The 49,238-nt window shown below is 65.9% G+C and carries 42 protein-coding genes and 5 pseudogenes; 27 read left to right on the top strand and 20 right to left on the bottom strand.

The window, feature by feature from the left end; translation table 11 throughout:
- Positions 1-239: pseudogene (locus tag F6X40_RS34535) on the top strand (threonine ammonia-lyase, biosynthetic); the annotation flags it as partial.
- A gap of 237 nt (positions 240-476) precedes the next feature.
- A complete protein-coding gene (locus F6X40_RS34530; protein ID WP_187630929.1) occupies positions 477-1,667 on the top strand; it encodes a 4-hydroxybenzoate 3-monooxygenase in 1,191 nt (396 codons plus the stop codon).
- A gap of 35 nt (positions 1,668-1,702) precedes the next feature.
- On the opposite strand, the gene F6X40_RS34525 is transcribed toward F6X40_RS34530, so the two are convergent.
- The gene (locus tag F6X40_RS34525) at positions 1,703-2,593 is read right to left on the bottom strand and encodes a helix-turn-helix domain-containing protein (protein ID WP_187630928.1); all 891 of its coding nucleotides are present in this window, start codon (positions 2,591-2,593) and stop codon (positions 1,703-1,705) included.
- Between the two features lie 179 nt (positions 2,594-2,772).
- On the opposite strand from F6X40_RS34525, the gene F6X40_RS34520 reads away from it, so the two are divergent.
- The 4 genes from F6X40_RS34520 to F6X40_RS34505 all read left to right on the top strand — a co-directional run bounded on the left by F6X40_RS34520 (position 2,773) and on the right by F6X40_RS34505 (position 7,341).
- The gene (locus tag F6X40_RS34520; protein ID WP_187630927.1) at positions 2,773-3,654 is read left to right on the top strand and encodes an SDR family NAD(P)-dependent oxidoreductase; all 882 of its coding nucleotides are present in this window, start codon (positions 2,773-2,775) and stop codon (positions 3,652-3,654) included.
- Positions 3,655-3,664: 10 nt separating this feature from the next.
- Positions 3,665-5,452, top strand: coding sequence for an FAD-dependent oxidoreductase (locus F6X40_RS34515; RefSeq protein WP_187630926.1), 1,788 nt, complete (start codon positions 3,665-3,667; stop codon positions 5,450-5,452).
- Positions 5,449-5,787, top strand: a complete 339-nt coding sequence (locus tag F6X40_RS34510) for an NIPSNAP family protein (RefSeq protein WP_018417780.1) — start codon at positions 5,449-5,451, stop codon at positions 5,785-5,787. The genes F6X40_RS34515 and F6X40_RS34510 overlap by 4 nt, the downstream gene beginning before the upstream one ends.
- A gap of 171 nt (positions 5,788-5,958) precedes the next feature.
- Complete coding sequence (locus F6X40_RS34505) at positions 5,959-7,341, top strand: MFS transporter (protein ID WP_187630925.1); 1,383 nt, start codon at positions 5,959-5,961, stop codon at positions 7,339-7,341.
- A 45-nt stretch (positions 7,342-7,386) separates the two neighbouring features.
- Here F6X40_RS34505 and F6X40_RS34500 read toward each other — a convergent pair.
- The 5 genes and pseudogenes from F6X40_RS34500 to kduI all read right to left on the bottom strand — a co-directional run bounded on the left by F6X40_RS34500 (position 7,387) and on the right by kduI (position 11,461).
- Positions 7,387-7,635, bottom strand: a pseudogene (locus tag F6X40_RS34500) (hypothetical protein).
- A gap of 75 nt (positions 7,636-7,710) precedes the next feature.
- Positions 7,711-8,106 (bottom strand): hypothetical protein, encoded by a 396-nt coding sequence (locus F6X40_RS34495; RefSeq protein WP_187630924.1) that lies wholly within the window; start codon positions 8,104-8,106, stop codon positions 7,711-7,713.
- A 691-nt stretch (positions 8,107-8,797) separates the two neighbouring features.
- The gene (kdgR, locus tag F6X40_RS34490) at positions 8,798-9,748 is read right to left on the bottom strand and encodes a DNA-binding transcriptional regulator KdgR (protein ID WP_184065911.1); all 951 of its coding nucleotides are present in this window, start codon (positions 9,746-9,748) and stop codon (positions 8,798-8,800) included.
- Positions 9,749-9,847: 99 nt separating this feature from the next.
- The gene (kduD, locus tag F6X40_RS34485) at positions 9,848-10,618 is read right to left on the bottom strand and encodes a 2-dehydro-3-deoxy-D-gluconate 5-dehydrogenase KduD (protein ID WP_187630923.1); all 771 of its coding nucleotides are present in this window, start codon (positions 10,616-10,618) and stop codon (positions 9,848-9,850) included.
- A gap of 6 nt (positions 10,619-10,624) precedes the next feature.
- A complete protein-coding gene (kduI, locus tag F6X40_RS34480) occupies positions 10,625-11,461 on the bottom strand; it encodes a 5-dehydro-4-deoxy-D-glucuronate isomerase (RefSeq protein ID WP_184065907.1) in 837 nt (278 codons plus the stop codon).
- Positions 11,462-11,750: 289 nt separating this feature from the next.
- Here kduI and kdgT point away from each other — a divergent pair, with 289 nt between their 5' ends.
- Positions 11,751-12,773, top strand: coding sequence for a 2-keto-3-deoxygluconate transporter (gene kdgT / locus F6X40_RS34475; RefSeq protein WP_187630922.1), 1,023 nt, complete (start codon positions 11,751-11,753; stop codon positions 12,771-12,773).
- A gap of 31 nt (positions 12,774-12,804) precedes the next feature.
- Here kdgT and F6X40_RS34470 read toward each other — a convergent pair whose 3' ends face one another.
- Together F6X40_RS34470 and F6X40_RS34465 are read right to left on the bottom strand one after the other, a co-directional pair.
- Entirely contained in the window at positions 12,805-13,425 is a 621-nt protein-coding gene (locus F6X40_RS34470) for a GNAT family N-acetyltransferase (RefSeq protein ID WP_187630921.1), read from the bottom strand.
- Between the two features lie 121 nt (positions 13,426-13,546).
- A complete protein-coding gene (locus F6X40_RS34465; protein ID WP_184065898.1) occupies positions 13,547-14,992 on the bottom strand; it encodes an NAD-dependent succinate-semialdehyde dehydrogenase in 1,446 nt (481 codons plus the stop codon).
- 293 nt (positions 14,993-15,285) lie between these two features.
- Here F6X40_RS34465 and F6X40_RS34460 point away from each other — a divergent pair, with 293 nt between their 5' ends.
- From F6X40_RS34460 to F6X40_RS34440, 6 genes are all read left to right on the top strand, one after another.
- The gene (locus F6X40_RS34460) at positions 15,286-15,489 is read left to right on the top strand and encodes a cold-shock protein (protein WP_007181784.1); all 204 of its coding nucleotides are present in this window, start codon (positions 15,286-15,288) and stop codon (positions 15,487-15,489) included.
- A gap of 36 nt (positions 15,490-15,525) precedes the next feature.
- Positions 15,526-15,678 carry a hypothetical protein gene (locus tag F6X40_RS42850; RefSeq protein ID WP_262421657.1) on the top strand — a complete coding sequence of 51 codons (153 nt, stop codon included), beginning with the start codon at positions 15,526-15,528 and terminating at the stop codon, positions 15,676-15,678.
- 58 nt (positions 15,679-15,736) lie between these two features.
- Positions 15,737-15,937, top strand: coding sequence for a hypothetical protein (locus tag F6X40_RS42845; protein ID WP_262421656.1), 201 nt, complete (start codon positions 15,737-15,739; stop codon positions 15,935-15,937).
- Between the two features lie 380 nt (positions 15,938-16,317).
- Entirely contained in the window at positions 16,318-17,739 is a 1,422-nt protein-coding gene (hpnJ, locus tag F6X40_RS34450) for a hopanoid biosynthesis associated radical SAM protein HpnJ (protein WP_184043334.1), read from the top strand.
- On the top strand, positions 17,736-18,896 hold the full coding sequence (hpnI, locus tag F6X40_RS34445; RefSeq protein ID WP_187630920.1) for a bacteriohopanetetrol glucosamine biosynthesis glycosyltransferase HpnI: 1,161 nt from the start codon (positions 17,736-17,738) through the stop codon (positions 18,894-18,896). Before hpnJ ends, hpnI (F6X40_RS34445) begins: the two co-directional genes overlap by 4 nt.
- Positions 18,897-19,041: 145 nt before the next feature.
- On the top strand, positions 19,042-20,103 hold the full coding sequence (locus F6X40_RS34440; protein ID WP_187630919.1) for a lysylphosphatidylglycerol synthase domain-containing protein: 1,062 nt from the start codon (positions 19,042-19,044) through the stop codon (positions 20,101-20,103).
- Between the two features lie 15 nt (positions 20,104-20,118).
- Here the strand turns inward: F6X40_RS34440 and F6X40_RS34435 are convergent, their stop codons facing one another.
- Positions 20,119-21,522, bottom strand: a complete 1,404-nt coding sequence (locus F6X40_RS34435; protein ID WP_187630918.1) for an ATP-binding protein — start codon at positions 21,520-21,522, stop codon at positions 20,119-20,121.
- A complete protein-coding gene (locus tag F6X40_RS34430) occupies positions 21,519-22,178 on the bottom strand; it encodes a response regulator (protein ID WP_090805227.1) in 660 nt (219 codons plus the stop codon). Before F6X40_RS34430 ends, F6X40_RS34435 begins: the two co-directional genes overlap by 4 nt.
- Before the next feature lie 383 nt (positions 22,179-22,561).
- On the opposite strand from F6X40_RS34430, the gene F6X40_RS34425 reads away from it, so the two are divergent.
- The 3 genes from F6X40_RS34425 to hpnK are packed head-to-tail and all read left to right on the top strand — an operon-like array spanning position 22,562 to position 25,027.
- Entirely contained in the window at positions 22,562-22,912 is a 351-nt protein-coding gene (locus F6X40_RS34425; RefSeq protein WP_187630917.1) for a hypothetical protein, read from the top strand.
- A 19-nt stretch (positions 22,913-22,931) separates the two neighbouring features.
- Entirely contained in the window at positions 22,932-24,197 is a 1,266-nt protein-coding gene (gene hpnI / locus F6X40_RS34420; protein WP_187630916.1) for a bacteriohopanetetrol glucosamine biosynthesis glycosyltransferase HpnI, read from the top strand.
- Positions 24,197-25,027 (top strand): hopanoid biosynthesis-associated protein HpnK, encoded by an 831-nt coding sequence (hpnK, locus tag F6X40_RS34415; protein WP_187630915.1) that lies wholly within the window; start codon positions 24,197-24,199, stop codon positions 25,025-25,027. The genes hpnI (F6X40_RS34420) and hpnK overlap by 1 nt, the downstream gene beginning before the upstream one ends.
- 38 nt (positions 25,028-25,065) lie before the next feature.
- Here hpnK and F6X40_RS34410 read toward each other — a convergent pair.
- A pseudogene (locus tag F6X40_RS34410) lies at positions 25,066-25,422 on the bottom strand (efflux RND transporter permease subunit); the annotation flags it as partial.
- Between the two features lie 160 nt (positions 25,423-25,582).
- On the opposite strand from F6X40_RS34410, the gene F6X40_RS34405 reads away from it, so the two are divergent.
- The 3 genes from F6X40_RS34405 (at position 25,583) to F6X40_RS34395 (ending at position 28,599) form a co-directional block, all read left to right on the top strand.
- On the top strand, positions 25,583-26,245 hold the full coding sequence (locus F6X40_RS34405) for a response regulator (RefSeq protein WP_018417800.1): 663 nt from the start codon (positions 25,583-25,585) through the stop codon (positions 26,243-26,245).
- Positions 26,242-27,606, top strand: coding sequence for an ATP-binding protein (locus F6X40_RS34400; protein ID WP_187630914.1), 1,365 nt, complete (start codon positions 26,242-26,244; stop codon positions 27,604-27,606). Before F6X40_RS34405 ends, F6X40_RS34400 begins: the two co-directional genes overlap by 4 nt.
- A gap of 90 nt (positions 27,607-27,696) precedes the next feature.
- On the top strand, positions 27,697-28,599 hold the full coding sequence (locus F6X40_RS34395; RefSeq protein ID WP_187630913.1) for a ProQ/FinO family protein: 903 nt from the start codon (positions 27,697-27,699) through the stop codon (positions 28,597-28,599).
- Between the two features lie 27 nt (positions 28,600-28,626).
- Here F6X40_RS34395 and F6X40_RS34390 read toward each other — a convergent pair whose 3' ends face one another.
- The 3 genes from F6X40_RS34390 to F6X40_RS34380 all read right to left on the bottom strand — a co-directional run bounded on the left by F6X40_RS34390 (position 28,627) and on the right by F6X40_RS34380 (position 31,362).
- Positions 28,627-29,976, bottom strand: coding sequence for a TAXI family TRAP transporter solute-binding subunit (locus F6X40_RS34390; protein WP_184022767.1), 1,350 nt, complete (start codon positions 29,974-29,976; stop codon positions 28,627-28,629).
- A 123-nt stretch (positions 29,977-30,099) separates the two neighbouring features.
- Positions 30,100-30,987, bottom strand: a complete 888-nt coding sequence (locus F6X40_RS34385) for a LysR family transcriptional regulator (protein WP_187630912.1) — start codon at positions 30,985-30,987, stop codon at positions 30,100-30,102.
- A gap of 132 nt (positions 30,988-31,119) precedes the next feature.
- Positions 31,120-31,362, bottom strand: a complete 243-nt coding sequence (locus F6X40_RS34380) for a hypothetical protein (RefSeq protein WP_187630933.1) — start codon at positions 31,360-31,362, stop codon at positions 31,120-31,122.
- 223 nt (positions 31,363-31,585) lie between these two features.
- Between F6X40_RS34380 and F6X40_RS34375 the strand changes: the two genes are divergently transcribed.
- Positions 31,586-32,332, top strand: coding sequence for a glucose 1-dehydrogenase (locus F6X40_RS34375; protein WP_187630932.1), 747 nt, complete (start codon positions 31,586-31,588; stop codon positions 32,330-32,332).
- 115 nt (positions 32,333-32,447) lie between these two features.
- Here F6X40_RS34375 and F6X40_RS34370 read toward each other — a convergent pair whose 3' ends face one another.
- Positions 32,448-33,347, bottom strand: a complete 900-nt coding sequence (locus F6X40_RS34370; protein ID WP_187630911.1) for a LysR substrate-binding domain-containing protein — start codon at positions 33,345-33,347, stop codon at positions 32,448-32,450.
- Positions 33,348-33,465: 118 nt separating this feature from the next.
- Here F6X40_RS34370 and F6X40_RS34365 point away from each other — a divergent pair, with 118 nt between their 5' ends.
- Complete coding sequence (locus tag F6X40_RS34365; RefSeq protein WP_222946249.1) at positions 33,466-34,716, top strand: 2-aminoethylphosphonate--pyruvate transaminase; 1,251 nt, start codon at positions 33,466-33,468, stop codon at positions 34,714-34,716.
- Positions 34,717-34,764: 48 nt separating this feature from the next.
- Positions 34,765-35,568, top strand: a complete 804-nt coding sequence (phnX, locus tag F6X40_RS34360) for a phosphonoacetaldehyde hydrolase (RefSeq protein WP_184065853.1) — start codon at positions 34,765-34,767, stop codon at positions 35,566-35,568.
- A 4-nt stretch (positions 35,569-35,572) separates the two neighbouring features.
- Here the strand turns inward: phnX and F6X40_RS34355 are convergent, their stop codons facing one another.
- Positions 35,573-36,502, bottom strand: a complete 930-nt coding sequence (locus F6X40_RS34355) for a LysR family transcriptional regulator (protein WP_090805804.1) — start codon at positions 36,500-36,502, stop codon at positions 35,573-35,575.
- Between the two features lie 44 nt (positions 36,503-36,546).
- A pseudogene (locus tag F6X40_RS34350) lies at positions 36,547-36,867 on the bottom strand (cytosine deaminase); the annotation flags it as partial.
- Between the two features lie 301 nt (positions 36,868-37,168).
- On the opposite strand from F6X40_RS34350, the gene argG reads away from it, so the two are divergent.
- The 5 genes and pseudogenes from argG to F6X40_RS34325 form a co-directional block, all read left to right on the top strand.
- Entirely contained in the window at positions 37,169-38,503 is a 1,335-nt protein-coding gene (argG, locus tag F6X40_RS34345; protein WP_184065847.1) for an argininosuccinate synthase, read from the top strand.
- A 179-nt stretch (positions 38,504-38,682) separates the two neighbouring features.
- The gene (locus tag F6X40_RS34340) at positions 38,683-39,714 is read left to right on the top strand and encodes a diguanylate cyclase domain-containing protein (RefSeq protein ID WP_316251870.1); all 1,032 of its coding nucleotides are present in this window, start codon (positions 38,683-38,685) and stop codon (positions 39,712-39,714) included.
- 157 nt (positions 39,715-39,871) lie between these two features.
- The gene (locus F6X40_RS34335; RefSeq protein WP_187630910.1) at positions 39,872-41,407 is read left to right on the top strand and encodes a transglycosylase SLT domain-containing protein; all 1,536 of its coding nucleotides are present in this window, start codon (positions 39,872-39,874) and stop codon (positions 41,405-41,407) included.
- 208 nt (positions 41,408-41,615) lie between these two features.
- Positions 41,616-43,271 carry an FAD-binding oxidoreductase gene (locus F6X40_RS34330; protein ID WP_316251869.1) on the top strand — a complete coding sequence of 552 codons (1,656 nt, stop codon included), beginning with the start codon at positions 41,616-41,618 and terminating at the stop codon, positions 43,269-43,271.
- Between the two features lie 142 nt (positions 43,272-43,413).
- Positions 43,414-43,974 (top strand): annotated as a pseudogene (locus F6X40_RS34325) (3-hydroxybutyrate oligomer hydrolase family protein); the annotation flags it as partial.
- A gap of 107 nt (positions 43,975-44,081) precedes the next feature.
- Here F6X40_RS34325 and F6X40_RS34320 read toward each other — a convergent pair.
- From F6X40_RS34320 to F6X40_RS34310, 3 genes are all read right to left on the bottom strand, one after another.
- A complete protein-coding gene (locus F6X40_RS34320; RefSeq protein WP_222946248.1) occupies positions 44,082-46,949 on the bottom strand; it encodes an Hsp70 family protein in 2,868 nt (955 codons plus the stop codon).
- Between the two features lie 5 nt (positions 46,950-46,954).
- Positions 46,955-48,802 carry an Hsp70 family protein gene (locus tag F6X40_RS34315; protein ID WP_187630907.1) on the bottom strand — a complete coding sequence of 616 codons (1,848 nt, stop codon included), beginning with the start codon at positions 48,800-48,802 and terminating at the stop codon, positions 46,955-46,957.
- Positions 48,799-49,238: DUF2760 domain-containing protein (locus F6X40_RS34310; protein ID WP_187630906.1), on the bottom strand; the 440-nt coding region annotated here is incomplete at its 5' end. The genes F6X40_RS34315 and F6X40_RS34310, both read right to left, overlap by 4 nt.

Here is a 49,238-nt window from a genome sequence, read left to right as displayed (position 1 = left end):
CGGAACGTCCGGGCGCGCTGATGAAATTCCTGTCGTCGATGGCGCCGAACTGGAACATCAGCCTGTTCCACTACCGCAACCAGGGCGCGGACTACAGCTCGATTCTGGTCGGCATTCAGGTGCCCGGAAGCGACCACGCGGCGTTCGAGCGCTTCATCGAGACGCTCGGCTATCCGTGCTGGGAAGAGACGAAAAATCCCGTCTATCGACTGTTTCTTGGCGAGTTGAAGCTCGTTTAGCGGATCGGGGTTTACGTGAGGGCACGCCATGCCGCGGCACGAGCCGCGGGTCGTCCAAATCGGCGGAAAACCCCACCAGTCTTGCGTTTTCGGCCGAAACAGCCGCGCGGCGCTGGCTCCCGCCTTACACCTTCTATCGCGCAGCGCGATACGGCCTATCCGCTATATCGCATTGCGGGATAGGCGTCGCGATCGTCACACTGAGCGCAAATTTCATCACCGCATTCAGGAGACTACATGCGCACCCAAGTCGGCATCATCGGTGCAGGGCCCGCTGGCCTGCTTCTTTCCCATCTGCTTCATTTGCGCGGTATCGACTCGGTCGTGCTCGAAACGCGCACGCACGATCAGATCGAATCGACGATTCGCGCCGGCGTGCTTGAGCAGGGCACGATGGACCTGCTGACGCAAACCGGTCTCGGCGAACGCATGAAAGCCGAAGGCGCGCTGCATCACGGTTTCGAACTCGCGTTCGAAGGCAAGCGTCGCCGCATCGATCTGACCGGCCTCACCGGTCATGCGATCACGGTTTATGCCCAGCACGAAGTAATCAAGGATCTAGTCGCGGCGCGCGTCGCCGCGGGCGCCGAACTGCGTTTCGGCGTATCGGAGACGTCGGTGCATGGCATCGATACCGATAAGCCGTCGATCCGCTATCGCCACGAAGGCGCGGAGCGCGAACTGCAATGCGACTTCGTGATCGGCTGCGACGGCTCGCAAGGCGTGTCGCGCCAGGCGATCCCGCAGACGCTGCGCAAGGATTTCGAGCGCGTCTATCCGTTTGGCTGGTTCGGCATTCTGTGCGAAGGCCCGCCGTCGTCGGACGAGCTGATCTACGCGCGCCACGAGCGCGGCTTCGCGCTGATCAGCACGCGCTCGCCGAACGTGCAGCGCATGTATTTCCAGTGCGATCCGAAGGACTCGGTCGACAACTGGTCCGACGATCGCATCTGGGCCGAGCTGCATGCGCGCGCCGATTCGGACGAAGGCCACAAGATCGTCGACGGCAAGATCTTTCAGAAGAACATCGTCGGCATGCGCAGCTTCGTGTCGACGACGATGCAGTACGGGCGCCTCTTCCTCGCTGGCGACGCCGCGCATATCGTGCCGCCGACTGGCGCGAAGGGCATGAACCTCGCGGTCGCCGACGTGAACGTGCTCAGCAAGGCGCTCGACGCGTTCTACAAGGAAAACCGCGCCGATCTGCTCGACCGTTACAGCGAAACCGCGCTCAAACGCATCTGGCGCGCCGAGCACTTCTCGTACTGGATGACCAGCATGCTGCATCGTATCGAAGGCGCTTCGGCGTTCGAGCAGCAACTGCAGGTCGCCGAGCTCGAGTACGTGACGACGTCGCGCACGGCCGCGACAGTCCTGGCGGAGAACTACGTCGGCGTCGCCGGCGCGCAGATGCAGGCGCAGCTGTAAGCGCTACTGCAAGCACCGCGCGATCATCGGGATCGCTAATTGATCGACAGATCCCGATGCGCGGCCGCCTGAAACTCCTTGGGCGTGACGCCGGTCTGCTTGCGGAAATAGCGGCTGAAATAGGCCGCATCTTCGAAACCGAGCGCATGCGCGATCTGTTTGATGCTCGAACCCGAGTAGACCAGATCGCGCTGCGCCTCGCGTATCAACTGATCGTTGACGAGCGACAGCGGCGAATGGCCAAGCTCCTCACGACAGATGCGCCCCAGTTGCGCCGCGGTCATCCCCAATTTTTCCGCATAAAAATCGATTGGCAGATGCTCGCGCACATGCGTGGCGATCAGTTCGCGTAGCCGTTTGATCTGCGCGGCGCGCCGGTCATTGACGCTCGCGCCCGCGCTCGAGGCGGCATCGGTCAGCCGGGCGACCTGCACAAAAAGTGCAATCATCAGCGACATGCCCGCGGCGATATGGCCGCGCGCGCTGCCGCGAAATTCCTGCTCCAGCAAACCGAACAAGGGCATCAACGTGCGCTCGCCGACCGAGGGCCGCACGGGAATCAGCGCGGGCCGTTGCAGCACCGGCACGAGGCCCGGCGACACCGCTTTCGAAATCGACTCCAGCGCGCGCTGCGCGGCCGTAATCACGAGCCCGTCGATCTCCGGCGAAAACACGAAACCGTGCACCGTTTGCGCTGGAATCAGGATCAGGCATGGCGCGTCGATCGTGAGCTTTTCGCTTTCGATCAGCACGTGGCCCGAACCGCTGCGGATATAGAGAATCTGCAGCAATGCATCGTGCCGGTGCGCGGCGATATGCCAGTCGTTCGGACGACTGCGCTCGACGATCCATTCGAAATTGAACGCGTCGTACCACGGCGGCCGCGCGGACTCTCCGTACAGATCGTAGTTAGGGATATTCCTCATGCGGTTTTGTCTCCAATGTTCAAATTGTCCTGCGATCCGCTGCCTTTGTCCAATTTCGTCCCGAACCGCGTGGCTATACTTTTTTCCATCGAAGACGCGGTCGAATGACGCAGTTTGGTGAAGCCGGCCAACCTAAGCTCGCCGCGATCGTGAACATGGAGATCGGGAGGACTAAGCAAATGAATCAACGGAATGATAAGCGCGACACACCCGCCAACGCGCGACACTGGCTCGGGCTCGAAGGCAGCGTCTGCGTCGTGAGCGGCGCGGCGGGCGGCATCGGCAGCGCGATTGCTCAGGTGTTGGGCGACGCTGGCGCACGCGTGGCGCTGCTCGATCGCGATGAGCAGAAGTGCCGTGACGTCGCGCAAGCGCTGAACGCGAGCGGTGTCGAAGCGCTGGCGCTCGCCTGCGATATCGGCGACATCGATAGCGTGCGCGGCGCGGTGTCGGAGCTCGAAGCGCGCCTCGGCGTCGCCGATGTGCTCGTGAACAACGCGGGCCTGTTGCGGCCAGGGGGCATCGAAGAGATTGGACTCGATGCATGGAATGCGATGCTGCGCGTGAATCTGACCGGCTACATGCTGTGCTCGCAGCAATTCGGTCAACGCATGCTGAAGCGCGGCGCTGGCGCGATCGTGCATGTCGCGTCGGTGGCCGCGCATCATCCGCAGACCTATAGCGGCGCTTACAGCGCGGGCAAGGCCGGTGTCACGATGCTGTCGAAGCAGATCGCGGCGGAGTGGGGGCCACGCGGCATTCGCAGCAATACCGTGTGCCCGGGCATGATCCGCACGCCGCTGTCGGCGGCGTTCTACGAGCACGGCGATATCGAACGCCGGCGCAGCGCGATGACGGCGAGCCGCCGGATCGGCGAGCCGAACGATATCGCCGATGTCGTCGCGTTTCTCGCGAGCGAACGCGCGGCCTATGTGAACGGCGCCGAAGTCGTCGTCGATGGCGGCTTCGAAAGCATGCTGATGGACCTCGTGCCGCGTCCCGGCTTCGAAGCCAACCAGGCCGCGCAAGCCACCCAGGCCGACCGCCAGGTCCGCGCGTAAGGAGACCGTCATGACCAACGCAACATGCGGCGCGACACTCACGTGCGACGTGCTCGTGATCGGTTCGGGTGCGGGAGGGCTGTCGACCGCGATCACCGCGCGCAAACACGGTCTCGATGTCGTCGTGATCGAGAAGGAGCCGTTCTTCGGCGGCACGACCGCGTTTTCAGGCGGTGTGCTGTGGATTCCGGGCAACCGTCACGCAAAGAGCAACGGCGTCAGCGATACGCGCGAAGCGGCGCTGACCTATATGCGCAGCGAAACCGGCGCGTGCTTCGATGCCGCCGCAGTCGACGCGTTTCTCGACACGGGCCCTGAGATGCTCGACTTCTTCGAGCGCGAAACCACCGTCAAATTCGTGCCGACGCTGTATCCCGACTATCACCCGAACGTGGGCGGTGGTGTCGACATTGGCCGCTCGGTCGTCGCCGCGCCGTTCGATGCGCGCGCGCTGGGCGAGGACATCTCGCGATTGCGCCCGCCGCTGAAGACGATCACGTTCATCGGCATGATGTTCAACTCGTCGAACGCGGACCTGAAGCACTTCTTCAATGCGACGCGTTCGCTCACCTCCGCGCTGTACGTCGCGAAGCGCCTCGCGAGCCATCTGAAGGATCTTGCGCTGTACCGGCGCGGCGTGCAGATCACGAGCGGTAACGCGCTCGCCGCGCGGCTCGCGAAGTCCGCGCTCGATCTCGGCATTCCGATCCATACGAACACGGCCGCTCGCGAGCTGACCGTGGAGAACGGCGGCGTGACCGGCGCGCTCGTCGCCGGACCGCAAGGCGAGATGCGCATCGTCGCGCGACGCGGCGTGGTGCTCGCGTGCGGCGGCTTCTCGCATGACGTCGCGCGGATCGCCCGTGCGTATCCGCATCTGCGGCGCGGCGGCGAACACCTGTCGCCGGTGCCGCGCGGCAATACGGGCGACGGCGTCGGCATGGCCGAACGTCTCGGTGCGCGGGTGGCGATCCGTTTTCCGCAGCCCGCCGCATGGATGCCGGTGTCGCGCGTGCCGATGAGCGACGGCAGCGTCGGCGTGTTTCCGCATCTGGTGGATCGCTACAAGCCTGGCGTGATCGGCGTGACGCGCGCGGGCAAGCGCTTCACCAACGAAGCGAATTCGTATCACGACGTGGGTGCCGCGATGATCGAGGCCAGCGCGAACGAACGCGAAACCGCGATGTGGCTGATCTGCGATCACGCGACGATCCGCAAATACGGGCTCGGTTATGCGAAGCCGGCGCCCGTGCCGCTCGGCCCGCTGCTGCGCAACGGCTATCTGAGCAAGGGCCGCACGCTTGCGGAACTCGCGCGCAACGCGGGTCTCGACGGCATGGCGCTCGAGGCGACCGTGAAGCGCTACAACGCCGACGCGGTGCGTGGCGAAGATCGCGAATTCGGCCGCGGTACGACGTCGTTCAATCGCTATCTGGGGGACCCGGAGCACCAGCCGAACCCGTGCGTCGCGCCGATCGGCGACGGTCCGTACTACGCGCTGAAGGTCGTGATGGGCGATCTCGGCACCTTCGACGGCATCTCGACGAACATCACCGGCGAAGTGCTCGACGTGAAAGGCGCACCGATCGCCGGCCTGTACGCGGTCGGCAACGATCGCGCGAGCGTGATGGGCGGCAACTATCCGGGCGCGGGTATCACGCTCGGGCCGATCATGACGTTCGGCTATATCACCGGCCGTCATCTCGCGGGCGCGAGTGTGACAAGCGCAAACAGCGCGAAGAGCGCAAGCAACGCGGCCCCCCGCGCAGCCGAAACCGTATTAAGGACCGGCACATGAGCCAGGGCAAACCTTTCGTCGATCATCGCATCTACACGATCCGTCCGCGCGGCATGGCGGAGTTCATCGACGTTTTCGACCGGCTCGCGATGCCGATTCAGCTCAAGTATCTGGGCGCGCCAGTCGGCTTTTACATGAGCGATATCGGCGCGCTGAACCAGGTCGTGCATCTGTGGGGCTACGAGAGCATCGGCGACTACGATCAGCGCCGCACCGCGCGCGATGCCGATCCGGAGTGGCCCGCGTATCTGCAGGCGTCCGCGCATCTGATCGTCGCGCAGGAGAGCCGCATCATCAGGCGAGTCGACTTCAGGACGCTGACGATGCTGCGCTAGCCGCGCGTTCGAGGAGGAGACAGGCATGAACGAACGGACAGCGCGACGCTCGCAAGCACGGTCGCGACCACCGTCGCGGCGACCGCGTGTTGAACAGCAATTCGAACAACAAGAAAACACCTCTTCATCTCAAGGAGACATCGCAATGAACCAGCTGAAAGGAGCACGCACATGAGCCGCTCCGAACGCAGTGTAGACGTGCAGGCCTTTATCGACGGACAGCGCTTCTCGCCGTTTCAATGGACGATTCTGGTGCTGTGCTTTCTGGTCGTCGCCGCCGACGGTTTCGACACCGCCGCGGTCGGCTTCATCGCGCCGTCGCTCGTGCAGCAGTGGGGCATCGCGCGCAGCGCGCTCGGCCCGGTGATGAGCGCGGCGCTGGTGGGACTCGGCATCGGCGCGCTCGCGGCCGGCCCCTGCGCGGACCGCATCGGACGCAAGACGGTGCTAGTGCTGTCGGTGTTCTTCTTCGGGCTGTGGAGTCTCGCGGCGGCCCGCGCGAGCTCGATCGAATCGCTGACCTTGCTGCGCTTTTTCACCGGCCTCGGTCTCGGCGCGGCGATGCCCAACGCGGTCACGCTGATGGCCGAGTACGCACCCGCGCGGATTCGCGCGGTCGCCGTCAATGCGATGTTCTGCGGCTTTTCAGGCGGTCTCGCGATCGGCGGTCTCGCATCCGCATGGCTGATTCCGCATTTCGGCTGGCCGAGCGTGCTGGTCGCCGGCGGCGCCGGTCCGCTCGTGCTGAGCGTGATGCTGATACTGTTTCTGCCGGAATCGGCGCAATTTCTCGCGGTGCGTAAGCGCGCCGATCAACGGATCGCGCGAATCCTGCAACGCATCGCGCCCCACGACCGCTTCGACGGATGCCGTTTTTTCGCGGTCGACGTGCGCCGCAATACCGGCGACGCACGTTCGCAATGGGCGCTCGCGATCATCCTGTCGGCGCGCTACCGCTTCGGCACGCTGATGCTGTGGCTCACCTATTTCATGGGGCTACTGATTTACTATCTGCTGACCAACTGGCTGCCGACGCTGTTCAAGGACACCGGCTTCTCCGGTGAAAAGGCCGCGTTGATGACGTCGCTGTTTCCGCTCGGGGGCATCCTCGGCAATCTGTGCGTCGGCTGGGTGATGGATCGCTTCGCCGGGCATCGCGTGATCGCGTTCACCTATGTCCTCGTCGGCGCGCTCGTGTTGCTGGTCGGGCGGGGCGTCGGCCATCAGGTCTGGCTCGGGACGCTGATCTTCCTGACCGGCACGGTCGCGACCAGCGCGGTCACGTCGATGTCGGCGCTCGCGGCGAGCTTCTACCCGACCCGGGCGCGCGCGACGGGCGTGGCGTGGATGCTGGGAATCGGCCGCGTCGGCGGCGTGGCGGGCGCGCTCATCGGTGCGGCGTTGATGGGGCTCGGCTGGCACTTCGGCGCCGTGTTCAGCCTGCTCGCGGTGCCGGCCGTGATCGCGGCGGGCGGGGTGGTATTGATGATGCGGCGCGAGCCGCTCGATCACGCATCGGTCGATGAAAACGTCGGCGCCATAGCGATCGAATGAGCGCGGCGTCGGGCGTGCCGCTACGCTCGAACAACGCGCGACCGCTCAGGACGCGCGCAGCAACGCCATTTCGTTGTGCAGCAGCGCGAGCAATTCGTCGTCGGTTGGCCGCGTGCCCCAGTGGCGCGCGCCGGCCACCGACGCGATCGCCATCCACGAATGCGGCGGAAACCATTCGCGCACCAGCGTGCCGTCCTAGCGCAGGCACAGCTGGCCGGTCAGCTCGCTGTATTCGGCGCAAATGTGCGCGCCGTCGACCTGCGCGGTTACTCGTCTCGGATCATTGCGTAGCACGTCGTCGCTCCTGTCAAGGGGGTGGCGCGAATGCAAGCGCGACACGGTGGCGCGATGGACGCCACCTGCCGTCTATCAATGGTCATGCCCGCGATCGTCATGACCATGACCGTGCCAGCCGTTGTCGTGCCAGTCGCCGTGCGGGCCGCGTGCATCGCGCCATTCGCCGTGGCGACGTTGCCACTCGCGCCGCTCCCACTGGCGACGCTCCCAATAGCGATGACCATCGTAGTAGCGTTCGCCGTACCAGCCCGGAGCGACTATGACCGCGGGAGGCGGCGCAGGCGCATAGACGGGCGCGGGCTGCACATAGACGGGCGGCGGAGCCTCGACCACGGCGGGCACGACCGCGATGCCCGGCACGCCGATGTTCACGCCGACATCGACGTGCGCGAAAGCGGCCGATGATGCGCCGATCGCGAGACCCGCGACGACGGTCAACGATACCCAGCGGCTGCGTGAAAGACTCATGATTGTTCTCTGTTGTGTGGATGTCTGTGATGGAGTGGCGAGCCGGACGCGCACCTACTGCGCGTGATGGCCCGATCAATAACGTTCGTCGTAGTGGTCATGATGCGGATGATCGTCAGGGACGACGATGCAGCCGCTCAACGCGCCACCGAGCGTGGCGGCAAGAATGACCAATGCGAGGATTTTTTTCATGATGTTGCTCCCTGAAATCTGTGATGCGAGTGCCTGTCGTGCGAAGCATTTCATCTGATGCGCTTTCGTTTGAACCGAACTCTACTGAGCGGCGCGATTACCGGTGTGTTTGTGTGTAACAGGACGTGTCGATCCGAGCTCGCGCCGAAACGTCGATGCGAGTGCGATGAACGAGGAGGGAAGGCGCCGCGGGTTACGGGTCGAAATGCCGGGCGACTGTCAAGCGCGCGGGCAAACCCTTGAAGGGTCTATGAAAAAAAACGCCTTCAAAGGCAGACGAAGCATGGATTCGAAGCGAAGGTTCGGCGCCTCGATTGCTGAAAAAAGAAGCGCATCGATTTTCGGCATGTGTATGCGGCGCAGATACATTCGGTTGCAGACTGGGTAAGAAGTTCGGTAGTGAGCTCGGGCGAGCGTGATGGAAAGACGCTACACCTGTAGCGTCATCAGCTTGTCTTAAGCTTCGGTGGGATAGGTAAAAACGCATCGCGCGCGCAACCTACTGCGCGGCCGCGGGCTCCGGGGCGGTCGCTTCGCGATAGCCGAGCCGCGTCGAAATCGCGAGACCGGCCTCTTTGAGCAACGCGACGTAATGCTGCTTCGTGTCGGCACCGCAGCGCATCGTCGGAAACGAAATCGACAGACCGGCGATCACACGGCCGAAGCGGTCGAACACGGGCACCGCGATGCATTGCAGGCCTTCTTCCTGCTCCTCGTTGTCCTCGCCGTAGCCCTGCTCGCGTACGCGCGGCAGGATGCTCAACACCGCTTCGGCGCAGGTCAGGGTTTTTTGCGTCGACTTGCGAAATTCGATGTGCGAGAGCACGTCACGCGCGTCGGCCGGGTCCATCCATGCGAGCAGGACCTTGCCGATCGCCGTGCTATGCAGCGGATTGCGTCGGCCGATCCGCGACTGCATGCGCAGCCCGTAGTCGGCGTCGATCTTGTGGATGTAAATGATGGCGTCGTCGTCGAGCGCGCCCAAGTGTACCGCTTCGCGTGTCATCTGGCCGATGCGGCGCATCTCGATGTCGGCCTCGCGCACCAGATCGACGCTTTCGAGCGCTTTCGCGCCGAGCTCGAACAGACGGATGGTCAGCCGATAGCGTTCGGTTTCGACTTCCTGGCTCACGTAGCCGAGCGCCTTCAGTGTTTGAATCACACGATGCACGGTCGTCTTCGACATGCCGAGCCGTTGCGACAGCTCGCTGATGCCGATCTGTCCGGTGTCGCCGATCGCGCCGAGAATCGCGAACACGCGCCCGATCGACGACGCCGATTCGCCGCGCTCACCGCTGTCCGCATCGAGCGACGCTGCGCCGGCGGGTTCCTTGCGGGCTTTGCCGCGGGTCTTATCGAGCGTCTTGTCGAGCGTCTTGTCGCGCGCAGTGTTCCTCGCAGTGTTCCTCGCAGTATTCCTGTGTGTTCCCGTTGCCGCCATGTTCGTCATTCCCTGTCTGTGCCAACTCGCCGCTGCCGCATCGAGCCGATGCTCACCGGCGCGAGAGCATAGCGCGTCGCGCGCACTCGTGGCGAGCTTGTGCCGTCCCTAGCGCGCGAGCCAGCCGCCATCCACCGCCAGTGTATGCCCATGCACGTAGTCCGACGCCGACGAGGCGAGAAAAACCACCGGCCCCGCGAGATCGTCGGGCACGCCCCAGCGGCCGGCCGGAATGCGGCCGAGTATCTCCTCGTTGCGCTGCGCGTCGTCGCGCAACGCCGCGGTGTTCGCGGTCGCCATGTAGCCGGGCGCGATCGCGTTCACGTTGATGCGTCGCGCGGCCCATTCGTTCGCGAGCAGTCGCGTCAGACCGAGCACGCCGCTTTTCGACGCGGTGTACGACGCGACGCGGATGCCGCCCTGGAACGACAGCATCGACGCGACGTTGATGATCTTGCCGCCGCTTTGCTGGCGCACGAACTGACGCGCCGCGGCCTGCGACAGGAAGAACAGGCTCTTGAGATTCACTTCCATGACCGCGTCCCAGTCGTCTTCGCCAAACTCGAGCGCGTCTTCGCGACGGATGATGCCTGCGTTATTGACGAGCACGTCGATGCGGCCGAACGCTTCGAGCGCGGCTCGCACGATGTCGTCGACCGAAACGGTCGACGCGAGATCGGCGCGCACATCGGCGAAGCGGCGCCCGAGCTTCTCGACGCGCGCGGCGGTCGTGCCCGCCTCCGCTCGACTCACGCCGACGATGTCGCAGCCGGCCGCGGCGAGCGCGACGGCCATGCCGGCGCCGAGGCCGGTGTTGCTGCCGGTCACGATGGCGACCTTGCCGGTCAGATCGAAAGTGTTCACTGTGTTCGGACTCATGTTCGCTCAGCGCAGCTCGCGGACCGCGAGATGGTCCATGTCACCGAACACCTGGTTCTCGCCGACCATGCCCCAGATGAATGTGTACGCGCGCGTGCCGACGCCCGAATGGATCGACCAGCTCGGCGAGATCACCGCCTGCTCGTTGCGCACGACGATATGCCGGGTTTCGTGCGGCTCGCCCATCATGTGGAAGACGGCGGCGTCGTCGGCGACGTCGAAGTAGAAATACACTTCCATGCGGCGCTCATGCGTGTGGCAGGGCATCGTGTTCCACAGGCTGCCCGGTTCGAGCTTCGTCATGCCCATCGACAGCTGGCAGGTCGGCAGCACGTCGGGCACGATGAACTTGTAGATGGTGCGGCGGTTGCTCGTGGCCGGATCGCCGAGGGTTTCGGGCGAGGCGTGGTCGAGCGAGATCGTGCGGGTCGGATAGCTGGTGTGCGCGGGCGCGCAGTTCAGATAGAACTTCGCCGGCCGGGTGGCGTCGGCGCTGCCGAACCCGACCGCTTGCGCGCCCTTGCCGATATAGATCGCCTCTTCGCGGCGCACCGTGTGGCGCGTGCCGTCGACGTCGACCCAGCCGTCGCCGCCGATGTTGATCGCGCCGAGTTCACGCCGCTCGAGCAGATAGTCGACGCCGATCGCCTTGCCGAGCGAGCCCGGCACTTCGACCGCGCGCTCGACCGGCCACACGCCACCGACGATGATCCGGTCGATATGGCTATACGTGAGCTTCAACGCATCGCGCTCGAAGATCTGCTCCACCAGAAACTCGCGACGCAGCCCGGTGGTGTCGAGCGTCTTCGCGTATTCGCTGTTGATGGCCTGTCTCACGTCCATTGATCGTTCTCCTGTCGGTATGCGGGGCGCGGTGCCGCCATGTGCCCGAGACTGTAACGCAGAATCGTGGTTTCGGAACACTGGTCCGAAAATATTGCGACGGGTGATCGCGGCTGGCAACGCATAGCGCGAACGACCGGGTAAACGATAGTCAGGTTTAAAAAATAAAACGGAACGGCGTTCCTTTCATGATGCTATATTGCGCCGGACAGGGAGAGCCCGGCGTAGAACGGGACACCAACGCGGGTCATTGGCCCGTCAACGGGACGTCACCGTCCATGGAGGAGGCATGAAGATCAAGAAGGCCATCGACCGCATTCCTGGCGGTCTGATGCTGGTGCCGCTGCTGCTCGGCGCCTGTGTGCATACGTTCGCGCCGGGCGCGGGCAAATACTTCGGCTCGTTCACCAACGGCCTGATTACCGGCACCGTGCCGATCCTCGCGGTATGGTTCTTCTGCATGGGCGCGACGATCGACCTGCGCGCGACCGGCACCGTGCTGCGCAAGTCGGGCACGCTGCTCGCCACCAAGATGCTGGTCGCGTGGATCGTCACGCTGATCGCGGCGCGCTTCATTCCGATCGATGGCATCAAGACCGGGCTGTTCGCGGGACTGTCGATGCTCGCGATCACCACGTCGATGGACATGACCAACGGCGGGCTGTACGCGGCCGTGATGCAACAGTACGGCACGAAGGAAGAGGCGGGCGCATTCGTGCTGATGTCGGTCGAATCGGGGCCGCTGATCAGCATGATCATTCTGGGTGCGACGGGGGTCGCGTTCTTCGAGCCGCGCCTGTTCGTCGGCGCGGTGCTGCCGTTCCTGATCGGGTTTGCGCTCGGCAACTTCGATAGCGAGCTGCGCGAGCTGTTCGGCCGTTGCGTGCATCCGCTGATTCCGTGTTTCGGCTTTGCGCTCGGCAACGGCATCGATCTGAACGTGATCGTCACGAGCGGCCTGCCGGGCATCGTGCTGGGGCTTGGCGTGATCGTCGTGACTGGCGTGCCGCTGATTCTCGCCGATCGCTGGATTGCCGGCGGCAATGGCGCGGCGGGGCTGGCAGCGTCGTCGACGGCAGGGGCCGCGGTCGCGAATCCGGCGATCATCGCCGACATGATTCCGAGCTTCAAACCGCTGGTGCCGGCCGCGACCGCGATGGTCGCCACCGCTTGCCTCGTGACCGCGATTCTGGTGCCGATCCTCACGGCGCTGTGGGTGCGCCGGCATCATGCGCGCGACGCGCTGCGCGAGGAGTTCGCCACCGCGACGCAGGCGGCGCCGCTCAACGAGCAGCGCGATGCGCATGTTTGAATGAGTCGGTAGCAGGAAGCCGGCGCGCCGCTCAGCGCGCCAGCTTCGCTTCGAGCATCGCTTTCACCGCCGGCCATTCGTCGTCAATGATGCTAAAGCGCACCGAGTTGCGCTTGCGCCCATCGGGCATGATCCGCTCGTGCCGCACGATGCCTTCCTGTTGCGCGCCGATGCGCAGGATCGCCGCGCGCGATTTGTCGTTGAGCTCGTCGGTCGTGAACTGCACGCGCACGCAGCGCATCACGTCGAACGCGTGGCACAGCAGCAGATATTTCGCCTCGGTGTTCACGACCGAGCGCTGCGCCGAGGCGGCGAGCCACGTATGGCCGATTTCGAGCTTGCGGTTCGCGCGATCGATCTTCCAGAACCGCGTGCTGCCGACGATCCGGCCAGCACGGTCATTCTCGTCATCCTCGTCGCGCCGCACGATCACAAACGGCATCACCTTGCCGGCCGCACGGCCGGCGAGCGCGGTGGCGATATAGGCGTCGATCGTCGCCGGGCCCGGCACGACGGTCAGCTTCATGTCCCACAGTTGCCCGTCGTCGGCGGCGTCGACGAGGGCCTGCGCGTGCTCCTCGCGCAGCGGCCGCAGCTCGACGAACGAGCCGCTCAGCGTGGGCTGCATCGATTCGGCGGAAATATCGTTCATGGCAATAAAAAAGGTCCGCGAGCGGAAGACCCGTGGACCTGGCAGATCGGTTGAGCCGCGCTCGGGAACGATGCGAGCGGCAAAACCGCGGCGCCGTTCCCGAAGCGCGTGATTGGCGTGATTAAACCGACATCACCGTGACCGCCTTGGTCACGAGGTAGGCTTCCATCGCCTCCGGGCCGCCTTCCGAGCCGTAGCCGGAATCCTTGACGCCGCCGAACGGCATTTCCGGCGTCGGCGTGGCAGGCTGGTTGATCCACAGCATGCCGACTTCCATGCGCTGCGACAGCAGGTGCACGTTGGCGAACGACTTCGTATACGCGTAGCCGGCGAGGCCGAACGGCAGACGGTTCGCTTCGGCGATCGCTTCTTCGAGCTTGTCGAAGCCGCGAATCGCGGCGACCGGGCCGAACGGCTCGTTGTTGAACACGTCGGCGTCGAGCGGCACGTCGGTCAGCACGGTGGCCGCGAAGAAGTTGCCTTCGGTACCGACGCGCTCGCCGCCCGTCGCGACCTTCGCGCCGGTCTTGCGGGCGTCGTCGACGACCTTGGCCATCGCCGTCAGACGGCGCGCGTTGGCGAGCGGCCCTAGCGTCGTGCCTTCGGCGAGACCGTCGCCGAGCTTCAGGCTTTCAGCGTGCTTGACGAGCGCCGCGGCGAACTCTTCGCGGAGGCTGTTGTGCACGAGAAAACGCGTCGGCGAGATGCAGACCTGGCCCGCGTTGCGGAACTTCGCGGCGCCGGCTGCCTTGACGGCGAGCGCGACGTCGGCGTCTTGCGCGACGATCACCGGCGCGTGGCCGCCGAGCTCCATCGTCGCGCGCTTCATATGCGAGCCGGCCAGCGCCGCGAGCTGCTTGCCGACCGGCGTCGAGCCCGTGAACGTGACCTTGCGGATCACCGGATGCGGGATCAGGTAGCTCGAGATTTCAGCCGGATCGCCGAACACGAGGCCGACCGTGCCGGCCGGCACGCCGGCCTCGACGAAGGCTTGCAGCAGCGCCGCCGGCGACGCCGGGGTTTCTTCCGGCGCCTTGACGAGGAACGAGCAGCCGCAGGCGAGCGCCGCCGACAGCTTGCGCACGACCTGGTTGACCGGGAAGTTCCACGGCGTGAACGCCGCGACCGGGCCGATCGGCTCCTTCAGCACCTGCGACTGCGCGGCAAGGTTGCGCGACGGCACGATGCGGCCATACACGCGGCGGCCTTCGTCCGCGAACCATTCGATGATGTCCGCGGCCGCCAGCACTTCGCCGCGCGCCTCGGCGAACGGCTTGCCCTGTTCCTGCGTCATCAGGCGGCCGATGTCCGCGGCGCGCTCACGCACGAGGGCGGCGGCACGGCGCATGACGGTTGCGCGCTCGTTGGCCGGCACCTTGCGCCAGGCTTCGAAGCCGCGCTGCGCGGCTTCGAGCGCGCGGTCCAGATCGGCGATGCCGGCATGCGCGACCTTGCCGATGGCCTGGCCGGTCGCGGGGTTGATCACGTCGAGGGTCTTGCCGCTGGCGGCGTCGCACCATTCGCCGTTGATCAGAAGACGGGTATCGGTATAGCTCGAGATGGCCATGCTGGGTTCCTGTGAGTGGGAAAACAACTGGCCGCGCGGACGTGCGGCACGAGGCGACACTCCTGCGCGGCCATGGACGAATTGCGGATACCATTTATCTTATCTGATTGCGGGCAATCGCACCGGGCGCGGCCCGCAGGCGCCCGGGCGCGGCATGCGGCTTGCTCAGGCTCAGCACCGGAGCGATTTTGCGGGTCGTGCCGGGGCGCCGCGTCAGCGCTGCACGAAAGGCTTGCAGGACGCAGCGCTTCATCCATTCAACCGCTACTACAGCGCATCACGAGGACATCGCCATGCCAACCGGAACAGTGAAATGGTTCAACGACGCAAAGGGCTTCGGCTTCATCACTCCAGATGACGGCGGCGAAGATCTGTTCGCCCATTTTTCGGAGATTCGATCCGAAGGATTCAAGTCGTTGCAGGAAAACCAGAAAGTCAGCTTCGAAATCAAGCAGGGGCCGAAAGGGAAACAGGCCGCCGACATCAAGCCCGTGTGACGCCGGCCGGGCGGCTCATCCGCATGCGAGGCAACCATGGATAAGGACGCCGCCTACGCGGAGATCGAGCGCAATGGCGGCGCCGCCTATGCGAAAACCTTCGCCGCGCGCTATCCCGACGAACCGCTGACGCCGTTCTGTCATCGGTATCTGTTCGAAGCAGGCGCAGCGCGACGACGCGGCGCGTGAGGCGGCCGCCGCCACGCACGACGACGAGCGCGGTTTCGCGCTGAGGTCGCTCGCGCGCATGGAGGCGTCGTCGCATATCGCGCAGGCTGCGGCGAGCGCGTCGCGCGACGCTGCGGCGGCCGCCCACACGTCGGCGCGCGCGGCGCGGCGCTCGGCCTTCTGGACCATGATCACCGCACTCGCGTCGGCGCTCGGCGTAGTGGTAAACGCGGCCCTCAATCTCGGCTGGCTCGAATGGGCGAGGTATCTCGCGCGATGAGCGACGCGTCGGGCCGAGCGTTCGCGCCGTGAAGGTGGTGTGAATCGGCGGCGCCGGCGGGGCTCGCCCGCACGCCACGCGAGAACCTATCCATTTACCACACCGATACGACATCGATGCGACACGATTGCACGAGCGCGTCGATTACACAAATCGCCCCATCGGAGCATGCCGCGCGCGGTCTGAACGCAGTATTATTCTTCAGGTTTCCTTCAGCTTTGCTCCGTACTATTTGCGCCACTGCCCGTGGCCTTTCCGGACCGCGGCCACCGCTACGTGCAGGTCGAGCCCAGGCTTTCCCGACCTGCATTCGGGCAATGGAACAGAATAGATTCCCGACTGAAAACCGAAAGCGCCTATAAAGGCTTGCTGGAGCATCCATGAAAACTCTGTTCTTGCAGGCGCCGTCGTACGACGGCTTCGATGGTGGTGCGGGTTCGCGCTATCAGGCCAAGCGTGAAGTTCGCTCGTTCTGGTATCCGACGTGGCTCGCCCAACCCGCGGCACTGGTTCCCGACAGCCGCGTGCTCGACGCCACGGCAGACGGCCTGTCCGTCGACGCCGCCCTCGACATCGCCTCGCAATACGAGCTGGTGGTGATCCACACCAGCACGCCATCCTTCCCGACCGACGCGTTGTTCGCCCAGGACCTCAGGAAGCGCAAGCCGTCGCTGCTGATCGGCATGGTCGGCGCGAAGGTCGCGGTCGATCCGCACAATTCGCTGACCGCGACCGAGGCCATCGACTTCGTGTGTCGCGAGGAATTCGATTTCACCTGCAAGGAAATCGCCGAAGGCAAGCCGTTCGCGCAGATCCTCGGCTTGAGCTATCGCACCCCCGACGGCTCGATCGAGCACAACGAAGCGCGCCCGATCCTCGAGAACATGGACGAGCTGCCGTTCGTCGCGCCGATCTACAAGCGCGATCTGACCATCAAGAATTACTTCAACGGCTACCTGAAGCATCCGTACGTGTCGCTCTACACTGGCCGCGGCTGCCGCTCGAAGTGCACGTTCTGCCTGTGGCCGCAAACGGTCGGCGGCCATCGCTATCGGGTGCGTTCGGTCGAGAACGTGCTCGAGGAAGTCAAGTGGATTCGCGACAACATGCCCGAAGTCAAGGAGATCATGTTCGACGACGACACGTTCACCGACTTCAAACCGCGCGCCGAAGAAATCGCGCGAGGCATGGGCAAGCTGGGCGTCACATGGTCGTGCAACGCGAAGGCGAACGTGCCTTACTCGACGCTGAAGATCATGAGGGAAAACGGCTTGCGCCTGCTGCTGGTCGGCTACGAATCCGGCGACGACCAGATCCTGCTGAACGTCAAGAAGGGCTTGCGTACCGACATCGCGCGGCGCTTCGCCCAGGACTGCCGCACGCTGGGCATCAAGGTGCACGGCACCTTCATTCTCGGCTTGCCGGGCGAGACGCCGGAAACGATCCAGAAGACCATCGAGTACGCGAAAGAGATCAATCCGCTGACGATCCAGGTGTCGCTCGCCGCGCCGTACCCGGGCACTACGCTCTATAACCAGGCGGTCGAGAACGGCTGGCTCGCGGAGAACAAGGTGATCAATCTCGTCAGCAAGGAAGGCGTGCAGCTGGCGGCGATCGGCTACCCGCATCTGTCGCGAGACGAGATGTACCACCAGCTCGAAAACTTCTATAAACGCTTTTATTTCCGGCCGTCGAAGATCTGGGAGATCCTGCGCGAAATGCTGACGAGCTGGGACATGATGAAACGGCGCCTGCGCGAAGGCGTCGAATTTTTCCGCTTCCTGCGCGCGCACGAGGCGTGAGCGCCGCACACCTCGCCGCCGTCACGCTCGCGTGCGCGTGCGCGGCGGCGACCGTTGTCGGCATCGGCTACACCGTGCTCGCGAGCGCGCTGATCGGGCGCTTCTTCGCGAGGGATGTAGCCGAACCCTCCAGCTTTCCACCCATTACGGTGATCAAACCGTTGCATGGCAACGAGTGGGCGTTGCTCGACAATCTGTCGAGCTTCTGCGCGCAAAATTATCCCGGGCCCGTGCAATTCCTGTTCGGCGTGCATGACTGCGCCGACCCCGCGCTGCAAACCGTCAACGAACTGCGGCGTCTCCATCCTCAGGCGGACATCACCGTCGTCGCCGATGCGCGTCTGTACGGCCCGAACCGCAAGATCAGCAATATCCTCAACATGGTGCCGCAGGCGCGCCACGACGTGCTCGTGTTCGCCGACAGCGACGTGTGCGTCGGCCCGGACTATCTGCGCAACGTGATCGGCGAATTGCAGCAGCCGGGCGTCGGGCTCGTCACCTGCGCATATCGCGGCCAGCCCGATCCGGGTTTCTGGCCGCGGCTGTCGGCGATCGCAACCAACTACCAGTTCCTGCCGGGCGTCGTCACCGGACTCGCGCTCGGGCTCGCGCGGCCGTGCTTCGGCCAGACCATCGCGATGCGGCGCGACACCTACGAGCGGATCGGCGGCTTCAAGCCGTTCGTGCAGCATCTGGCCGAGGACTACGAGATCGGCGCGGCGGTGCGCGCGGCGGGCGAGCAGGTCACGATTCCGCCGTTCGCAATCGCGCATGCGTGTGTCGAAGCGAGCGCCGCACAACTCGTGACGCACGAACTGCGCTGGAGCCGCACGATTCGCCGCATCGATCCGCTCGGACACTTCGGCACGGCGCTCGTGCATCCGTTGCCGTTCGCGCTGCTCGCGCTCGCGTGCTCGGGCGGCGCGCCGTGGGCGTGGCTGCTCGCGGCAGTGACGCTGGTCGCGCGTCTCGCGTTGAAGTGGCGCGCGGATCGGGCGTTGCGTCAGCGCTGCCGCGATCTGTGGCTTCTGCCGTTATGGGATATCGTATCGTTTGCGATTTTCGTCGCGAGCTTCCGCTCGTCGCGGGTGATCTGGCGGGGCTTCAGCTTCAAGGTCGACGGCGACGGGCTGCTGTCGGCGGCGCAGGACGAATGACGAACGAACGGCAGATTGGGCTGGCAATGAACGAAGAGGTTTCGAGCGGGCGAAACGGGAGCGCCCTGGAGACGCATGGCAGCGCCCCGGCGACACGCGGCGTGCGGCGCATCACGTATACCGAGGTCGTGTGCGAGGTGCCCGCATGATGAAGCATCTGGGCCGCGCGGCTGCGCTCGCGGGTTTGCTGATCTGTTTGTGGCTCGTCTGGCGCGAAGATCCGCGCGCGGTGCTCAGCGCGTTGCGCGCGGCTGGCGCGGGCCTCGTGGTGGCCGCGCTCGCGCATGTGCTGCCAATGATCGCCAACGCGTGCGACTGGCGCTCGCTGATTCGCGGCGCGAACCGCCCCAGCTTCGGCAGGATGCTGCATCTGGTGTGGGTGCGCGAATCGGTCAACTGCATGCTGCCGGTCGCGCGGATCGGCGGCGAACTCGTGTCGTTCCGTATGTTCAGGCGCTGGGGCGTCAGGCCGTCGACAGCGGTGGCCAGCACCATCGTCGACATGCAACTGACCGTGATCAGCCAGCTGATGTTCACGATGGTCGGGATTGGTTTTCTGTTCGCCAATGCGCAATCGGGCGCGCTGCGGCTCGCCGGGCAGCTCGCGTGGGGCGTGGTCGCGTTGACGCCGGTGCTGTTGCTGTTCGGGCTCGTCCAGCATGCCAATCCGTTCGAGCGCATCACGCGCGTGGCGAACCGCGTGACGAGCGGCAAGCTAACCGCGCTGGTCGGCCAGTCCGCTCAGATCGATCAGTCGATCAAGGTGATCTGGCGCCGCCGCGCGGTCGTGCTGCGCTATCTGTTCTTCTGGCAGCCGCTGCAATGCGTGCTGACCTCGCTCGAAATCTGGCTCGCGCTGTATTTCCTCGGCGCGCGGGTGACGCTCGTCGAGGCGATCGTAATCGAATCGCTGATCCAGGCGGTCAGCAGCGCCGCGTTCTTCGTGCCGGGCGGTCTCGGCGTGCAGGAGGGCGCTTTCGTACTGATTGGCGGCGCACTGGGGCTCGACCCCGCCATCTGTCTCGCGCTCGCGGCCGCGCGGCGAATTCGCGATCTGCTGATATTCGTGCCGGGCCTGATCGCGTGGCAGCTGTTCGAGGCGTCCGGCAGCGCGCGGCCGCATGCCGCACCGCACGGCGTGCGCGCCGAACTGGCCAAGCAGCGTTCGGGCGTCGCTGACGCGAACCGGGGCGGCGAGCGGCGCTGAGCGATTGGCGCGCCTTCAGCGCGTCGCGCGATAGGCCGGAAACGACACCCGCACCGCAAGCCCCCGGTCCCCGATCCCGGCGCCTAGCTGCAGACTCGCGCCGAAATGCTCGGCGATCCGCGCAACGATCGACAAACCGAGCCCGCTGCCGGTCGCCTGATTGCCGGTCGCGCGGAAAAAGCGGTTCGTGAGCCGCGCGAGATCGTCCGGCGCGACGCCGGGGCCGTCGTCGCGCACGATCAGCTGCACCTGCTCGTCGGCATGGCGCACCGCCACTTCGACATTGCCGCCCGAGCGTCCGTACTTGATCGCGTTATCGAGCAGATTGTCGAGCAGGATGCCGATCAGCACGGGCTCCGCGTCGATCTCGGCGAGCATGTCGCCGACCAGCATCACATTGATGTGCTTCTGTTGCGCGTTGCGCCTGTTCGCGAGCAGCGTATCTTTCGCGATCGCCGCCGGCCTCAGCGGCTCGGTGGGCAGCTTCTCCTGCACGTCGAGCCGCGCGAGCAGCAGCAGTTGCTCGGCGAGCCGCGCGCTGCGATCGACGCCTTGCACGACGCGCTCCATCGCGAGCCGCTGCAGCGCGATGTCGGGCTCGGCGAGCGCGACCTGCGCCTGTACCTTGATCGCGGCGAGCGGCGTCTTCAGTTCGTGCGCGGCATCGGCGGTGAAGGCGCGCTCGTGCTCGCGCGCATGGTGCAGACGCGCCAGCATCTGGTTGATCGCGTCGACGAGCGGGCGCACCTCGAGCGGCGTGCGGCCGATGCCGACCGGTTCCATGCGGTTGATGTCGCGCGAACGGATCGCGGCCGACAACACCTTCAGCGGCGCGAGACTCCAGCCGATGCTGAGCCACACGAGCACCGCGAGCACTGGCAGCGCGATCAGCGTGGGCCGCGCGATGCGGCTCGCGACACCGCTCACCAGGTCGCTGCGGGTGTTGGCCGGTTCGAACACGCGCACGCTGTGACCGAGTGCCGTTTCGCGCAACGTGAACGAGTGATAGAGCTGACCGCCCAACGTGACGTCCTGCGCGCCGCTCGCGGGCGGCAACGGCAAATCCCACGCGGCGAGCGCATGCAGTTGCGGGCTGCCCGCCAGAATGGCGCCGTTGGCCGCGCGCACCTGGAAGAGGGCGTCGCGCGGCAGCGTGTCGTCGTCGTCGAGATCGCTCGCGCCGGGCTCACCGCCTCTCTCTTCTTCACGCACATCGATGCGCGCATTGGCGAGCGTCATCAGATTCGTCGAATCGAGCAGCGCGAGCATCTGCGCGAGTTCGGCGAGACGCGCTCGTTCCCACGCGGCGACTTCGTGGATGGCTTGCCGGTCGCTCGACACGAGCGCGCAGCCCCATACGATCGCGATGCTCGCGAGCACGAGCAGCACGAGGCGCCGCCGAATCGACGGACCGATCATTCTTTCTCCATCACATAGCCGATGTTGCGCACGGTCTTGATCAGGCTTGCGCCGAGCTTCTTGCGCAGGTTCGACACGTGCACCTCGATCGCATTGCTTTCGATCTCTTCCTGCCAGCCGTACAGGCTTTCTTCGAGCCGCGAGCGCGACTGAGGAATGCCGAGATTGGTCAGCAGTTGCAGCAGAATCGCCCATTCGCGCGACGTGAGCGGCACGCGCGCCTCGTCGATCTGCACCGTTTGCGCGGCCGGATTCACTGTCAGATTCTGGTAACGAATCAGATCGATACTGCGACCTTGTGCGCGGCGCAACAGCGCGCGGCACCGCGCCACCAGTTCGGTGAGATCGAACGGCTTGCCGAGATAGTCGTCGGCGCCCGCTTCCAGTCCGCCGACGCGATCGACGACCGTGCCTTTTGCGGTCAACACCAGCACCGGCACGTCATTGCCGGCGTCGCGCACGCGTTTGAGCAGCTCCGTGCCGCTCACGCGCGGCAGGCCGAGGTCGAGTACCACCAAGGCATATTGAGTCGTGTCGAGCGCGAGGCCTGCCTTGTGGCCGTCGCGTGCCCAGTCGACTGTGAAGCCGGCCTGACGAAGGCCCGCCTCGACACCGCAGCCGATGAGTTCGTCGTCTTCTACGAGGAGTAAGCGCATGAGGCAAATATTCCATTGTGGGGCTTTATTGCATAACGTCGAGCATTTTGACGCAAGCGGCATTGATGCACATAGACGAACAATCTGCCGCGTTCCGAAGTGTAACCACGCCGTTCGTTAGCCCCTTCATGCCATGCGCGTGCTTAAGGTTTCCTTCAGCTTGAATCGATACCATCGACGCGCTATAAAATGGTCGTCGCAGATCGTAATGCATGTGCGAGACCAGGTTGTCGTCAGACCATCGCAACCTGATCGTAAGGACTTCGATGGAGCGACGCGCGAGGTATTCTTTATGCTGGTCGATGGCGTCAACGGACGACCTCGACGAGTCGCGCCCATTGCCAGCATCCGGTCAGGCCGCAAGGCCGCGCACGAGGCACGTTATGAAGCGAGTCACCATCGACATGCTACGAGCCCATCTGCTAGTCGCGTCTCTGACGGCCGCGGGCACCGAAGCGCTGCTGTGCATGGCGTTGCCGGTACTGCCGGTCTCTGACGCTTTTTTCGCTTCGGCATCGTTCAGGCTGTTCGCGCTCGCGCTGATGATCGGCGGCGTGGTGATCGCGCGCGAATTTGCCGAGGTCGCCTTCGAGGTCGCGGTGCGGCGCGACTGCGCGATTCGGGCTGCTCGCGGCGCATGGCCCGCCGTGATCGCAGCGAATTGTCCGCGCCGGTGGCTCGTCGTGCTTCATCTGCGGCTAACGGGGCAACCTTTCGTGCTGGCCGAGCACTGACGGATACGGACGACACACAATGGCGGCGCACGCGTTGATGGCATGTCAATGGCTTCTGTTAGCCGCCTGCGTTAGCGCCTCGATCTACACGGTAGCCGCCGCGCTCGCCATGCCGTTTTTCACCGCCCGACATAAATCGAACCATCATGGGGGCAGGGCCGTCAATCGCGCCCTCAGCCGTTCGCTGATGGATTCGCTCGATTGTCCAACCGGGCCGTTCGCGCAGGTTGGTGTCAGCGTGCTGAAGCCGCTGTGCGGCGCCGAGCCGCGTCTCTACGAAAATCTGCGAACCTTCTGCGAACAGCGACATCAGCATTTTCAGCTGGTGTTGGGCGTGTCGTCGCCGCACGATCCCGCCATCGCGGTGGTGCGCCGTTTGCAGGCCGCCTATCCGAAGCGCGACATCGAGCTTGCAATCGACACACGCATACACGGCAGCAATCTGAAAGTCAGCAACCTGATCAACATGGCGGCACGCGCGCGCCACGACATGATCGTGATCGCCGACAGCGACATCGCGGTCGACTCGGACTATCTCGACAGCGTCGCCGCGCCGCTCGCGGACCCGAACGTCGGCGTGGTCACGTGCCTGTACGTCGCGCGCGGCGTCGGCGGTTTCTGGCCGCGTGTCGGTGCGCTGTTCATCAACGAGTGGTTCGCACCCTCGGTGCGGGTCGCCCATGCGATCGGCTCGCGCCGCTTCGGCTTCGGCGCGACGCTCGCGTTGCGGCGCGCGACGCTGGAGCGCATCGGCGGCTTCGAAGCGCTGAAAAACTGCCTCGCCGACGACTACTGGCTCGCCGAGCACGTGCGCGCGCTCGGTCTGCAAACGGTGCTGTCGCGCGTGATGGTCGCGACCGACGTGATCGAGCCGACCTTCGCGGCGCTGTGGCAGCGCGAAACGCGCTGGCTGCGCACGATCCGCTCGGTCAATCCGCCGGGCTTCGTGTCGCTGCTGATCACCTTCCCCACGCCGTGGCTGTTGACGAGCGCGGGGCTGACCGTGTCGCTCGCGACGTGTGCTCACGCGCCTTTCGCGGCGGTGGTCGCGAGCGCGTCGGCCACCGCGGTCTGCGTTGGCGCGCGCCTGCTGCTGCACCTGCGCGCGGCACGCCGCGCGCGCACGTTCTGGCGCGATCTGCCGCTGGTGCCGTTGCGCGATGCGCTGCTCGCGCTCCAGTGGCTCGTCAGCGCGTTCGGTTCGCACGTCGTGTGGCGCGGCGAGCGCATGCAGCTCGGCACGCCGTCCGCCGAGCGCAGCGGCCGGCTGGACAGCCTCACGTGATGGACAGCGCAAAACCCACCCGGTCGCGCGGACTGATCATCACCGCCGACGATTTTGGTCTGCATCAGCGCGTCAATATCGCGGTCGAGCGCGCGCATCGCAACGGTGTGCTGCGCGCCGCGAGTCTGATGGTCGGCGCGCCGGCCGCCAAAGACGCGGTCGCGCGCGCGCGTATGCTGCCGGAACTGCGCGTGGGCCTGCATCTGGTGCTGGCCGACGGCGCCGCGCTGGCGCCGCGCGAGCAGGTCGCCGCGCTGCTCGACGAGAATGGCCGCTTCGGCAGCAACATGGTGCGTGACGGCGTGCGCTTCTTTTTTCTGCCGCACGTGCGCCGGCAGCTCGCGCACGAAATTCGCGCGCAATTCGAAGCCTTCGCCGCGACCGGCCTTACGCTCGACCACGTGAACACACACAAGCATTTTCATCTGCATCCGACCGTGCTCGGCCTGATCCTCGACATCGGCCGCGACTACGGCATGAAGGCGATGCGTCTGCCGTTCGAAGCGAACGCGCCGCTGTGGCTGCGGCCGTGGATCGCGCACGTGAAGACGCGGCTCGAGCGCGCGGGGATCGCGCACAACGACTACGTGGTCGGCATCGCGGCGAGCGGGCGCATGGATGAGGCGACCTGGCTCGCCGCGCTCGCGAATCTACCGCATGGTGTCGGCGAAATCTACTGTCATCCGGCGCTGGCCGGCGACGCGCTGAGCGACGGCATGCACGACTACCGGCATGCCGACGAGTTGCAGGCGCTGCTGTCGCCACGGGTGGCCGCCGCGATCCGCGCGCTTGGGGGGCGGCTCGGCGGGTTCGCGGATGTGCTTGCGTAGCGCCATGCTTCGCGAAACGCGGAAAACTTTGGCCACGCTCACAGCGGCTGCTTTTTCATCAACAGCTTCAGCAACGCCGGCAGCAGCAACAGCACGAGCGGCAACTGCACGATCAGTCCCGAAATGATCGCGATCGCGAGCGGTTGCTGCATCGCCGAGCCTTGCCCCAGCGCGAACGCGAGCGGCAACAGCGCGAGGATCGCGGCGATCGTCGTCATCGCGATCGGCCGCAGACGGTTGCGGCCGGCGGCCTGCAACGCGTCGTCGAAGGGCATCTCGTCGTCGCGCACCAGCGCCTGCAATTCCGACACATAGAAGATCGCGACCTCGGTCACGATGCCGATGATCATCGTCATGCCCATCATCGCGGAGATGTTCAACTCGATGCCGGGCAGCGCGGCTTCGGTCTGCTGCAATTGGCGCGCGAGAGTTCGTAGCGCTTGCGCGCGAGCCGGGCCGTGCGAAATCGACGCGTCGTCCGCACCCGTAAGGGTTCGTTAAGCTGCGACGGCCGATAATGCGGCGGCCAAAACCGCACCAAGGAGAGGAGAGGCCATGCGCCTGCTACTGGTCGAAGACGACGACATGATCGCGGAATCGGTGCTGGGCGCGATGCGCCGCGCCGGCTACGCGATCGACTGGGCCGAGGACGGCCGCGCGGCGGAACTGTCGCTCGATAACGGCGTGTACGACCTCGTGCTGCTCGACCTCGGCCTGCCGAAAAAAGACGGCATCGACGTGCTGAACGCGTATCGCCGCAACGGCGGCGCGGCGCCCGTGATCATCCTGACCGCGCGCGACGCGGTCGACGAACGCATCCGCGGTCTCGATGCCGGCGCCGACGACTACCTGATCAAGCCGTTCGATCTCGACGAACTGGCCGCGCGCATTCGCGCGCTGCTGCGCCGACGCACCGGCCAGAAGCAGCCGGTCTACAGTCACGGCGAACTGACGCTCGACCCCGCCGCGCATGAAGTCACCAAGGACGGCGTGCCGTTGCCGCTGGTGCCGCGCGAATTCGCGTTGCTGCAGGCACTGATCGAGGAGCCGACCCGCGTGTTCACGAAGGCCGAGCTCGAAGAAAAGCTGTACGGCTGGGGCGAGGAAGTCGGCAGCAATACGATCGAAGTGCATGTGCACAGTCTGCGGCGCAAGATCGGCGCGGATCAGGTGGTGACCGTGCGCGGGGTCGGCTACCGCCTGAAGAGGTGCGGATGACGTCGATTCGCCGCTGGCTGCTCGGCTGGCTGATCTTCGGCATGGCGGCGGCGTCGATGGTCGCGGCTTTCGCGATCTTCCATACCGCGCGGCGCGAGGCGAGCGAGCTGTTCGACTACGAACTGCGCACCGTCGCGCTGTCGCTGCCGTCGGCGCTGAGCGGCGCGGGCAGCCGCGAGCGGCGGGAACCCGACCTCGGCGATCTCGCCGACGACCGCATCGTCATCGAAATCTGGGACCGCGGCGGTACGCTCGTCTATCGCTCCGCGCAGGCGCCGGTGTTCGAGCGTCTGCCCCCGGGCTTTCACACAGTGCCGCGCGGCGAATACCACTGGCGCATCTTCGGCGTCGCGCAGACAGACCGCTACGTGCAGGTCGCGCAACCGGTCTCGGTGCGCGAAGAACTCGCGTTGCAGCTCGCGCTGCACACGCTGTGGCCGCTCGGCGTGCTGCTGCCGGTGACGATCGCGCTGGTGCTGCTGGTGGTCGCGCACGGGCTCGCGCCGATCGGCGGACTGTCGCGCGCGCTCGCGACGCGTTCGATCGATTCGCTCGAACCGCTGCGGCTCGACGGCAACCTGCCGGTCGAAATCCGGCCGCTCGTCGAAGCGCTGAACGATCTGCTGCAACGGTTGCATACGGCGTCGCAGGCGCAGCGCACGTTCATCGCCGATGCCGCGCACGAGCTGCGCTCGCCGCTCGCGGCGCTGAAGCTGCAACTGCAGGCGGCGTCGCGCGATGGATCGCTGAGAGGCGAGGGGCAGACGCTCGAGCGCGTCGAACAGCGGGTGAACCGGATCATCCACCTCGTGCAGCAACTGCTGACGCTCGCGCGCGAAGACGCGCAGCCGGTCACGTCGACGGTGCCGGTCAGCTTGCGCCGCATCGGCGAGCAGGCGGTCAGCGATTGTTCCGTGCTCGCGGAGTTGCGCGAGATCGATCTCGGCCTCGAATGCGAACACGCGCTCACACCGAACGACGCCTATACGGTGCTCGCGGAGCCGCACAGTATCAGCGTGTTGTTAGGGAACCTGATCAATAACGCAATCCGTCATACGCCGCCGGGCGGCCGTGTCGACGTGGTGCTGCGACGCACGGGCGAGCGCGTGGGCTTCGAGGTCGTCGACAGCGGCTCGGGAATTCCCGAGGCGGAACTCGAACGCGTGTTCGACCCTTTCTATCGCGGCGAGGAGTCGAAGGGCGAGGGCAGCGGGCTCGGTCTCGCGATCGTCGCGCGGATCGCCGAGCGGCATCAGCTCGGCCTGTCGCTGAGCAACAATGTCGGGGCGCCCGGTTTGCGGGTGTCGGTCACAGGGCTGCGCGCGCCCGCCGCCGACGCGCCCGTCACGGCCGCGAATTGACGATCGTCAATGCGGCTCGGGTTGTCACAAGCACGTAGGCGCACGCTGCTACAATCTCATTTTTACAGATCGACAGATTGGTTGTGCACTATGGGTTTCGAACAACTCGCTGAACTGAAGAAGCAACTGGCCGCGGCGCGCGCCGCCGCAGAGTCCGCCGGCAAGGCCGATCGCAAATCGGCCACGCGCCCCGCTTCGAAGTCCGCCGGCAAGCCCGCTTCAAGTTCAGGGGCACATCCTGGTTCACATGCCGAGCGTGGCGCCAATCCGGGCACGAAGCCCGGTGGCCGGCCCGGCGCGAAGCCGGCCGCAAAGGCCGGCGCTCGCCCGGACGGCAAGCCGGGCACGCGAGCCGGCGGCCCGCAGCCGGCGCGCCACACCGCGCCCGCCAAGCCGGCGGTGGACGCCAAGCCGGTGGACCCGGTGGTGCGCTCGATCGGTCGTCTGCAAAAACGTTTCCCGGTCGCTTTCCCGAAGAATCCGGCCCCGAAGCTGCCGCTGAAGATCGGCATTTTCGAAGACCTCGTCGTGCATGCGAAGGAACTGTCGCTGAGCGAAGCCGAACTGCGCGACGCGATCAAGACGTGGTGCCGTGGCGGGCGCTACTGGAAGAGCCTCGTCGAAGGCGCGGCGCGCGTGGACCTGGCGGGCGTCGAAGCCGGCAAGGTCACGGTGCAGGAAGCGGCGGGTGCTCAGCGCCTGCTCGCGCATCGCGCGGCGAAGGGCGCGCAGAAGGCCGCCACCGCGACGGCAAGCGCGAATGCGCCGACCGATGCAGGTACACCGGCCGAGGGCGCGGCCGCTGAAGCGTCACATGCCGAAGCAGCGGTAGCGGCAGTCGCGGAACAAGCGGCCCGCCAAGCGGATGTCGCTGCTGCGTCGCCGGAAGCCGTAGCGGCGGATGCCGCCGGGAGCGCGGACACCCAGGCGCAGACCAGCGCGCAACACGAACCGCAAGCCACCGCTCCCGCCTCGCCCCCCTCCCAAGCCTAACCTTGGCACAGCCCGTCATGGCCTCGATCACGAGGCCATGACGGGCGGCGCAGCCGTCAACCGGCTGCGCACGAATCCCACATGCTCGCGCAGCACGTAAAACGCATCCGCATACGCGAGCGGCATGCGCAGGTGGCTCAGCGCCGCCTCGATCTCGTCCAGTTGCCCCAGTAGCTGCGTGCGCTCCTCGTCGGTTGCGCCGGCGAGCGCGTGCCGCTCGATCGCGATCAGCGAACCGTAATAACGATAGATGCGCGAGCGCACCCGCCACCGGTACAGCGCCGGAATCACGCGCATGGCGGGCAACAGCAGCACGGCGACCGGCAATAGCAGGACGAGCGTACGATCGCCGATGCTCGCGAGCCAGAAAGGCAGCGTCCGATACAAAAAGCCCTTGCCGGTCCGGTAATAGCGCTGCGCGTCTTCGCTGATCGGATATTCGTGCTCGACCGGGTTCGGGAACTGGCCGGCGTGCTGCAACAGGCCCGCGGCGCCGTGCACTTCCTGCGCCGCCTCGATCAATAGGTCCGAAATCGCCGGATGCAGCGTGCTGCGCGCGACGAGTTCGACCGTCGGACTAATCAGGTGGACGGTCTCGGGCGGAATGCGCCGCTTCAGATCGAGCACGCCGGGCGGCAAGTCGATCTGGTCGAGAAACGGAAAGACGCGTGTATAGGCGCTCGCTTCGTCGAAATTCATCACCGAGATGCCGGGTACGCGCAACAGCCGCAGCATCAGGCCGCGCGTGGCCGAATCGCCGCTCAGAATCGCCGCGTCGACCTCGCCGGCAACCAGCTGCGTGGCGGCCTGCAGGCCGTCGCTCGGCACTAGCGTCGTGGCGCCGCCGGGCTCGATGCCGTTCGCCGCGAGCAGTTGCAGCGCGAGCAGCCGCGTGCCGCTGCCTTCGCGGCCGACCGCGATCCGCTTGCCTTCGAGCTGCGCCAGTTGCGTGAGCGCCGCGCCGCGATAGAACACGACGATCGGCACATAGAACACGCTGCCGAGCGACACCAGCGACGAAGTATCGAGCCCTTCGGCCACCCCGCCCTGCACGAGAGCGATATCGACGTGCTGCTTCGGATCCAGCAGCCGCTGCAGGTTCTGCACGGAACCTTCGGATTCGAGCACGTTCAGGCGGATGCCGTTGCGGGCGAGGATCTTGCGGTACTGGTTCGCGGTGACGACGAACGAGCTGTCGCGCGGGCCGGCGCTGATCGTGATCGTGCGCGGCGGCGCCGGATTGGCGATCCAGACGATCAGCACGATCGCGAACGCGATCAGCAGCGCTGTGATGAAGTAGGGCAGCAGGTGCTCGCGCCATTCGGCGCGCGTAGGTTCGGCGGGAAAGTGCGGAGGCCGCGGACGCTGCGCTTTCATGAAGACTCCGTGCGGGAAGCCGGGTGAAGGCATTGTCGCCTGTGCGGGGCGGCTTTGCCGTCGACGGTTCGCTCTATTGACCGGGCGCGCGGCGCCGCGTCGCCGTGCTCACGCACGCGGCGCTCAAACGCGCTTGAACAACTGCCGCGCGAGCGAGCACATCAGCAGCGTCGCCGGCGATTCGTCCTGCAGGCGCCGGCTCATGATGATCGGCGACGCGGCGCTTGCCGACGGAATCGGCCGGTACGCGACGCCATGCGCGCGCAAGCCCTCGACGCTCTCCGGCACGAGACACACGCCGACCTGCGCGGCGACCAGCCCTAGCGCGGTCTGCAACTCCCGCACTTCATGGATCGCTTTCGGCTCCAGCGCCTGATCGTGCATTGCCGAGATCTGCTGGTCCGCATAGCTCGGCCGCGGCGTGCTCGGATAGACGATCAGCGTTTCCTCGGCGAGCGCGGCAAGCGTCAGCGGCTTCTTTTGCCGCGCGAGTGGATGGTCCTGCGGCAACGCGGCGATCATCCGTTCCTCGACCAGCACTTCGCGCGCGAGTTGCGCATCGTCGAAGCGCAGCCGGCCGAAACCGACGTCGATGCGGCCACCTTTGAGCGCGGCCAACTGCTCGATCGTGAACATCTCGATCAGCGACAGCTCGATGTGCGGCGCGGCCTCGCGAAACGAGCGGATCACCGCGGGCAGCGCGCCATACAGCGTCGACGGTACGAAACCGATCACGATGCGTTCCGCGAGTTGCGCGAGCCGGCGCGTGAGCGGCGCGAGCTCATCGGCTTCATCGATCAGACGTTTCGCCTGCGTGTAGAAAATGCGGCCGGCTTCGGTGAGCCGCAACGGCCGCGAGCCGCGCTCGAACAGCGGCAGGCCGATACTTTCCTCGATCTGCTGGATCTGCCGCGACAGCGGCGGCTGTGTCATATGCAGACGATTGGCCGCCCGCGTGATGTTCATTTCCTCGGCGACCGCGATGAAGTAGCGAAGTTGGCGAAATTCCATGCATGCCTCTGAGGTGTGATGCGTCGGCGATTGGTGTTGCGTTGGTCTGCTGCGCGTTGGGTGCTGCCGGTTGCGGTACGGTGCTGCCGCCGCGGCGCTGCGCGAGGGCAACGAATGATAGCAACAGCGCCGCTAAATACCGGCCAGATGACGCACGAGCGCCTTTTCCGCGCGCGGCAGCGCATTCAGCTCGCGCATGCTGTTGCCGTCGTTCGTCACCAACGAGTGGCAGCTGTTTGCGGGATCGGGCGTGCGCGCGCTCGTCGAACGCTTAGGGCCGATGCTGGCGGGCATCGTACTCGGCACGCTGGTTGCGGCAGCTCGGTCAGCGCGCGCTTGCGCGACGCCGACGCCGCGGCGCAAGCCAAACAGCATCAATCGTCGTAAGCCACGCGTAAACGGGGCCATCGAGGTCTGATGCGAATCGATTGTTCGTCGGAAGCGGCGTATCAATTCGTCTCGAGCCGCTTTATCCGGCCTCGCGCCATGCCTAAATTAACGACGAGTGACAGCGCCACTGCATTTCCGGCTTTTATTGGCGTGGACCCCGCGGCTCCTCGCGAGGCATGCCGGCGCGAACCATTGAAAGGACACGATGATGAGCAAGCTCACGGGCAAGGTAGCGGTTGTAACGGGTGCATCGAAAGGCATCGGAGCGGCGATTGCGAAGGCATTGGCGGCGCAAGGCGCGTCGGTCGTGGTGAACTATGCGTCGAGCCGCGCGGGCGCCGACAAGGTGGTCGCCGATATCACGGCGGCGGGCGGCAAGGCGGTCGCGGTTGGCGGTGACGTGTCGAAGGCCGCGGACGCGAACGGCATCATCGATACGGCGATCGAAACGTACGGGCGGCTCGACGTTCTCGTCAACAACTCGGGTGTCTATGAATTCGCGGCGCTCGAAGAGATCACCGAAGCGCACTTCCATAAGCACTTCGATGTCAACGTGCTCGGGCTGCTGCTCGTGACGCAGGCGGCGGCCAGGCATCTGGGCGACGGCGGCAGCATCGTCAACGTGAGCTCGGTCGTGACCCGCATCACGCCGGCGACCACCGCGGTATACACGGCCACCAAGGGCGCGGTCGATGCGATCACCGGCGTGCTCGCGAAGGAACTCGGACCGCGCAAGATCCGCGTGAATTCGGTGAATCCGGGCATGGTCGAGACCGAGGGCACCCACACCGCCGGCGTGATCGGCTCGGACTTCGAAACGTGGGCGATCAGCACGACGCCGCTCGGCCGTATCGGCCAACCCGACGATATCGCGGATGTCGTCGCGTTCCTCGCGTCGGATGACGCGCGCTGGTTGACGGGCGAGAGCCTGATCGCGAGCGGCGGCTCGCGTTAAGTCTGAAGGGGTTGCCAACGCTCGCGGCAACCCGCGGAACAATTCGAGCGCGCTCGCGGGCGGCGGGGCCGGCAGCATGAAGGCCACGCCGCTCCTTGCAGCGACGGCGCGCGAGCTACGCGCGTTGAACATCGCCCCCCAAGACCTCTGTTTCGGCTCCCGGCAACTCCACCGCAAAAAACGCGTCGAGCAGATTCGAACCCGGCCGCTCGGCGAGCCGCGTCAGCGATTCGATCATCTGCACGCGGCAATCGAGCAGCGGCACCATCCGGATCCGCCGCGACTCGTTGAACTCTGCGCGCGCAATGACGCCGACGCCGATTCCCTGCGCGACCGCTTCCTCCAGCGCCTCGCGGCCATCCACGTACATGACCGGCTCGACTTGCAACGACTCGCGCACGAGCTCGATTTCGAGCAGTTGTTGGGTGACCGATTGCGGCTCGCGGAAGATCATCGGCTGTTCGACGAGCTCCGCGTAACTCAGCCGGCGCTTCTTCGCGGCCGGGTAGCTCGCCGGCACCATCGCGACCAGCGGATCGCGCCGCAACACGCGCGACTGCAAGCGGCTATGCACCTGCGGCGCGGCCGTGATCGCCGCGTCGACCGCGCTCGACAGCACGCGCTGCATGCACTCTGCCGCATTGGCGATCGACAGCGTGACGACGATGCCCGGGTGCCGCTGGCGAAACGCGCCGATCAGCGCGACGGCGAGATCGGGGGCATCGGCCGCGAGCGATAACGAACCCGACTCCAGCCCGCCCGCTGATTCGAGCAGTTGGCGCGCCTCCCGCTCGCAACTGAGCATATGCCGTGTCACGCTGAACAGGCGCAGCCCGAGCTCAGTCGTCTCCACGCCGCGCGGCCCGCGCTCGAACAGCTTGACGCCGTAATCCTGTTCGAGCCGCCGCACGTGATCCGACACCGCCGGCTGCGTCAGCGACAACGCCTGCGCCGCTTTCGAAAAGCCGCCATGTTCCGCGACCGCATGGAACGCCCGCAATTGCGCGTATTGCACGTGTGCCTCGCCAGCAAATAAGTTTTTGCGATACCGTCATCGATTATATCGATTTTACCGATGGACAACGCTTCTGTATCGTGTGAGCTATCGACATAGCGATATCGGAGTTGCGGACATGGAAAGCGCGATCGGCGGTTCGGCGGCGACATTGGCCGTGGCAGCCGCGGCAACATCGACCCGTTGCACCACACCCTGCGCCGCGCCGGCTGGCGGCGAGCCTTATCTGCTGACGCCGGGCCCGCTGACCACGGCACTATCGACGAAACAGGCAATGCTGCGCGACTGGGGCTCGTGGGACGGCGACTTCCGCGCGATGACCGCCGAGTTGCGCGCGAGCCTGCTGGAGATCGCCGGCGACGCCGCGGGCGACTACGACTGCGTGCCGCTGCAGGGCAGCGGCAGCTACTGCGTCGAAGCGATGCTCGGCAGCCTGATTCCGCGCGACGGCCACGCGCTCGTGCTCGCGAACGGCGCGTACGGCAAGCGCGCAGCGATCACGCTGGGCTATCTCGGCCGCGCCTGCACACTGCTCGACAAGGGCGACTACCTGCCGCCGCGCGGCCTCGAAGTCGAGCGCATGCTTGCCGCCGATCCATCGATCACGCACGTGGTCGCGATCCATTGCGAAACGAGCTCGGGCATCCTCAATCCGCTCGATGAGATTGCAGCCGCGGTCGCGAGGCATGGCCGCAAACTGCTGATCGATTCGATGAGCGCCTTCGGCGCGGTGCCGCTCGACGTGCGGCAGATCGCGTGCGAGGCGTTCGTGTCGTCGGCGAACAAGTGCATCGAGGGCGTGCCGGGTTTCGGCTTCGTGATCGCGCGCAAGAGCGCCCTGCGCGAGGCGAAAGGCCGCAGCCATTCGCTCGCGCTCGATCTCTACGATCAATGGGACGTGATGGATCGCACGGGCCAGTGGCGCTTCACGCCGCCCACGCATACGGTGGCCGCGTTCCTCGAGGCGCTGCGTCTCTACCAGCTCGAAGGCGGGCAGCCCGCGCGGCTCGCGCGCTACGCCAACAATCGCGACGTGCTGGTGGCCGGCATGCACGAGCTTGGCTTCGAGCCGCTGCTCAACGGGCGCTGGCGCTCGCCGATCATCGTGACGTTTTTTTCGCCGGCGCATCCGTCGTTCGAGTTCGCGCGTTTCTATGAACTGATGAAGGAGCAGGGCTTCATCATCTATCCGGGCAAGCTGACGGTGGTCGACAGTTTCCGCATCGGCTGCATCGGTCAGGTCGACGAGCAGGTGATGCGACGCGTGGTCGATGCCTGCGCGCAAGCGCTGCGCACGATGGGCGTCACGCACGCGGGGCCGCCGCCCGTCGCGCTCGACGAACGCAAGGCGCTCGCGCAGGCGGCCTGAGCCGCGACAGCAAACCCGATACATTCGGATTCCTGGGGAGTCAAGCAGATGAAATACGTGAAGGCAGTGATTTTCGATTGGGCCGGCACGGTGGTCGACTACGGTTCACGCGCGCCGATGGGCGCCTTCGTCGAGACCTTCGAGCAGTTCGGCGTACCGATCACGATCGACGAAGCGCGCGGCCCGATGGGCATGGCCAAGCGGCCGCACATCGCGGCGCTGATGGCGCTGCCGCGCGTGGCGCAGGCTTGGGCCGAGCGCCATGGCCATACGCCGACCGACGCCGATATCGACGCCGTGTACGACGTGTTCGTGCCGAAGAACATCGCGGTCGCGGCGAGCTACAGCGCGGTGATCCCGGGCGTCGCCGAAGTCGCGAGCGCCTTGCGTCAGAACGATATCCGCATCGGCACGACGACCGGCTATACCCGCGAGATCATCGACGAAATCGTACCGGGCGCGGCCGCGCAGGGCTTTGCGCCGGACAGCATCGTGTGCACCGGCGATACGCCGGAAGGGCGGCCGTCACCGTACATGATCTACCGGACGCTGCCGCAGCTCGGCGTGTGGCGCGCGAAAGAGGCGATCAAGGTCGACGACACCGAGGTCGGTATCGAAGAAGGCATCAACGCCGGCACGTGGGCGGTCGGTGTCGCGGTGAGCGGCAACGCGTTCGGCATGAGCGAGGCGGAGGTGAAGGCGTTGCCGGCCGACGAATTCGCCGCGCGCCGCAACGCCGCGATGGCCAGGCTGAAGGCGGCGGGCGCGCATTACGTGATCGATAGCGTCGCGGATCTGATGCCGGTCGTGTACGACATCGAAGCGCGGCTCGCGCGCGGCGAACGGCCTTGAAGCGTCACTTGAAGAATCCGACCGCGAGATCGATGAACTCGCGCACCTTGCGCGGCACGAACTCGCGGCTCGGATACACCAGCGACACGGCCACGTCGCCATTGAGCACCGCATAGCCGTCGAGCACGCGCACCAGCGTGCCGGCGCGCAACTCGTCCTCGACCATTTCGAGCGGCAGCAGCGCGATGCCCATCGCGCCCAGCGCGGCCTGCTTCTGCATGATCATGCTGTTGACCGTGAACGATGCATCGATCGCGATGCTCTCGCCGCTGTCGTCGCCGTCCTCGCTCGCGCTTTCGGCATCGCCGTCACCCTTGCGGAAGATCCACATCGGGCCGGTCGTGTCGAACGGCGCGGCAATCAGCCGATGCCCGTCCAGTTCGGCCGGCGTTTGCGGATGACCGGCCTGCGCGAGATACGCGCCCGCTGCCACCGGCACCGCGTGCGAGTTGATCAGACGCCGCGCCACCAGCGACTCCGAGCGGATCATATGCTCGGTCACGATGCCGACATCGAAGCCGCCTTCGAGCAGATCGACCCGTTTTTCCGTCAGCGTGACGCGCAGGTTGACTTGCGGAAAGCGCGCCTGATATTCGGCGAACAGCGGCGTTAGCCGAAACAGCGAAAAACTGCCGAGCGCAACGATGCGCAGGTCGCCGGCCACGTCGCGCGAGGCCGTGGTCGCGCGCGACTCCACTTCCTCCAGTTCGGCGAGCAGCACGCGGCAACCGTCCGCGTATTGCGCGCCGGCCTCGGTGAGCACGACCTTGCGCGTGGTGCGCTGAAACAGGCGAATGCCGAGATGCTGTTCGAGGCTCGACACATGACGCGTGACGACCGACGTCGACACGTTCAGTTGCCCGGCGGCCTGCGCGAAGCTGCCGACATCGGCCACCTTGACGAAGGCCTGCATGGCCTGAAAAAGATTGATCATTCGAGTCCAAAAAACGTCTTTGTTGTAGCGGACGGCGTGGCGCATGCGTGCGCGGCGGTGCCGCTTTCGGCGCGCCAGCGGCGCTCGTTTTCGATGCGATCGATCAGCTTCGGCCCGACTTCGTTGCGATACCAGCGCAAGCCCCAGTTGGTCTTGTCCAGATGCGTATGCCCTTCGACGAAACCGGGCAGCAGCAGCGCGTCGCCGCCGTCCTCGACCGGCACACCGGGCTCGCGCGGCAGAGCGGCGCCGAGCGCGGCGATCCGGCCATCGACGATCGACACCTCGGCGCGCTTGCCGTCGGCGAGCCGCACGTGGGTGACCAGCGAGGCGTTCGTCGCGTGGCGCGGGGTGGTCGTGGTCATGGGCGGCGGGCAAGGGGAATGAACGGGATGAAAGGGGTGAACGGCCGGTGCGTCGACGCAACCCGCGATGCTACCCTTAGACGATAATAAATCCGCCCCCGTTACGGCAAATACAGCGTGAATTAATCCGGAAATTCGGCGCGGCGAGATTGCGGCGCGAGGCCGCGCCGACCGGCAAAATCCAAGGCCGGACGGCGGTTCACGGTATACTCCCGCGTAACTTGCCTGATCGCCAGGCTTGCCCGATACTCAGCTGTTACCCCCAAAATCTCCCCGTACGTCGAGTTTAACGCTACTGCTTATGAGTACAATCCTTGAAAGTCTTCCGATCGGCCAGAAGGTCGGTATCGCGTTTTCCGGCGGCCTCGACACTAGCGCCGCGCTGCACTGGATGCGCAAGAAGGGCGCCGTGCCGTACGCCTACACGGCCAACCTCGGTCAGCCCGACGAAGACGATTACGATTCGATCCCGCGTCGCGCCACGCAATATGGCGCCGAAGGCGCGCGCCTGATCGACTGCCGCGCGCAGCTGGTCGCGGAAGGCATCGCGGCGCTGCAGTGCGGCGCGTTTCATATCTCGACGGCGGGCGTCACCTACTTCAACACGACGCCGATCGGCCGCGCCGTGACCGGCACGATGCTGGTCGCCGCGATGAAGGAAGACGGCGTCAACATCTGGGGCGACGGCAGCACGTACAAGGGCAACGACATCGAGCGTTTCTACCGCTACGGTCTGCTCGTGAACCCGGACCTGAAGATCTACAAGCCGTGGCTCGACCAGCTGTTCATCGACGAACTCGGCGGTCGTTCTGAAATGTCCGAGTTCATGCGCCAGTCGGGCTTCGACTACAAGATGTCGGCCGAAAAGGCGTATTCGACCGACTCGAACCTGCTCGGCGCGACGCACGAAGCGAAGGATCTCGAAAGCCTCGAATCCGGCATCAAGATCGTCAACCCGATCATGGGCGTCGCGTTCTGGCGCGACGACGTGCAGATCGCGAAGGAAGAAGTGACGGTCCGCTTCGAGGAAGGCCAGCCGGTCGCGCTGAACGGCCAGACGTTCCCGAACGCGGTCGAGCTGCTGCTCGAAGCGAACCGGATCGGCGGCCGTCACGGTCTCGGCATGAGCGATCAGATCGAAAACCGCATCATCGAGGCGAAGAGCCGCGGCATCTATGAAGCCCCGGGCCTCGCGCTGCTCAACATCGCTTACGAGCGTCTCGTCACCGGCATCCACAACGAAGACACGATCGAGCAGTTCCGCGAGAACGGCCGCCGCCTCGGCCGTCTGCTGTACCAGGGCCGCTGGTTCGATCCGCAGGCGATCATGCTGCGCGAAACCGCGCAACGCTGGGTCGCGCGCGCGATCACCGGCGAAGTGACCGTCGAGCTGCGCCGCGGCAACGACTACTCGATCCTCAGCACGAAGTCGCCGAACCTCACGTATCAGCCCGAGCGTCTGTCGATGGAAAAGGTCGCATCGACGTTCTCGCCGCGCGATCGCATCGGCCAGCTGACGATGCGTAACCTCGACATCACCGACACGCGCGACAAGCTGCGCATCTACTCGCAGGTGGGCCTGCTGTCGTCGAACGAGACGTCGGCGCTGCCGCAGGTGAAGGGCGACAAGGAGTAAAGCGGCGCGTCTGATTACCTGAACGTCGCATCGATCGATGGGCCGGCTCGCGAGAGCCGGCCCATTTTCTTTGGGGCTCCCGGATGCGCTCCGGCGCTTGGGCGCGATCCCACATTCTGTGCTCAAGTTTCGCGTGCCTATGCCGTTGACATAAGCTAAGCCCATTCTGGAACCCTTCCGTGCAACTCGCTTACAGTAACGACCGCCTCGCCAGCCGGATGCCAGTCGACTCGACCGCCGCCGGCGAACCCGAGGTCGAGTCTTCGGTCATCGAGTGGCTGTTGCACGACGACCAGGTGATGCGCGAGTGCTTCACGCATGCGGCGGAGATTCTGAAGAGCGTGACCGGCGCGGCAATTACCGCGATCGTGCTGCTCGACGAGGAGTATCAGCACTATCGCGCCGAGGTCGGCATGGCGATGCCGCTCGTCACGCGTGCGCGCTCGCTCGCCGACTACGCGGTGCGCGACGCCGACCTGTTCGTGATCGAGGATGCGCACAGCGACAGCCGCTTCGGCGAATGCATGCTCGTCAAGCGTCATCCGTTCGTGCGCTTTTACGCGGCGATCGCATTGCGCGCGCCGAACGGCGAGATCGTCGGCGCGCTGTGCGCGATGGATCCGGCGCCGGGCCGGCTCGACGCGGGCCGGCGCGGCGTGTTTTACCACCTGCGCGCGATGATCGAAAACGATCTGAAGATGCGCACGGCCACCGCGATCGATCCGCTCACCCAGTTGTACAACCGGCGCTTCCTGCTCGAAACCATCGCGCGCCGCTGGAAGGAGGCGCGCGACGGCGACGTGATGGGCTCGGTGGTCGTCGACGTCGACTGGTTCAAGCAGTACAACGACACCTACGGTCATCAGGCCGGCGATCACTGTCTGAGTCTGGTTGCCTCCGTGATGCAGGCCGCCGCCGACAGCGAGCGCATCGTGGTCGGGCGCATGGGCGGCGAGGAGTTCGGAATGCTGGTGCTCGAAGCGCAACCATCGATGCTCGAAGACACGCTCGAAACGCTGCGCCAGCGCGTGGCGGACCTCGCGATCGAGCATCGCGCGTCGCCGCTTGGGGTGGTGACGCTCAGCATTGGCGCGTCGCTCACGCGTATCAGCGACCTGTCGCGACCCGCGCATCGCGACGGTTTCGCGAGCGCTGACCGTGCGTTGTATCGCTCGAAGCATCAAGGACGAAATCGCGTGACGCTGGCGTAGCGGGCGTTGGCGATTGCGTCGGTATGGCTCTATCTTCAGTCATGGCGCATTGCTTATAGGACCATCGTCCCATTTTCAGCCGTTGCCAGCGTGGCAATATGGATGCGCGTAGTGAACGTCGACGCAGTCGCCGGGTGCGACAGCAGGGTGTTTTACGATGCGCATCATTCAAACGTTGCTGTACATCGCGGCGTTCTGCTCAGGCATGATCGTCGGCCCCGCGGCGTGCGTCGCCGCCCAAAGTGTCGCCGCGCAGCCGGCCGCCTCGTCGGCCCTCCCGGCATCCCCAACCGCCGCGGCGTCGGCTCCCGCAGCGCGCCGTATCGATCTCGGCAATCAACCGTTCACGGGCGATTTCGACGCCATGCTCGACCGGCATCTGATCCGCGTGCTGGTTCCTTACAGTCGAACGCTCTATCTGAATGAGCAAGGTCACGAACGTGGGCTGACCGCCGGTCTCATGCGGGACTTCGAGCGTTATGTGAACAAGAAGTACCAGGCGACGCTCGGCAAGCGTCCGCTCACCCTGGTCATCATTCCGACGACTCGCGACCAGTTGCTCCCGGGGCTGATAGCGGGCCGCGGCGACATCGCCGCGGGCAATCTGACGGTCACGGAGGTCCGCCTGAAGCAGGTCGACTTCGTGGCGCCGCGTGACCGGACAGCAGTACGCGAAGTGGTCGTGACCGGGCCGAAGTCGCCGGCCCTCGCGAAGCTCGACGATCTCAGCGGTAAGACGGTCCATGTGCGGCCCAGCAGCAGCTATTACGAGAGCCTGAACGCGTTGAACGCGCGTTTTCGCAAGGAAGGCAAAGCTCCGGTGAAACTCGTGCCGCTGCCCGACGCGCTCGAGGACGAGGACGCAATGGAGATGCTCAATGTCGGGCTGCTCCAGATCCTCGTCGTGGACGACTGGAAGGCAAAGGTATGGGCGCCGGTACTGGCTGGAATCGTCGTGCATAACGATATTTCGGTGCGCGACGCAGGCTACATCGGCTGGGCGGTGCGCTTCAAGAGCCCCAAACTGCGGGACGCGATCAACGACTTCTACCTGAATTACGTGAAGAGGCAGAGTGTCGCGGAAGTCCGTCTGCAGCAGGAAATGAAGCGCATCAAGCAGATCTCCAACAATACGGAGTCAGCGGAGCTGAAGCGGTTCGGGCAGACGGTCAGTCTTTTCGAAAAATACGGTGCGCAGTACCGCTTCGATCCGCTTTTGCTTGCGGCTCAGGGCTTTCAGGAATCCCAGCTGAACCAGAGCGCCCGCAGTCACGTTGGCGCAATCGGGATCATGCAGTTGATGCCAGCCACGGGGAAGGAACTTGCGGTTGGCGACATCAGGGTGGCGGAGTCCAACATACATGCGGGAGCGAAATATCTCGATGTGCTGATGGCCCGTTACTTTCCCGATGCTCACTTCTCCGAAAGGGACCGCTCGCTGTTCGCATTCGCAAGCTACAACGCAGGTCCCGCAAAGATCGCCAGAATGCGCAAGGAAGCGGCGGCGCGCGGTCTCGATCCTAACAAGTGGTTCAACAATGTCGAAATCGTAGTCGCCGAGAAAATCGGTATCGAGCCAACGACGTACGTGCGCAATGTCTTCAAATATTACGTTGCGTACCGGCTCGTCCGCGAGGCCGAGGCTGCACGCGCTCGCGCTATCGGGCAGATGCGCAAGCAGGGCGGAGCGTGAGGGAAGCGGGCATCTGAATTCAGCGTGGAGAAGCGCCATGGTGACGCGCCGTGATCTGATCAGGTGGCTTGCGGCCGTCCCGCTGTTCGCCTCCATCTGGCCGTTGCTTCGGCTCGATGACGCTCGCGCTGCGCAGACCCCGCGACGCGTACGACCGGGCGAATCGGGATGGCCCACGCCTTCGGACTGGGCGCGACTGAAACAGCAGGTGGATGGCTACCTGATCCGACCGGAGTCACCACTCGAGCTCTGTCGTGAATCTCCCGACAACGCCGAATGCCTTGCACTCTTCCGTGAACTCAAAAATCCGTACTTCATCGGCGACAGTCCCGTTCTGACACAAACCTGCGAGTGGGTCGGCGCGTGGAAAGCCGAACCCAGTGCCTACGTGGTCGCCGCGAGACGGGGCGAACATGTGGCGGCGGCCGTCAACTTCGCGCGTGAACGCAATCTTCGCGTCGTCGTGCGCGGCGGGGGCCATTCCTATCTCGGCACCTCGAACGCGCCGGATTCCTTGATGATATGGACGCGCGCCATGAACGAAATCAGGAATCACGATGCTTTCGTTCCGAGCGGATGTGACGGGGTCATTCCACCCGGACCCGCGGTCAGTGTCGGGGCAGGCGCGATCTGGATGCATACCTATGAAGCCGTTACCGGCGGCGTGGGTCGGTATGTACAGGGCGGCGGTTGTGGAACAGTGGGAGTCGCGGGACTGATTCAAGGCGGAGGTTTTGGAACGCACTCCAAACAGTTCGGCATTGCATCTGCTTCACTGCTCGAAGCGGAGGTCGTTACGGCGGACGGTGCGGTCAGGGTTGTCAACGCCCGAAGAGAACCGGATCTCTTCTGGGCCTTGAAAGGTGGGGGTGGCGGTACCTTCGGCGTCGTCAGCCGTCTGACTTTGCGCACGCACGAACTGCCGGCCGTGTTTGGCCTCGTATCCTGCGCAGTCGTGGCCCGCTCGGATGTCGCCTACAAACGGTTGCTGGGCCGCTTCGTCGCCTTTTACGCCGACAGCCTATGCAATCGCCACTGGGGTGAACTCGCAACGCTGCTGCCCGGCAAACGCCTGCGCATCGACATGAGCTTTCAGGGACTCGGCAAGGAAGAGGTCGCAACGCTCTGGAAGCCGTTCTGGGACTGGATTGGCTTGCAGGACGACCTGACCATGATGGCCGCGCCCTCGATCGTCGCCGGTCCGGGGCGGTTGCGCTGGGACGGCACGGCGCTCGCGCGGTTCGTGCCCGGGTTGGTCGTCTTCGATGACCGACCCGGCGCGCCAGATGCCAATTTCTTCTGGGCGTCGAATCTCGCCGAGGCCGGTCATGTGATCCACGGCTTCGACTCGCTGTGGTTGCCTGCAGCAATGCTGGCGCGCGAGCGCCAACCCGAACTCGTCGACGCGCTGATGGGCGCTACGCGCTACTGGCTTGTCGAACTTCATTTTCAGAAAGGGCTCGCCGGCGCCCCTGCCGATGTCATTGCCGCCGGCCTGCAAACCCCAGTCAATCCAGTCGTGGCGGAGTCGTTCGCATTGGCAATCGTCGCGAGCGAGGGGCCACCGGCATTCGACGGACTGACAGGTCACGAGCCCGATGTTTCGAAGGCACAGCGAGATGCGAAGCTCATCGGATTGGCCATCAACGAACTCGGGAAAGTCGCAACGGCCGGTGGCGCATACGTCGCCGAGAGCAGCTATTTCCAGAAGGACTGGCAAGCGGCGTATTGGGGGGCCAACTATGCACGTTTGCTGTCGATCAAGCAGCGTTACGACCCGCACGGAGTTTTCTTCGTTCGCCACGGTGTCGGCTCCGAAGACTGGAGCGACGACGGGTTCACCCGCATGGCCGATTCCGACTAGCCGGCCGGCTGTTTCGCCCGAATCCTGATGCTCGTTATGTAAGGGTATGACCGTGGATTGACTCCACAGAGAGGTCAATGCACGCTAGCGATGCATCGGTATCCGAAGCATCTCGTTCTGGCGAACCAGATGGAGCGGGGTCGGCAACAAGTTGGGTAAGGCGATCCAGTTTGCGTATTGGGCGCTCAACGATTCGTACGGCGCGTTGAATGGCTCGACGCGCACGGTGCGCTATGCGAGCGGCAGCATCACGACGATCGCCGCGTCGGTCAGCAACGGCGGCGCGTCGCTCGCGGCGGCCGGCGTGATCGCGGGAACGGATACGGTGACGCAGGCCACCAATGCGCTCGCGCTGCTGCATCAGAACGGCTATCAGACCGACTCGGACCTGCTGCACGCGCCGATGTGGGACTCGCAGGCGGTGCCGGCCGTCGCCATGACCTATGCGAATGCGTATGCGCGCGCAAGTGTCGCCGACAACCTGTGCGACTTCAGCTTCGGCACCACCAGCGCGGCTGGCGCAGCCGGCGTGACGCCGGCGGTGTCGCCGATGCCGCCGTCGCAGGTGATCCACACGATACCGCGCGGCGGCGTGCCGGGAGCCGCACCGGCGCTGACCACGGCCAACCTGCCGGCGATCGCGGCGACCCCGGGTGTCAATGCGATTTCCGCAACGAATGGCGCCGTGAACGTGCCGAATTGAGCGGCGCGTGCTGAAGCAATGCGCACACAGGTATCCGCCTAGGTGCGCGTTGCTGTGCATCTGGATGCCGCGCGAGCGGTGCTGAGCTTCGCGCCGCGCAAAACGCTTTAGCCGCCGATCAGCTTCAACCCGACCGGCAGCGATTCGCCGAACACGCGACCTTCGTCGGCGTTATCGAGCGCGACGACTTCGCCGACCATCGTGACCCAGGCGCGCGGCGCGCTCGCCGCTTCGAGGCGTCGCACGACGCTCGCGCGCAGCGCGTCGGGCAGATCGCGCGAGCGGTCGCCGGTCATGCGGGCGATCTGGACCGCCGCGAAGGCGGCGGGGTCGACCTTCTTCCAGTCGAGCGCGAGGATCGCATCGAGCCATTGCGCGGCGACCTCGGGCGGCACGACGCTATGCGCGCTGCCGTAAAACGGCTGGCGCGCGCCGATCCGTCCGACCGCCCACCAGCTTTGATGGTTTTCCGCTGGCTTTTTCAGGCGAGCAAGCACCGCCTCGCCGAGTTCGATCTTGCGTTCGGCCGGAATCCGTTCGAGCGATGCGCACAGGCGCACCATATCGGCGAAGCCGGTCTTCGCGACATCGAACGGCAGCTTGTGACGCGATTGCGCGGCCTTCTGCAGATAGTCCATCGCGTCGAGCACGCGCAGCTGCGCATCTGCGCCGAGGCCGCCGGCCGCGCGGCGCCACAGCGTCCACCATTCCGACCATACCTGGCTGTCGGTCACGTACTGGATGCCATCGTCGAACAGCGTCCACAGTTGCTCGACGCGCCATTCGTCGAGCGGATAACCGAAGCCGGGCCGCACGCAATAGCCGGCCAGATTCAGCCACAGCCGTTCGTGATCGGCCGAGCGGCGGCGGCGGCGCGCGCGCTCCCACAGCGCGCCGAACAGTTCGCGCAGCAATCCGCTGTTCCAGCTGTCGCGCGGGCCGAGCAGATGTTCGAGCTGCGCGCGCAGTCGTTTGATCTCCTTCGGGTCGACGTTTTGCGCGCGGGCGCCGAAGCAACGGTCGATCAGTTCGATCGCGCGATCGAGCGCCGGGTGGCGTTGCGGTGCGCCCTCGGCGGATAGATCCATTTGCGCGTCGGCGTGGCGCAGCTGGAATTCGAGCAGCCAGCGTTGCGATGGCTCGTCGAGCTCGATGCAATGGACGTCGAGCGTGCCGACCTCGGTCAGCGACGTCGCGATGCGCACGGCGGTTTCGCGAGCGCGATGGCCGTCGCGTGGCTGGACGATCGTCGCGATCGGCGGCAGACGCACGAAGTCGCCGCCCGCGAGGTCGACCAGTTCGCCGGGCTGATAGGCGGTGTCCGCGCTCGACGACACCAGGTGAAAGCGCACCGGATGCCCGAGCCGCAGCGCGAACGTGCGGTCCGCGATCAGAATCTCGTGACCTTCCTCGGTGCCGCGCGGCAGCAGGCAGATGCCGCGTTGCGCCAGCGCCGCGTCCGGCTCGGCGTCGTCTTTGCCGGCCGGCGTTTCGTCGAGCACCAGAAAATAGCTGCGCGGCGAACCGCCGCCGATTTTCGGCGCGAAGCCCGCGCGCGCGAGCGTATAGGCGACCGCGCCGCGCGCGACCGCGACGTCGGGGTTGTCGTTGTGCAGCACGTTGAGCGGCGCGCCGCGCCACCCGCCGAGCGTGTCGGCCAGACGCCGCGACAGCGCGTCGGCGCGGAACACGCCGCCGTTGAGCAGCAGCGTGTCGGGAACGGGCAGGGCGGCTGTGCCGGATGCGTCCGGCGTGCTGGAATCCGCGCCCAGGGCCTTGCGCGACTGCGCGGCGAAGCGTTCGAGAAATGCCGCGATATGCCGCGTGATCGCCGCATCGGTCGCGTACGGCAGGCCGAATTCGACGATCGCGCCGCGCGGCCGGCCCGGACGCTCATCGGCGGCCACCCGCGGCAAGAAACCATCGACGATGATCTTCTCGACCTCGTCGCGCGTGACCTGCGTCGTGCGCGCGCCGCCGATCAGCTTCGAGCCCGCGCCGAGCAAGGTGACCGGCGCCGACTCGGGCGCCTGCGCGCCGAGCAATTGCTCCTTCGCGACGCGGCATCGCTCGACCAGCTGCGACAGGCTCGCCGCCGATAGCCGTTGCGGCGCCTGCGCAGCGCCGCCGGCACCACCCAACAGCCGCGCCTCGACCAGATGCGCGAGCGCGAGGTCCATGTTGTCGCCGCCGAGCATCAGATGATTGCCGACACCGACGCGCGTCAGGCGCGGCTCGCCGTCGTCGGACAGGCCGACTTCGATCAGCGTCAGATCGGTGGTGCCGCCGCCGACGTCGCAGATCAGCACGAGCCGGGTGTCCGCCAACTCGCCGGGAAGCGTGTCGCGATGGCGGAACAGCCAGTCGTAGAACGCGGCCTGCGGCTCTTCGAGTAGCCGCAGCGACGGCAGCCCCGCGAGCCGCGCCGCTTCGACGGTCAACGCGCGCGCGCCTTCGTCGAACGATGCGGGCACCGTCAGCACGACGTCCTGCTGTTCGAGCGGCGCCTTCGGAAAGTGCTGGTTCCATGCGGCGCGCACGTGCGCGAGGTAGCTCGCGCTCGCGTCGAGCGGCGAAATCTTGCGCACGTCGTCGGGCGCGCCCCACGGCAGGATCGGCGCGACGCGATCGACCGACGCGTGCGACAGCCAGCTTTTCGCGCTGGCGACGAGCCGCCCCGGCACCTGCGCGCCGAGCAGCCGCGCGAGCCGGCCGACCACGACCGGCTGCGCCGCGTCCTTGCCGAGGCCCGACGCCGCACGCGCACCGGACCACGGCAACTGCAGATCGGCCGCGCTCAGTTCTCCGTCGGCCGCCTGATAGCGCACCGACGGCAACAGCGGCCGCGCGGCGACTTCGCCGGGGCTCACGAGTTGCTCGATCTCGAACACACGAATCTGCTGCGATCCGGCTTGCGCGTACGCGAGCACCGTGTTGCTGGTGCCGAGATCGATGCCGACGCTGTACCGCTTCATGTCAATCACGCATTCGCGTTGCCGCGCACGTCGAATTCGACTTTCCAGCGCTCGTCGGAGCCGCGCGGGATCGCTTCGAGTTCGAGCGTGCCCGCTTCGGTCACGCGGGCGTGCAGCTTCACCGGCACGACCTCGCCGGCGGTGCGGCCGGCCGCCGGCAGCGTCGCCTGGATTTCCTCGAGTTCCTGCAACTCCTCGGGGCCCCAGTAATCGAGCAGCGTGCCGACCTGATCCTGACGACGCACCGACGAGCCGAAGAAGCGGAAATGCACGGGCTCGCCGACGACCAGCCCGAACTCCTGCGCGGGCAGCTCGGCGTCGGTGCCTTCTTCCATGCCGAACGGCGCGACGCACAGCGCCTGCACCGGCGGCTCGAGCCCGGGCACGGCCGGCATCGCCGATTCGATCGCGATGTAGTACGCGCGCGCGGTGCCGCCGCGAATCCGCACGCCGCGGCCGCGCCGCACGTAGCCGTAGTAGGCCGCGCCGCGCGCGACCGCCAGATCGAGGTCCGCACCTTCGAGCAGACGGGCCGGCGCCGCGCCTTCGGTCGCGAGCCAGCCGTTCAGCGTGCCCATGATCCGTTCGACCAGCAGCGCCGACTTGAACACGCCGCCGTTGAACAGCACCGCGGTCGGATGCAGGAAGCTCGCGTTGGGCGCGACATGCTCGCGCAGCCCTTCGAGTTCCGCCAGCGCGCCGACCTGACGCCCGAGGAACGCCGCCAGATGCCGCGTGATGCCCGCGTCCTGCGCATACGGCAGGCCGAGCTGCGTCAGACCGACCCGCGCGCGGCTCACCGGACGCGCGGCGCTGTCGATCTGCGGGAAGAAGCCGTCGAGGATCGTCTGTGTCAGTTCGGCGCGCGTCAGCTCGGTGCGGATCGAGCCGCCGATCAGCTTCGAGCCGCGGCTCGGCACGACGAGCGGCACGGTGTCGGTGGCGGGGTCGCTGAGCAGCGTTTCCTTCGCCGCGCGGCACGCGTAGGTGAGCGCGCGCAGTTGCCACGCGTCGGCCTGGGTGCCCTGCGCGGCGAGCTTGCGCGCGACCACGTGCGCGAGCGCGAGGTCCATGTTGTCGCCGCCGAGCAGGATGTGATCGCCGACCGCGACGCGATGCAGTTCGAGATTGCCGTCGCGCTCGATTACCGCGATCAGCGACAGGTCGGTCGTGCCGCCGCCGACGTCGACGACGAGGATGATGTCGCCGATCTTGACCTGCTTGCGCCACGCGCCGCCGCTCTTCTGGATCCAGCTATAGAGCGCCGCCTGCGGCTCTTCGAGCAGCGTCATGCGCGTGAAGCCGGCGGCCTCGGCGGCCTCCGCCGTCAGCTCGCGCGCCGCGGGGTCGAACGAGGCGGGGATCGTCACGGTGACGTCCTGCTCGCCGAACGGCGCGTCCGGATGCGCGTGGTCCCACGCCTCGCGCAGGTGCGTCAGGTAGCGCACCGAGCTTTCCAGCGGCGACACGCGCGCGACTTCGGGCGGCGCGTCGTTCGGCAGAATGCCCGCGCGCCGGTCGACGCCCGGATGGCACAGCCAGCTTTTCGCGCTCGACACGAGCCGGATCGGGGTGCCGGCGCCGCGGCTGCGCGCGAATTCGCCAACCGCGAATTCGCGCTGGCCGGTCCACGGCAGGTAGAGGTCGCCGGAGGCCAGTTCGTCGGGATGCGGCAGGTACAGGAAAGAGGGCAGCAGCGGCAGATTATCGATTGCGCCGGGGCCCGTGAGCTGGGCGATCGACAGCACGTCCTGGGTGGTTTTCTCGCCGTCGCTCGCGTGCGTGTCCACGTAGGACAACGCGCAGTGCGTGGTGCCGAGATCGATGCCGATCGAATAGCGTGCGTCGCTCATAGCTCCACCTCCGCCGGTGCGATGACTTTTGCGTTATGACCGTCCGCCAGCTTCGGCAGACGCACATCCTCGACGCGCCAGCCGCGATGGCTGATGCTGCCGTTGAACGGCGCACTGCCGACCACGTTGCCGGTCAAACGGACCGAGCTCGCGTCGAAGCCTGCGGGCAGCGTCACGCGGCTGCCTTCGGCTTCGTCGCGCACCGGGCGGATCGTGAAGTGCTCGCGCAGCGTCGCGCGGCAGCCTTCGTGCACGAGGCGCGCGGCCGCGCCGATGTCGGCGTCGCTATAGGCCTTGATGTCTTCCTCGACAAAATCGATGAAGCGCGCGTCGCGCTGCAGCAGGCCGAGCAGTTGCAGCGCGGCGTCGGGGGAGGCCTCCTTCAGCACCGGCGCGGGTTGCGGCTTCGGTTGCGGCTTCGGTTCCGGACCGGCGG

The organism is Paraburkholderia sp. UCT31 (genome assembly GCF_014397655.1).
Taxonomy (GTDB): Bacteria; Pseudomonadota; Gammaproteobacteria; order Burkholderiales; family Burkholderiaceae; genus Paraburkholderia; species Paraburkholderia tuberum.
This window is presented reverse-complemented; position numbering and strand designations above follow the sequence as displayed.

What these genes read in the sequence shown, in the direction of transcription:
- F6X40_RS34530 (WP_187630929.1), top strand. Translation starts at nt 477, where the DNA reads ATGCGCACCCAAGTCGGCATCATCGGTGCAGGGCCCGCTGGCCTGCTT.
- F6X40_RS34525 (WP_187630928.1), bottom strand. Translation starts at nt 2,593, where the DNA reads ATGAGGAATATCCCTAACTACGATCTGTACGGAGAGTCCGCGCGGCCG.
- F6X40_RS34520 (WP_187630927.1), top strand. Translation starts at nt 2,773, where the DNA reads ATGAATCAACGGAATGATAAGCGCGACACACCCGCCAACGCGCGACAC.
- F6X40_RS34515 (WP_187630926.1), top strand. Translation starts at nt 3,665, where the DNA reads ATGACCAACGCAACATGCGGCGCGACACTCACGTGCGACGTGCTCGTG.
- F6X40_RS34510 (WP_018417780.1), top strand. Translation starts at nt 5,449, where the DNA reads ATGAGCCAGGGCAAACCTTTCGTCGATCATCGCATCTACACGATCCGT.
- F6X40_RS34505 (WP_187630925.1), top strand. Translation starts at nt 5,959, where the DNA reads ATGAGCCGCTCCGAACGCAGTGTAGACGTGCAGGCCTTTATCGACGGA.
- F6X40_RS34495 (WP_187630924.1), bottom strand. Translation starts at nt 8,106, where the DNA reads ATGAGTCTTTCACGCAGCCGCTGGGTATCGTTGACCGTCGTCGCGGGT.
- kdgR (WP_184065911.1), bottom strand. Translation starts at nt 9,748, where the DNA reads ATGACGAACATGGCGGCAACGGGAACACACAGGAATACTGCGAGGAAC.
- kduD (WP_187630923.1), bottom strand. Translation starts at nt 10,618, where the DNA reads ATGAGTCCGAACACAGTGAACACTTTCGATCTGACCGGCAAGGTCGCC.
- kduI (WP_184065907.1), bottom strand. Translation starts at nt 11,461, where the DNA reads ATGGACGTGAGACAGGCCATCAACAGCGAATACGCGAAGACGCTCGAC.
- kdgT (WP_187630922.1), top strand. Translation starts at nt 11,751, where the DNA reads ATGAAGATCAAGAAGGCCATCGACCGCATTCCTGGCGGTCTGATGCTG.
- F6X40_RS34470 (WP_187630921.1), bottom strand. Translation starts at nt 13,425, where the DNA reads ATGAACGATATTTCCGCCGAATCGATGCAGCCCACGCTGAGCGGCTCG.
- F6X40_RS34465 (WP_184065898.1), bottom strand. Translation starts at nt 14,992, where the DNA reads ATGGCCATCTCGAGCTATACCGATACCCGTCTTCTGATCAACGGCGAA.
- F6X40_RS34460 (WP_007181784.1), top strand. Translation starts at nt 15,286, where the DNA reads ATGCCAACCGGAACAGTGAAATGGTTCAACGACGCAAAGGGCTTCGGC.
- F6X40_RS42850 (WP_262421657.1), top strand. Translation starts at nt 15,526, where the DNA reads ATGGATAAGGACGCCGCCTACGCGGAGATCGAGCGCAATGGCGGCGCC.
- F6X40_RS42845 (WP_262421656.1), top strand. Translation starts at nt 15,737, where the DNA reads ATGGAGGCGTCGTCGCATATCGCGCAGGCTGCGGCGAGCGCGTCGCGC.
- hpnJ (WP_184043334.1), top strand. Translation starts at nt 16,318, where the DNA reads ATGAAAACTCTGTTCTTGCAGGCGCCGTCGTACGACGGCTTCGATGGT.
- F6X40_RS34440 (WP_187630919.1), top strand. Translation starts at nt 19,042, where the DNA reads ATGATGAAGCATCTGGGCCGCGCGGCTGCGCTCGCGGGTTTGCTGATC.
- F6X40_RS34435 (WP_187630918.1), bottom strand. Translation starts at nt 21,522, where the DNA reads ATGATCGGTCCGTCGATTCGGCGGCGCCTCGTGCTGCTCGTGCTCGCG.
- F6X40_RS34430 (WP_090805227.1), bottom strand. Translation starts at nt 22,178, where the DNA reads ATGCGCTTACTCCTCGTAGAAGACGACGAACTCATCGGCTGCGGTGTC.
- F6X40_RS34425 (WP_187630917.1), top strand. Translation starts at nt 22,562, where the DNA reads ATGAAGCGAGTCACCATCGACATGCTACGAGCCCATCTGCTAGTCGCG.
- hpnI (WP_187630916.1), top strand. Translation starts at nt 22,932, where the DNA reads ATGGCGGCGCACGCGTTGATGGCATGTCAATGGCTTCTGTTAGCCGCC.
- hpnK (WP_187630915.1), top strand. Translation starts at nt 24,197, where the DNA reads ATGGACAGCGCAAAACCCACCCGGTCGCGCGGACTGATCATCACCGCC.
- F6X40_RS34405 (WP_018417800.1), top strand. Translation starts at nt 25,583, where the DNA reads ATGCGCCTGCTACTGGTCGAAGACGACGACATGATCGCGGAATCGGTG.
- F6X40_RS34400 (WP_187630914.1), top strand. Translation starts at nt 26,242, where the DNA reads ATGACGTCGATTCGCCGCTGGCTGCTCGGCTGGCTGATCTTCGGCATG.
- F6X40_RS34395 (WP_187630913.1), top strand. Translation starts at nt 27,697, where the DNA reads ATGGGTTTCGAACAACTCGCTGAACTGAAGAAGCAACTGGCCGCGGCG.
- F6X40_RS34390 (WP_184022767.1), bottom strand. Translation starts at nt 29,976, where the DNA reads ATGAAAGCGCAGCGTCCGCGGCCTCCGCACTTTCCCGCCGAACCTACG.
- F6X40_RS34385 (WP_187630912.1), bottom strand. Translation starts at nt 30,987, where the DNA reads ATGGAATTTCGCCAACTTCGCTACTTCATCGCGGTCGCCGAGGAAATG.
- F6X40_RS34380 (WP_187630933.1), bottom strand. Translation starts at nt 31,362, where the DNA reads ATGCTGTTTGGCTTGCGCCGCGGCGTCGGCGTCGCGCAAGCGCGCGCT.
- F6X40_RS34375 (WP_187630932.1), top strand. Translation starts at nt 31,586, where the DNA reads ATGAGCAAGCTCACGGGCAAGGTAGCGGTTGTAACGGGTGCATCGAAA.
- F6X40_RS34365 (WP_222946249.1), top strand. Translation starts at nt 33,466, where the DNA reads ATGGAAAGCGCGATCGGCGGTTCGGCGGCGACATTGGCCGTGGCAGCC.
- phnX (WP_184065853.1), top strand. Translation starts at nt 34,765, where the DNA reads ATGAAATACGTGAAGGCAGTGATTTTCGATTGGGCCGGCACGGTGGTC.
- F6X40_RS34355 (WP_090805804.1), bottom strand. Translation starts at nt 36,502, where the DNA reads ATGATCAATCTTTTTCAGGCCATGCAGGCCTTCGTCAAGGTGGCCGAT.
- argG (WP_184065847.1), top strand. Translation starts at nt 37,169, where the DNA reads ATGAGTACAATCCTTGAAAGTCTTCCGATCGGCCAGAAGGTCGGTATC.
- F6X40_RS34335 (WP_187630910.1), top strand. Translation starts at nt 39,872, where the DNA reads ATGCGCATCATTCAAACGTTGCTGTACATCGCGGCGTTCTGCTCAGGC.
- F6X40_RS34320 (WP_222946248.1), bottom strand. Translation starts at nt 46,949, where the DNA reads ATGAAGCGGTACAGCGTCGGCATCGATCTCGGCACCAGCAACACGGTG.
- F6X40_RS34315 (WP_187630907.1), bottom strand. Translation starts at nt 48,802, where the DNA reads ATGAGCGACGCACGCTATTCGATCGGCATCGATCTCGGCACCACGCAC.